The following is a 54,006-nucleotide window of genomic DNA, read 5'->3' as shown; positions in this document are numbered from 1 at the left end:
TTCGCAAGAGATGCGATGGATGTCTGATTATTTGTAGTCATAAATTTAAGTCCCCACTTGTTTTTAAGTGGGGACTAAATTAAGGCTTATAGGATGAATTCATAAGGTGTGTTCAGCGGACGCTTACGATGATTAGCTCTGAATAAGTGTTAAGAAATGACTCAAATAAAAATGCCCCAGATTTGGGGCATTTTTATTTTAAGCAAATCGCTTTAAATCAATTAAAGTACTGCTTTTAAGCGACGAATTACTTCTTCACATTGGGCAATATCAGCAACCAGAGCTAAGCGGACATGGTTTTCACCCGGATTACCTTGTGCTGTATCACGTGATAAATAACGGCCTGGAAGCACTTTAACGTGTGCTTTTTCCATCAGCATTTTGGCAAAAGTTTCATCATTATCCACTTTTAACCAGTAGTAGAACCCTGCATCAGGTTTTTGTAATGGCAGTAAGTGACCCAATTCGCGTTGGAATAATTCGAATTTTGCACGGTACTGTACGCGGTTTTCTTCGACGTGTGCTTCGTCATCCCAAGCTGCAATTGAAGCCAACTGGTGTTGAACAGGCATCGCAGCGCCATGATAAGTACGGTATTGTAAATAAGGTTTTAAAAGCGCAGCATCACCTGCCACAAAGCCAGAGCGCATACCCGGTAGGTTAGAACGTTTAGACAGTGAGTGGAATACCACGCAGTTTTTATAGTCATCACGGCCCATTTCAGCACAGACTTCAAGCAGACCAATAGGTGCTTCATCAAACCAAAGCTCTGAGTAGCATTCATCCGACGCAATCACAAAATTATATTGGTCAGACAGAGCAATCAGTTTTTTAAACTGTTCTTTAGAAAGTACCGCACCTGTAGGATTACCCGGTGTGCAGACAAACAATAAAGCGGTTTTTTCCCAAACTTCAGCTGGCACAGCGTCAAAGTCGCCAAGGTAGTTATTTTCTTCTGTACAGTTGATGAAGTAAGGTTCTGCACCCGCAAGTAAAGTTGCACCTTCATAGATTTGGTAGAACGGATTTGGCATCACCACATAAGGGGCATCTTCACGTTTAACCAAAGCTTGTACAAACGAGAAGATCGCTTCACGCGTACCTGACACAGGTAGGACGTTGGTGTCTGCATTGATGCTATTGAGTTTAAAGCGACGAGTTAACCAATTTGCAATACTTGTGCGGAGCTCAGGTAAACCCTTGCTGTTTGGGTAAGTGGATAAGTGCTGAAAATTATCAATAATAGCCTGTTTCACAAACTCCGGTGCAGGATGCTTTGGTTCACCAATCGATAGGGGAATCAAAGGCAAATCTGCGGGTTTCACATCCTGAAATAGCTTATTTAGCTTTTCAAATGGATAAGGGTGCAATAATGACAAACTGGAGTTCATGGAATGGATACCGATCAATTTAAGTTAATGATGACTACAAACCTGATTCGAAGCTTCATCGAGTGCTGACTTTAATTGTGCAGCAAACGTTTCTGCTTCTGAATCGCTCATAGGTGAGCCATCTTTTTTAGTGACATAGAAAATATCTTCAGCACGTTCACCGAGCGTCGCAATTTTCGCAGAGTGAATATCTAGGCCTTGCATCATAAATAAACCACCGACTTTAGCAAGTAAGCCCGGATGGTCAAGTGTCGCAATTTCAACCATATTTTGTTGAAGCGCTTCATTAAAAGAAATACTCACGGTATTTTCAATATCAAAATGACGCAGTTGACGTGGAATGCGACGTTGCATCAGGCCTGGGTACTTGTCTGATTGGCTCAAGGCTTTTTTAAGCGCTTCAATAACGGTTTGCTCACGTTCAGGATCTGTTAATAAGGTGCCAAAACGGTCAAGTACAACATAAGTGTCCAAACTAAATGCAGTGGATGCAGTGATAATACGGGCATCTTGAACGTCTAGATTCATTCTGTCCATAATTGCCACTGTGGTTGCAAACAAGTTAGGCTGATCTTGGGTGTAAATAAAGATCTGTACCGCATCTTGTGCAAATTTGCGATGTGCTCGCATCAGTACCAATGGTTCTGCATTATTGCCATGCTTTAATATGGCGCGCGTATGCCATGCGATTTCATCGGCAGATTCTTTTAGGAAATATTCATCACCGAGTTCTTGCCAAACAGTTTCTACATCGTAGAGTGAAAAATCGTTGACTAATAGTTCACTGGCCGCAAATTTAGTGTCTTCGATCAGCATTGGATAATCTACAGGACGACCCAAACCAGAACGAATCACATCACGCGCTTGTGTATACAGTTGGCGCATGAGGGATGCACGCCATGTATTCCAAAGTGTCGGATTGGTTGCGTTGATATCAGCAACTGTCAAGGTATAGAGATAGTCGAGATGCTCCATATCGCCCATTTTCTCAGCAAATTCTTTCACCACATCTGGATCGGAAATGTCTTTTTTCTGAGAAGTGACAGACATCAATAGATGGTTTTGAATCAACCATGCGACAAGGTTGCATTCACGTTCAGTAAACCCATGGGTACGGCAGAATTTAATTGCATCTGCTGCACCAAGTTCACTGTGGTCACCGCCGCGACCCTTGGCGATATCATGGAAAATTGCCGCTAAATAAACAATGTCACGGCGCGCCAGTCGTTGGAATACGGAGCTAACGACAGGGAAGTCCTTAGCAAATTCAGGCTCTTTAAAACGGTTTAAATTACGTAGTAGTAATAGGGTATGGGCATCGACAGTGTAAATATGGAACAAGTCATATTGCATGAGTCCCATGATTTGCCCAAAGGCAGGAATATAGTTGCCGAGCACGCCATAACGTTTCATCGCCACCATGGTGTCGTATAAACGGTAGGGTGAGCGAATGATCGCCATAAATAAGGCTTGATGTGCAGGATTGTCACGGAAGTTCTGATCAATACGTTTTGCTGCAAGTGACAATAGACGTAAAGTTCGGGCACGAATCCCTTCAATTTCTGGACGATTCGCCAAGAGGTAGAAAATTTCTAAAATAGCACTTGGATTTTCAGAAAAAATTTTATGATGCTGCACCGCCAATTTGCCATCGACTAATTTGAAATTGGTATTGATCTCTTCAATTTTACGTTCATAGTCAGGCAAGCGCGGTGTGATGACCGATTCATTGAAATAAGCCAAGAGCATTTCATTTAACGTCGTCACTTGCTGAGCGCTACGGTAGTAACGTTTCATGAACTGTTCGATTGGATAATTCGGTGATTTGCCTTCTTCACGCTGATAGCCAAATTTAGCGGCAATGTCACGTTGATAATCAAACAGTAAGCGGTTTTCGTCGCGCTTGGTTAAGCGATGTAAATGATGGCGAATTTCCCAAAGAAAGCTTTCTGTTTCTTCAAGAACACCCAGTTCAAACTCTGAAATAAAACCTAAATGTACTAGGTCATAGATGCGATTGACACGGAAATGACGCTTAGCAATCCAACCGATTTGGTTGATATCACGGATACCACCGGGCGCATTTTTAATATCGGGTTCTAAGTTGCTTTCAGTATTGTTATGTTGAGCATAGCGTTTGGCTTGCTCTTGCATTTTTGCATCATAGAAGGTTTTATCCGTCCATGTCTGTGACACGATACGGCGTGGCCATTTGGCTAGGTGTTCATTGCCCACAATCAAACGTGCTTCGATCAGCGCTGTTGCCACGGTTAAATCATTGGTGGCTTGAGCAACACAATCATTAATGGTACGTACACTGATGCCCGGTTTGAAATTACCAACATCCCAAAGTGTGGAAATAAAGCTGGAGATGAGTTTTTCTTGTTCTGGGCTGATTTCATCTTCAGACAAAATCATGATATCGACGTCGGAGTAAGGCAGCATTTCACGGCGACCATAGCCGCCGACGGCAAACAAACCGAGATCGGTTTGGTCGAGTTCAGCATGTGTCCATAAGAACTTTAAAGCTTCATCGATTAGATTCGATCGAGCCAAAATCACATCACGAATCGACTGTCCATTTTCAAAGCATTCCTGTAGCTGATTTTCAACATCTGAGCGCCATTGGTTAATCGCCTGAATGTCGTGGTTACTTTTAATGTAATTCAGCAGAGGAAGCGTATTGATCATGAACAGTGGTCCGTTAAGGTGTTACAAACTTAGTTTTGTTGAACACTGACTTGTTGTGCAGCATGTTGAGCAAGTTCACGCGCGTGATCTGTGGTTTCAGCGCGTGCTGTTGCTACGCCCATACGGCGACGTTTAAAGCCTTCTGGTTTACCAAAGAGGCGTAAATCGGTGTCCGGATTAGCCAAAGCAAGATTTAAGCCAGTAAATGATAAATTGGTATCATCCACGCCTGCATAGATGACTGCGCTTGCAGCAGTACTGTGTCGAGCAGTATTCACAGGCAGACCAAGAATGGCACGTGCATGCAGTTCGAATTCGCTTTGGAATTGCGATGCAAGAGTGACAAGGCCTGTATCGTGTGGACGAGGTGATACCTCACTAAACCATACTTTATCGCCTTTGACAAACAGTTCCACCCCAAAAATGCCACATCCACCTAATGCAATGGTTACTTTATTGGCAATACGCTTGGCTTCCTCTAATGCAAGAGCAGTCATAAGTTGTGGCTGCCAACTTTCAACATAGTCACCAGAGTCTTGGCGGTGGCCAATTGGGTCGCAAAATGATGTTTCAATTTCACCTGTTTCTGCATTTTTAGCTCGAACAGTCAGCAGGGTGATTTCAAAGTCAAAGTCAATTTGTGATTCCACGATCACGGTGCCTTGATTTACACGTCCACCTGTTTGTGCATATTCCCAAGCAGCATCGACTTCATCAAAGCTTTTTACACGTGACTGTCCTTTACCCGAAGACGACATGACAGGTTTAACAAAGTTTGGATAGCCAATGTCATCGCATGCTGCACGGAACGCTTCAAGGGTATTGGCAAATCGGTAGGCTGAAGTCGGGAGTCCAAGCTCTTCGGCAGCTAGACGGCGAATCCCTTCACGATTCATCGTCAGGTTGACAGCTTTTGCAGAAGGAATGACAGTGGCAATCTTTTGTTCTTCAATCTCGACCAAAACTTGAGTCGCAATGGCTTCAATTTCAGGGACAATCAAATGAGGCTTAACTTGAGAAATTAAGGCTTTAAGTGCCTCGGGATCTGCCATATTTAAAGTATGAGAAAAATGTGCAACTTGCATGGCCGGAGCATGGTCATAACGATCGGCAGCATGAACTTCTACACCCAAACGTTGCAATGAAATCACAACTTCTTTACCGAGTTCACCAGAACCTAACAGTAAGATTTTATACGCTGAAGACTGAAGTGGAGTACCAATAGTGACGCTCATGTAATCATCCATGCTTGATTTTATGGGAATTTAAGCATAGCAGAACTTGTTCGAGAGATAAGCGAGTGTTCACATAAATAAATGATATTGTCCAACAATTTTTTTTATATCTTTATGGGTATGCGTTCGTGTAATTATTTACCTGTGAAAATCTTTAAAAAGTGGTATTTAGTTGTTTTTATTTAAATTCACTTTAAATATACCTGCATTTTTTACAGATGCAGGGAATGGCTCAATATCCAAATTTGCACATTGAAGCGCACAAAGCTGTATAGATGTTTGGCGGAAATTGGGCTAGTACAGCAATCCGAGCAGTGGTGCGACACATATGCATAAAATCAATATTAAGCCAATTAAAATGGCAGTGAAATAGAGTGCGTCTGCAACTACCGATAGAATGTGAAATGATGAATTGAGCCATGAACTGAGGCTAAAAATGCACAATAGAAAAATCAATAAAAAACCCGCCAGCTGCAGAAAATTGCTAAACAAGCGGGGTATCGATATGTGTGAAAACATCAGGCGGCGTGGATGTAAGTGCAGAATCTGCTGTGTGTAGTTATATAAGCCCACAATCGTCTTTTGCTGATTTTTCTCTATATAAATGGCGCGGATCTGATCAGCAGGTTGGCAATGTACAGCGTAGAAATTACCACTGAACAGCTGACTTTGAATAAAGCATTAAAAATTTACGCTTCGATGGGCTTTTGCAGTCCCCAACTCAATTCATATGGTTGTCTAGAATGAATATAAATTTTGTCTTGAATAGCATGGTACTTTGCCATCTATTGGTTTTATATAGATTTTTTTATGTTATACGCTGACTATCTCATAATTATTGCTAATTAAAAAGCACAGGCTAAAGAAGCGCGTGCTTGAGGTTTTTATTTGGATTGTCGCTGACTCTGCTTTAGAGATGAAAAGGTATATAGGTATAGACTAGGCCATAAGTCAGGGCCGCAGTGAGCGTAGCTGGTACAATTTTTTTAAACTTGAAATACAAGCCAGCAAGCACAGCAAAACCAACCAACATGGCAAAGCTTTTATTTGGGGTTTCAAGCAGAGGCGGTAAGGTTGCAACCACCAACATTGAACTAATTGCAGCGATACCAATCGAGCCCAAAGCGATTTTAAGCCATAAAGAACCACGCTGTTGTGAACCTTGCTGAAATTTCTGAATTACAAAAAATGGCCCAAACCGTGATGCAAAATTCGCAATCCCGACCAAAATCCCGACCAAGATAATTTCTAGATTCATGATGCTTCACCCATATGTTCAGGATCAGGTTTTTTTAAGACATAATGTTTGAATAAACCGGCAAAAATACCAGAAGAAATACCGATAAAAATCGCGGCAGACAAGTCGATAAAGTAGCAGGCAATTGCAGAAACAATAATTGTAACCGTGACCACAAATGTATGTTTTTTCTCAAATGCTGCGAGTAAAAAGCTTAAAAACAATGCAGGCAGCAGGAAGTCGAGTGCAGCTTGTAAAAATTGTGGAAGGTTGCTGACTTGATCGGCAAATAAACCGCCTAAAAATGAGCCTGTTGCCCAAGACAGCCAACTAAATAAGCTGAGTCCTAACATCCAAGATTCTGACCATTCTTGACGACGTTGCGACAGTTTGATCATGCCTGATGCGAAAACTTCGTCGGTTAAACCCCAAGCCCACACCGCAGTTTTCTTTAAGTTAAGTCGATCTTGAATCAGGTTTTGTAAAGCAGGACCGTAGAGCAAATGGCGTATATCGAGAGCAATCACAGTGAGTGCAGTCATCCAAATAGATGTTCCACTTCCAAGTAAAGCAACGACGAGAAACTGACTGGCACCTGCATACATGGAGCATGATAAAAATAAGGCTTCCCACGCAGTGAAACCAAATTGAGTCGCAGAAACCCCAAATGCAAAAGAAACAGGAAGATAGGTAAAGATAATGGCTTGACTATCTTTAGCACCTTGCCAAAAACCCGCAGGCTGAACTGTAGGAAGTTTGTGCTCAGACACGACACACCTTTGAAAGAGTTGAACAACAGGTCAAATGATGATTGAGTATTGTACTCGAATTCACTAGCATATTGCCGAATATGTTTGCTGAAATGAGCCGGATATGCAGAGGTTAAAGATGCGTGGGATACTGATTGTTTCATTATTGAGCAGCACGGTGTTGTTGCAGGCCTGTGGTAATGATGGAGCTGAACAAGCTCAAGTCGAAATTAAAGCAGCACCTAAATTAACCAATGATGCAACGGAGTATGCTGCCAAAGCTTGGGCGTTTATCAATGAAGTCGATCCGATTGTTTATGCAAAGCAAGTCGATCAGATGGAAGAGAAAGTTCGTATTCCAGCGCGTAAATTGAGTACCGAATGGCGTATCAATGTCAAAATGACCGATTCTGTGACTGAAGGTAAATATGCACTGTGTCGTAAAGCTTTAACAAGTCTGGAAATTTGGGCACGTGAAAGTATTGATCAGAGTTCGACTGTTGCACAAAAGCAAGCAGATTATGAGCGTGATAAAAATCAATGCAAAGGTGCGATTGAAAACCCTGAACTCGGAAATACCGATCCGAAAAAAGTAGGCGTTTAAATTGATCAAAGCAGTGAAGTTTCACTGCTTTTTTTTGGGAAAATATCAAAAAACAAGAATAAATCTATAATAGATGATTGATAATTTTTCCTCAAAGTATCGCTATTTCATATAAAAAAATAAATCAGACTGCTGTCTTTGCGTTGAGCTTAGTTTCAAATTTACATGTTTATTTTTTGAATTTAAATAGATAAAGCATTGATAATGAATTGTAAAAATATCTTTTGAGAAAAATTTATTGTTAAAAACTCCCCATTATAGAACGCTAGTCGTCTGACTTTCTCTTTAATTAATATCTTTAAAATATTAATAATACAAAGTATGAATAATGTGATAAAAAATTAAAATTATCAGTATTTGATAAAATATGTAAAAATAACTGCGTATAAGATGAAGTATGTAAATTAAATTAAAGACGTTGAATAGGTGATTAAGATGAAAAAAACATTAATGATGTTATCGGTTTTGGCTGTTTTGACTACAGCGCTCAATGCACAAGCAGCGACTGAAGACAAATCAGAAGCATCAACTCAAGAAGTTGCAGCATGTACAAATGGTTTTGACAGTGTAAATGTTTGCAAATTATTGTCTTGATCAAAACTCAATAAAGCGAAGTGCTACAAATAAAAGCAAAATAACTATAAAGAATCATTCTGGTGCAATTAAATGCACTTATTTAAATCACAAATGTCAGACATCATGCACAGGAAGTGCATGAGCAATCTGATGTAACTCCGCTAGATCTAAAATTTCAATTTGTTTAAACGCAACACGAAGGACCTGCATTTTTTCCAATTGCTGAAGCTCCTGATTGACTGATTGTCTTGAGCAATTCATCAGTTGCGCAAGTTGTTCCTGCGAGATATGTATGGTGTGTTGCTCAATTTCCAAATGATTTCCATATCCATTTAAAATAAACAGCAGACGCTGTGCGAGACGTTGACTTAAACTTTGCGTTTGTAAGGCTATGAGTTCCATAAAGGCATAGCGAAGTTTTTGACTGGTGAGCTGGGCAATATGAAACCAAAACTCAGGGTGTTGTTGTAATAATTGCTGAATTGCTTGAGCCGGTAAGTGTAATAAGGTGGACTTTTTGGTACAGATGGCATCGTGAGAACGTGGTAATTGGTCAACCAAGGATATTTCGCCAAACCACATAATCGGCTCAGCAATGGCGGCAATCGCTTCTTTGCCATGAATATCAATATAGCCTAAGCGAACTGCGCCTTCTAAGACTGCATACATACCATTAAAACGCTGTCCTGATAAAAAAACGCGTGCGTCTTTTTCGAAAGCTAAGGTCAGGGCATGGCGGCAGATAAAGTCTTGGAAGGAAAGATTTAAGCCTGAATACCATACATTTTTATTGAGTTGATGCACATATTGAGCGTCCAGCACAGCATATCCTTATTTTTTGGTCCAACTTGTCTATTAGCTGACAACTTTATTGATGCATTTTTTATATAGTGAAATGAGTAAATGAACAAGGAGTAAGTTAATGAGCAAACTTGAAAGACTGCTAAGCCAGTATGCAGCATATCATTTAGATCGAAAAAATGTGCTGACGCATTTTGTGGGTATTCCGCTTATTGTGTTTTCGATTATGTGCCTAACAGCACGAGTAGGGCTAATGATTTCAGGTTTTGAACTGACCCTTGCATTGTTGTTGATTATTGCCAGTGTCATTTATTACCTGAGTTTAGATAAAATTTTCGGTTTGATTATGCTTTTGGTGTTTGCGGTTACGTATCCCTTAGCCTTGATGATCGCAAAGATGAGCCTCATGTCATGGTTGATCTGGAGTGTGGGGATCTTTGTTGTGGGTTGGATCATCCAATTTATCGGTCATTATTATGAAAAGAAAAAGCCTGCGTTTATGGATGATGTTATTGGCTTGGCAATAGGGCCTTTATTTGTCCTAGCAGAATTTGTGTTTCTACTCGGCTTTCGTAAAGAGCTTGAACAACGCATGTTGACAGAAGCAAGAAGACAGCGTGCAGAGATGGATGCAAAAGCATTACATATTGCTCAACCATAAATGAGTTGAATAAAAAAGCCGGATAATTCCGGCTTTTTTTGCGATGTGTTGATTCTCAACTGTTTAGGATTTCACAGCAACTTTATGTTGTTCCGCTGCGACCTTTTGTGCAGCGATTTTTGCTTTTGCGTCAGTATTTGCAGCTTTGGCAGCATGGGCTGAAGTTTTAGCTTCTGATTTTGCTTGTGTTGCAAGATGCTGTGCTTGAGCTGCATCATGTTTTGCTAATTTTTGATTATGTTTCACTTTGCTCTGAGCCAATTGGCTGGCTTGTTTTGCATCGTGTCGAGCGACTTTTGCATCATGCTGCGCAGCTTGTGCTGCATGTGTAGCAGTACGTTCCTGATGTTTTGCATCTTTAGCAATGGAAACACAAGTACCACCTTTATGGTTTGCACCTGTACCACCTGTAAGTGTGGTGCCTTGTGGACATGCAAACGCAGTTGCACTAAGCATTGTAAAGATACCTGCTGTTAGAATTGTGCTGATTTTTTTCATTGCTATTGTTCTATGAAAATAGGCATTAGTGCCTATGGGTAAATTTATAGCAGAACGGTAGAGATTTAAGTCGTTGCACTGTGGTGACTCAGCAACCAAATCATGTATTCGTGTCGATATAATTTTGTTTTTAAGCAGGTTTTAAGTTTTTAAATATGCTTATTTTTTGGCTTCATCATTTGCCTAAAATTAAAGAAGCCAGCAAATTGCTGGCTTCTTATGGGTGCTGTTTTATACGTTAAAACGGAAGTGTAAAACATCGCCATCTTGAACGATGTATGTTTTACCTTCTAAACGCCATTTACCTGCTTCTTTAGCGCCAGCTTCACCATTGTATTGAACGAAGTCGTTGTAGGCAACACATTCAGCACGAATAAAGCCTTTTTCGAAGTCAGTGTGAATCACACCTGCAGCTTGAGGTGCAGTTGCACCAATTTTTACTGTCCAAGCACGAACTTCTTGTACACCAGCTGTGAAGTATGTTTGAAGGCCGAGTAAGCCATAACCTGCACGAATAACTACGTTTAGACCAGGTTCTTCCATGCCTAAAGCTTCAAGGAATTCCGCACGGTCTTCGTCTTCAAGTAATGAAATTTCTGCTTCGATTTGGTTGCAAAGTGGAACCACAATCGCATTTTCTTCAGCAGCTAATTTTTGTACTGCTTCTAAGTGAGGGTTATTTTCGAAACCATCTTCTGCAACGTTGGCAATATACATGGTTGGTTTAAGGGTTAAGAAGCCATAACCACGCACCAATTTACGTTCATCTTCATCAAGGTCAGCTGCACGCGCAGGTTTACCTTCATCCAGTAAAGGTAAGATTTTGTCTAAAACAGCTTTGGTCGCAATCGCTTCTTTATCGCCACCTTTTGCAGATTTTGCTAGACGTGTAATTGCTTTAGAAACAGCTTCTAAGTCAGCAAGTGCAAGTTCAGTGTTGATTGTTGCGATATCGTCAAGTGGATCAATTTTGCCATTTACGTGAATGACATTCTCGTCTTCAAAACAACGTACAACATGTGCAATAGCATCCGTTTCACGAATGTTAGCTAAGAATTGGTTACCAAGCCCTTCACCTTTAGATGCACCAGCAACAAGACCTGCGATATCCACAAATTCCATCGTGGTTGGGACAACACGTTGTGGGTTTACAATTTCAGCAAGTTTATCCATACGTGGGTCAGGTACAGGTACGATCCCAGTATTTGGCTCAATTGTACAGAATGGGAAGTTTTCAGCAGCAATCGCAGCTTTGGTTAATGCGTTGAAAAGCGTTGATTTACCAACGTTCGGCAGGCCGACAATACCACAGTTAAAACCCATGAAATAACTCACAAAGTATTATAAAAAAATTGTGGATGATTTTACATGAAAGCCATAATAAAGTCAGGTGATATGGGTAGGAGAATGTATATCTTATTGAATCGCGCTGAGATCGAGATGAATTCACGTCTGAATAAAGCTTAAGTTGCACTACGGATGCAGAATAGGTGCAAAAATGACATTGTGTTTCAATAACACAGTGACTAAAGTATCCCTATAAAATTACTGGGTTTTATAAACCACAGTTACAACAAAAACTTGGAGCATTTATGCGAACTCTCTACCAGTTTCCACTCTCACATTTTTGTGAAAAGGCGCGCTGGTTACTCGATCACAAAGAGTTGGATTATGTGGCTCATAATTTAATGCCGGGTGTGCATCGTGCATTTGCACAGCTTAAAACAGGGCAAAACAAATTACCGATTTTACGTGATCAAGATCATTGGGTTGCAGATTCAACTCAAATCGCCTTTTACTTGGATGCGACCTACCCCGAACATAGTCTGATCCGTCCAGATGTCAAACTGCGTGAAGACGCTTTAGAAATTAATGAACTCTCCATTGAGTTAGGCCAACATGTGCGCCGTTGGGGGTTGGCACATGTATTAAATGAAAGTGAAGAATCACTTGATATTTTAATTGGTGAAAAAGGCTATTTACGTCAGTTTGAAAAATATTCAAAACCGATTATAAAGGCACTGGTTTCTAAGGGTTATCAATTAGATACAGATAAGGTTGCGGCTTCACGTGAGCGACTGGATGAAATTGTGGTTGATTTAAATCAACGTCTGATTGAACAAGGTGGGCGTTATTTTGTGGGCGACCGATTAGGTTTAGCCGATATTGCGGTGTGTTCAATGTTAGCGCCGTTATTAGAGGTTGTCGGAACGCCGTGGGAAAAAGAGCATGGCGAAACCTTGTCAGAAGAGTTCAAAGCTTATAAAGCCTATTTGAGCGATTTGCCTTTAGGTCAATATGTACAACGCATATACCAAACAGAACGGAATGCACGGGTAGATTGGCGTGGTGTATAAGCCCTTTATATAAAACTTTGCGTCATACTGCTTAAAAAAAGCGCGCCTAATGGCGCGCTTTTTTTAAGCCACTTAATACTTACTTGGTAATATAAAAAATCAAACCGTGATGAAAAAACATTCATTTAAACACGATATATATGCAAATTATTATGTTCATAATGCATATGAGCTTTATTATTTTTAATAAATCATGCTATACATGAGAAAACTTGCACATAAATGCTGATTTTAAAACTTAAAATAACATTGAAAATGACAACAGGTGTTTGATGAATCAGGATCATCAGCACTGTTTTCAAAAATGGCTGGAGTAGACTGATGGAACTAGACCGTTTTGATAAACAAATTTTAGAAATTTTGACCCATGAAGATGTCAATTTAAATGAACTGTCAGAGCGGGTGAATTTATCGGTCAGTTCAGTTCATCGTCGGATCAAACAATTGATTGATCACAATATTATCAGTGGTCTGAAACGTGAAATTAATTATCAAAAATTGGGCTTTAGTTTGCATGTGCTGCTACAGGTGTCCTTAAGCAAACATGATACAGATACTTTTGCTAAATTTTTAGAAGCATTAGAAAGTATTCCAGAAGTCATTAATGCATTTTTGGTGACAGGGCAGTCTGCCGATTTTATTGTGGAAGTCGTTGCACGGGATATGGAAAACTATAGTGAAATTTTACTCAAGCGCATTGGTAAAATTGAACACGTAGTTGCATTACATTCGAGCTTTGTAATTAAACAATATAATGTTTTTAACTGTAATGGCTTATTAAATAAGGTTTAAATGCAGCCCTCATATATAAACTCAAACAGTTGAAAGCTAGGCAATAAAAAACGCACCGAAGGGTGCGTTTTATACTTCACTCGATTGAACTATAGAGCTTCTAACTCAGCCATCACTTCATCGGTGAATTCAACGTTGGTATACACGTTTTGAACGTCGTCAAGATCTTCAAACATATCAATCATTTTGATGATTTTTTTCGCTTGTTCGATATCTGAAATTAACGCTTTAGTTGAAGGGTTCATGACCACTTCGGCGTTATCAGATTTTAAACCTGCTGCTGCAAGTGCATCCTGAACCTCACCGAAAGTTTCAGGTGTGGTGATAACTAGAATTTCTTCTTCGTCCACTTCGATGTCTTCAGCACCCGCTTCTAAAGCGACGTCCATGATTTGATCTTCTAAAGAAACATCTTCAAAAGTAATCTCACCACGTTTGGTAAACATATAAGCTACTGAACCTGCAGTACCTAAATTACCATCAGTTTTCGAGAAGCAATGACGAACGTCAGGAACAGTACGGTTCAAGTTATCCGTCATTGTTTCAATGATGACCGCAACACCACCAACGCCATATCCTTCGTAGGTTACTTCTTTTAGATCGGTATTTTCTTCACCGCCCACACCACGTTGGATCGCACGGTTAATGGTGTCACGTGTCATGTTTGCAACTAATGCTTTTTCAACAACAGCACGTAAACGTGGGTTAGACGCTACATCACCGCCGCCTAAGCGTGCAGCTGTCACGATTTCACGGATAAATTTTGTGAATACTTTAGCGCGGCTTGCATCTTGTTTTGCTTTGCGATGCTTAGTATTAGCCCACTTGGAATGACCCGCCATGCGAAATATGCTCCTTGTAGATTGGCCTTATGCCTATCAAATTGAGCAAATTCTACCATAATGGCTTTTTTGTGTGAAAGTACTGGATTTCAGGAATTGAGTAGTTGAAAAAAAAATATCCAAATTTGAGAAAATAATGCGAAATGTCTAAACGCCCGTACTGTAATTTTTCTTATGATGAGAATCGGGCTAAAAGGGTGAGCTCTATCTTGATATAACAGGAAGATATAAATGTACAATGCATGGAGCACGTGACATTTATATCTTTAAATACGTAGTTCGTTAAAACGTGAATGGCGCTTAGTCTTTATTTTTAGGTTTTGGGATCACGATATCTAAACCTACTTTATCTTTATAGAGTTGCTTAATTAAAGCTAAATCGTGATCGAGCTCAGTCGGGTAAATCTTACCGAAAATACCGCCTTGTTTGGTTTTTGAGTTGGCATACATTAATACAATCGGCACACCTGCAGCTTTAGCGATATACCAAAAGCCTGTACGAATCGGTTTTCGTGCTTCACCACGTTCTGCACGGGTCGCTTCTGGAGCAATGACTAAATTAAATTTTTCATTGGCTTCAAAATGCTCAACCATTTGAGTCACGATGTCTTTATTGGCTTTACGGTCTACAGGAATACCGCCAATCGCTTCAAGTACAGGTTTAAATGGACCTTTAAAGAGTTCTTTTTTAATCAGCGTGTGAATTTTAATGTCGTAAATTTGGCAAAGGGCCAGTGAAAGAACAGCATCCATCATTGAGGTGTGTTCAAAGCCGACGATCACTTGTTTATTTTCTAAAACATCAGGTTCTACGTGGTATTTCCAGCCTGCCAATTTAAATGCAGATTCGCCAATAAACTTTTTCAACATAGTCGGTGATACGGTGATTTTAAAAAGGTGTAATTTCTGCTTGTTTGGATCATGAGTCAAGAGGATTTAAGTGAGCTTTGATCTGAATTGTGCAGATATTTCAAATCGGAATAAGAAGGGCGGATTGAAGAATTATACTTTTTAGCAATAAATCGGTTAAATTTTATATAGCAAAGCTATCATCATAGATAAAAATACTCTTAAAAATTTGCTAAATATGGCTAGGCACCGTCAGAAATTCTTATTAGACTTTTGTCGTAGGTTAAAACTTTTAACCTGTTGGTCTTAACTCGATTTCTAACGGAGAACTCAAGCATGATTTATTTAACTGCTGTGTTATTCGCTGTTGCTATGTTTGCTTTGATTGTTATTTGGTCAATTGTTGAGTTTTATTTGGACTTAAGAAAGCCTGAACAGGTTGAGTCTTAATTTTTGTGCATTTAAAGTGTGAAATATATAGTATTTCTAAAAGTCATGAATCAAAAAACATTTGCTTATAATGAATAAAATAATATCTTTTAAGTATAACAAATCGTGGCTTTATTTAAGGGTATCTAGATCTTAAGCTTTTAAATTTTTCTTGAATGTATTTCTTTATAACCTACTTCTCGTATTAACCAATTGTAGCTTACTCAAGCTGACTTGAAGTTTTGTACGTGTCTATCTGTTATCTGCCATATCTTTTAAAAGCTTAGACAGACTTTATTTAGCTTTTAACATTAAAAAACCCCTCACGATTAATGCACGTAAGGGGTTGTTTTATATGGTGGGCCCACACAGACTTGAACTGTGGACCAACGGATTATGAGTCCGTTAATATAAAAATAAAAAATCAACGACTTAAGTGAATATAATTAATAATATCATCTATTTAATAAATTTTTAAAGTTTACTGTTCACTCTTTTTGTTGATTGATATATATTGATTTTTAGTACTATTTGCTTACCAGATGCTTACTAGAATGAAGTTTACAAAACCAGCTATAGACAAAATTGATTGTACAGATAAGACCAAACCAACTTTTTTTTGGGATGAAAGAACACCTGGATTCGGCGTTAAAGTTACACCTAAAAATAATAAGAGCTACATTTTCCAAGGCCGTATTGGACTTCAAAATCGCCGTATCAAAATTGGCGATGTTAATACGTGGAAATTAGAAGATGCTCGTAAATATGCACAAGAATTAGCGATTATGTGCAATAAAGGCATTGATCCTTTTATTGAGCGTAAGAAGGCTTTAGCTGATAATAAAGAGTTGTTAAAACAAGAAAAACGTAAGACTATTAAATTTAAAGACGTATGGTATGAATATTTAGCAGCAAGGCAACCTAATTGGCGGCCAAGAAGCTATCAGGATCATATCGAATTATCGAGAGGTGGTTATGATCCTGAAAGAAAAAGTGTGTATGCCAGTCAACCCATTTATCAACTGTTTGATTATAAACTTTCTGAATTAACTGCAGATGTATTTTGTGACTGGCTTGATCAAAATGACTACCGTCCAACAACATCAGGTAAAGCATATCGACTCACACGAGCTTTCCTCAATTGGTGTGAGGAACATGAGGATTATGAGAATCTAGTGCCTCCGAAATCATATAACTCTAAAAAGGTTAAAGATAAAGTCCCTTCTCCAAAAGCCAAAAATGATTGTTTAATGAAACAGCACCTAAAACCTTGGTTTGAAGAAGTCAATAAGTTAACTAATAGAAAAATCGCAATTTTTTTGATATGTAGTTTAATCACCGGTTGCAGAAAAAATGAGTTACTTTCATTAAAATGGAAAGATGTCGATTTTCGTTGGAAAACTGCAAAGGTAAAAGATAAAATTGAAGATACAGGTCGCCTAATCCCTCTCACAACATTTGTTGAAATTCTTTTATTAGAGCTAAAGAAAAATTCTGATTCTGAATTTGTATTTAGCAGTAAGGACTCTGAATGTGGCTATATTGTTAATCCCTACGATAGCTTAGAGAAAATATGTAAAAAATTAAATATTGTACTTACCCCCCATGGCTTAAGAAGGTCGTATAAAACGTTAGCAATTTGGGCTCAAATTAATGAAGGATCTTTAGCACAGATTTCTGGTCATAAGCCAAGTGCGTTAGTTGAAAGGCATTACATTGTACGCCCAATGGATATGCTACGCGAAACACTACAAGAATATGAGAATTGGATTTTGAATTGTGTTGGAATATCGTCAATTTAGTTGAAAAATAAGCGATTTATTTCAATTTAAAATATTTTTACCAAAAAAAAAGAGAGAAAATATAGATTTTATCTTTATATAATAGACCACTTGCGTTAGTAAAATTTAAACAGTCGCGAGCTATATTTTATAAGGTTTTTAGCTGATTTAAAAATTAAGTAAAACATACTTTCGGAAGAAGTCTAATATATTGAATAGTTCTATAGTAATAAGTTTAATGGCATCTTTGTTTATCTTTTGCAATTAGATTCTTTTATTTTTAGAAGGTATTACTATTCATTTAGAAGTTGTAGGTAAATAGTAATACTCGTAGAATACGATTTTTAATAAAGTCTCTTTATCCTAAAATCTTTTTATATAGATCTGCAAGGCTCTCATCTATGCAAGGTATTAAATGGCTTGTTTTTGGGTGGGAAATAAGCTCATCTTCAATTTTTTTAGATTTTTCTCGAATTTCAATATCCCAATTACTATTTCTGTATTGTCGCCAATTTAATTTAATTTTAAGTGGTCGATTATATCCCTTTAATTCCATAATAAATATCTGATCACATATTTCATCAAATAAAAATATATGTGATCGCTGAAGATAAGTGGTTTTTTCTAACACTAATTCTAAATTGTTTATAATTAGTGAGCAGCAATCATTTACTAGACTTGTACTTCCAATAGTATATCCCCACTGATGTAATAAATATAATGCACACAGGCTATCTAAAGAGCCATATTTAGCTATTTTTTCTAAATCAGATTTATTAAAACCTTTTATATGTCTATTTTGTATTAAATTTTCAATTATATAATCAGGAAGATTGTTTAGTTCTAGTAGTATTAAATATTCTTCTGTGGTTCGATATTTTAAATTTTTCCATATAGGATGATTGATAATATGAGATGAGCCGATACATTTTGAATCTACTGTTTTAATCCAATCATCTTTAGGTGTTGATAATCCAAATTTATATTTTTTAAATAAATTTGTTACATAGCCATTTTTTGGTTCCTTATAAAGTAACTTCTCTAAACCAAATTCATTTCTAATTTCACCGGAATTTAATAATTTATTATAAAAGAAGTCATACCAGCTTATTGTTTTTGCAAAATCTATCCTAGTTCTTAGTGGTCGGCCCATACATCATTCAGCTTTACTAATATTAATAGGTATGATTATACGAAAAATAGTAATGAAATGGTGTTTAAAATTACAATTTCTTTACTATTTTTAATGTGCTTTTATATCCTTAAATCAATTGGAATAGAAAGATATGGTACTTAAGCATAGGCAAAAGAAGATCACTGAAGATCGACTTTTGCTAACTACGAAAGAAGCAGCGAGATTGCTGGGATATGCAGAACAAACTTTGCGTAAATGGGCATTGTACGAAAACGGACCAATAAGTCCTATTAGGCATGGTCGTAGTCTTCGATGGAGTAAAGCAGAAGTCTATAAATTTGCTTGTGTCAAAGAAGAAGTCTAGAAAAATTGAGCTAGTTTTTCCTGTTTATTAGGTTAATTACATTTAATGTAAAAAAACATGCAATAACAAGAGATGCTAGCTCATCCATAAAATTTTTATCCGTAATTTTTTAAAAATATCATTAGCTTAAATTTCATCTCAATTTAGGCTCTAAGCTTTGTCATGCTCAAAAAAAGGCTTTATGAAATTTTTAGAGGGTTAAATTTGGAGTTAATAATGTCCAAAAATCAAGCTAAAACAAAGAAGAGTTTTAAGCTATCGCGTTTGAAAAAAACTAATTTAATTGAACGTTCGCTAAGAAAATATTCCAATCTAGTCGAGCAGACAGTAAAACTTACTGTTGTTGGAGTTAGTGAGCAAAAGAAGGTAAAAGATCGACTGAAAAATTCAATGATTAATCGCGTTATGAAAGACTATTTGAGCCTTACTCAATATACGTATCTTTTATCCATTGAAGGCAAAAGTCATGAAGATTGGTTTAAGAATCAAGCTAACTATATTTTTTGGTTAGAGCTATTTACTTATCTTCAAAGTCACAAAATAAAATGTGAATATAGAATTAACTTCTATAAGGAACTTTTTGATTATTTAACTAAATTAGAAGATGAAAATTTATTTTATTTAATTAATAAGGAAATCTTGAAGAGGGATAAATATCATATTCCTAAAATAATTTATAAAACAGATTTTATAAATTATTTTAAATTACCTAGAAATATTTTTGAAAACTATAAACTTGATAATATGGAATGCTGAAATGAATAATAAATTGAATTTAGAAATTTTTGAATCAAGATGTGATTGTTTAACTAAAATTTTATCTTCATATAGGGGGGATTTGGTTGTATTGGACTCATGTGGTGTAAAGGATTTTCATAATACTTATATGACTGATGAATTCATGAGAGAATTAAAAGTATTATGTGAAGATATATATTCATATTTGAAAATAAATAAATCTAAGACTCAATATAAGAATATTTTGGGGTCATCAAGTATCTGCATTTTATATAAAAATGTTGAAGATTCGGATGTTATAGATAAAGAAAAACAACTTTCGATTAACCAAAATATTTTGAAAATTTTTAATGTTGTAAATTTTTTAGTTGGGTTGATGTCCAATATAGAGAACTCTCAAGCTAAAATTGAAAGGCTAAACTATAATTTCTATCTAATTTTAAAAATGATGGAAAAAAGTTTTAAAGGTTTTCTTTCTGAAGCTTTACCTATAATTTCTCAATATTTTAATCATGTTATTGAGTTCGATCATACGGCTAAGACCATTAAAGAATTCAATACTTATGCAAAAGCCCAAAATGTACATGTCACAGAATTCTGTAAGCGCCTTGATGCTAATGTTTCAGAAAATATAATCAAATCTCTAACAAGGTATTTAGACGAGTACAGAATCGCAGTTGAGGATATCTTTTATCACAACAATGTAAGAATTAAAAAAACGGATCAGATTGATAGTATTGAAGATTTAGCCGTTGATCCGCAGACTTATAATAACCCGCCTTTAGTCACCGAGAGTCAGTCTGATTACTCAGATGACAAAGATAGTATTGATGATGAAGTTGATGAAGATAAGGTATTTAAGCAGTATGATTATAATCTAAATGAAGATACGCGCAGATTAGCACCGTTTGTCTCACATCCAAAATTGAATCGTCATATAGATAGAACTCAGCAACCAACGGTGAGTAATATTTACTATTTGGACATACCCTTATTAAAAATTGTAAACCAGGTTTTACTTGACCAACTTCATGAAAACAAAGATATCATGGAATCTGCAAAAGCAGCTTGTTGCTTGATGTCAATCTTTACCGGGCAGAGTGCCGTTATATTTCAAGATATCGACCAATTGCTAAAAACTAAGCAATTAAAACGTAGCTCCAATCGTGCCTATTATTTGTGGATCGTTGATGCAAATGTAAATAAAAATTTGAAAGGTCAAATTGCTAAAAAAGACAATAAATATAACGAGCATAGAACTTGGGCATTTCAAATTCCTGCTATGTGGATTGATAGAATTAGAGAGGCTAACCTTTCCAATCTAACGAATACAGATTTCGAAAAGTCTTTATCAGAATGGTTTTATCATCGTCGTATAGGCCCGATATCAGTTACTTCAATTGCTTTACAACTTTCCTTTCATTTGAACCGTATATGTAAAGATGATCTTACGAAAAATTTCTTAATCGGTAGACAGGTTTCACACCAACCTGATCTAGCGTATGGGGGATTTTCTTATAAACATTTAAATGAGGTATATGAGCAGTATATATATCTATGGTTTCAAAATAAAAACGAGGTAAATGTTTTAGATCGTCCGCAATTTATTCAAGTAGAAGAGCAAGCCCGCGTAGGAAGTCAGCGTGTATGGTCATTTGATAAAGCGAAAAAATTCTTAAATACATTAAACTTAAAAGTTGTCCAAGTTTTAAAAGAAGAACAAGACATTGCTGAAAAATTTAATGCTTTCAGTGTTTGGATCTGGTTTTGTTGTTTATTGTCTTCAGGTGCACGTCCTGCTATAGGTGCATCTAGTATCAGAGAAAACTTTGATTTTATTACTAATATTGTATATATCCATGATAAGAGCAGTAGATCTCGTCCACATGGTCGTTATTCACCACTGATCGAATTCGTTGTTAATGAGTTACAGCATTATGATGAATTTATCAAAAACATTAATGCCTTAGAGCTAGCTAATACAGCAGATCATAACTATTACCTTTCTTATTGGAAGAAAGGTTCAGAATTCATGAGCTTCACATTGGAGCCACTTACACAAAAGCATATAGCATCTTATTTATCAGAAAACTTTCCTGAAATTGATGAGTTATATCCCAATTGGACGCGGCATTTTGTAAGGAATTTTTTAGAATTGCCCGACGCGATTTTTAAGAGTTGGTATGCGCACGATCAACAAAATGAAATTGGATTTTCAAAATACTCATCTTTACAGCCTTATACTTACTTGACTGATATTAAATATGCAGTAAATCATCTGTTCAAAAGGCTTGAATTAAAATCGGTGGTGGGCTAATCATGACAGATGAAGAGTTACAGCAAATTCGAACTAAGCTAGAGACTTCGGTGAATATTTTATTTGAAAAAATTTCAGGATTACTTATTCATGAGATCACGGAATCTTGTGGAAAAAAGAAACTCGATGATCAGATTCAAACTGAAATGTATATTGCTAGAGCCAAAGTCGAAAAACACTTTCACAATAGAAAAATCTCAAAAAAAGATTTAGAAGAATTAAGGGAATTTTGGTCTGAATTATGTGTGAAAAAAAAGCAAGAAATTGAGTCAAAAATTCCGTGGTTAAAGGATCAATATGAAATTAAGCTTATTCAAAGAGCATATTCAGCTCCAAATATTAAAGACATTGAATCAACGCAAATTAAGTTGATTAGAGGGCAAAGGTTACATGAGTTTAAGCTTAAGTTGCATTTCTTTTGGGAAGCTGAATTACCGAAAAGGCTTAAAACTGATGTTTTTAATGCTAATTTTACGGATGCGCAAAAGGAATTACTTTTTCGACAATTTTTAATGGCACTAATTATTGATTGTGGGTGTAGTCATAAAGAAGACTTAATGGCGATTTTAAAATCACTCAGAGCATATTTTTCAAATGATCAGTTAAAACCATCAGAATTGTCGAGTGGACTTGTATCCTTATATTGTCAAGGCTCACCAAAAACGGGTTACTTATATAATTATCCAGTAGAAAATGAGAAATATGCGAATTTAGTATATCTCGATAATCCATTTCAAATTAAACAAATTTATCTCACACCAATCAGCCTATTAATGATGGTGCGACTCGTTAATATTATAGAATCTGAAACTCAGGTTGAAAAACGTCAGAATGAGAAATGGCTCATTCACATTTTGGATGCAATTGATACTCAGAATGAAGATCACTTAGATCAATATATTGATTTGGCTATATTGGATGTTGATCAAAATAGTGTGTTGCGCAATTATTTTTCTAAGGAAAAATATAAGTTATTTGAGCATATCGATTACGTGCAGTATTTTACTCAAAAGAATACGCTTGACGGTTTTACAACGGCATTATCTACGGGGACGTTAGACAGCGCTGCACTATCATTGTCAACCTTAAAAATGCTTGAGACACTTGATGCATTTAAAGACAAGAAATCTTTAAAAAAGAAATTGATTACTTCCGAAAATGCATTTGATGATCCGAACGGGAGTTTTCGAAAGCCTAAGTCTGAAAATATACAAAAGTTGAGCACAGGGTATCATTGTGCCGCAGAAATTAAAAAAGGATTGATAGGGCAATTTCAAGGTAGAAAAAAGACCGAGACAATTAAGCAATTGTCAGAAGATATTCAGTCACTTAAAGAAAGTTACAATAATCAGAAGTATGAAATAGCTAAAGATATTGCGCTTGTGAGTGTTCAGATTGCCTTGATGACATGGTATCGGGATTACCTCGTGAGTGGTCAATCTTCAAATGTTTCTAGAGCAAAAGACGGAATTGCACTGAGTTCCTTGGATACCTACAAATCATCATTCGCTGAAGATCTTTTTATGTATGTTGTTACTCATGACCTTGATCTTCTGAAGATGGATGAAGAACAATTTGAGGGAGCATATGAGTATATTTTAAGTGAAAAATTTATTGCTGATAAGCGACGACAACATAAAGCATCTAAAAATAATGTTAGGGAGGTGAAATATAATAGCTATGGTAAAGCTGTAAAAAATTTAAAAAAATTTCATAGCAGTTTAATTCACAATTTTGGTGCTCCTCGAGTAAATTATTTAGACCAGTTAAAATCTGATGATCTTCAGATGTGTAGAGCATCATATATAACTCCAGTGATGTGGGTGCATTTTAATAATTTGATTGATCGCCAAGTTGATTTGAGTAAAGAACAAAAAAGTATATTCAAAATAATTTGTATGCTTGCTTACCGCACAGGTTTAAGGATTGGTGAGATTCTTGGGTTAAGGCTGAGAGATTTGGCTATGACGGATTTGGATGTTAAAACAATTGGCTATGAGCGATATTATTATTTAACAGCAAGCAATCCTCAATTTTTTAAAATCCTCATTCATAATAACTATTATCGTCAGGTTAAAACGGAAAATGCAAAACGAGGAATCCGTCTTGATGAGTTGCTAACTGAACGTGAACTGAATGAATTTATTGGCTTAATCAAAAAGCATCTTAATGTAAAAGTTGATCAAAGAAGGTTGGGGGCAGAAGATTGTTTTATCTTCCAAGATGAATTTGGTCAAATTTTTTCATCTCGTTTTATTGGTGCTAAGACAAAGGAAATTTTTGATACTTTATTCAATAACGAACCACACGATTATTCCTTTCATAGCTTTAGGCATACTGCGACAAACAATTTAGCTTTAATTTTGAAAGGAAGTGAAGCGTTAATCAGAAGTTGGATTGGCTACTCACCTGATCAGATTGCCAAAATTAAAAATTATTTATTGGGTAATACGGAAAGTATTGCTGGACGTCAGGATGTTTGGAAGATTTTGGCACATTTTATTGGCCATTCATCTATTGAGATGACAGCCAACTATTACCTGCATTTTGGTTCAATGTTAGTCGGGGATGCATTATGTCCAGATGAAAGTAAAATATCAGCAAATATTGTAAGAGCTTTACTCTCTTGCAGAGTATTCAAGAAACAATTGAATACGTCGCAAATGAAAGAGAAGCTTGAATTAAAAGAAATCTTAGAGAAAATAGCCCCCAATTCAAAGATTATTCAAGACGCAATATTTCCTGATCCGTGGCATACTCCGATATTAAAATGTGAAGATGTAGAGCAAACTGATCATGTAGCCGAAAGGCTCAAACTGAAATCAGAATTGAATGATATTATAGATGTACTTTCAGGAAAAAATGAAAATCTGAAGTTGAAAGAAATTGGGAGAGACTTGGCCTCAAACCTGTATAAAAATAGACACTATCAACAAAAAAACGATATTTCTCAAAGTAATCCTTTAGACATGCTGTTAAAGCATATCAATAGAAATAAGTCTGGAAATGTATTTAGCGAAGCTGATTTTAAAATTTTCACAGCTTTACTGGATAGCAACTTTATGCTGGATTATTTTGAGCGCCGTATTCGTCTTATAGATGCTCGTATGGAGGTGTATATCCAAAGCGAACTAGAGCATCAGGAGTTTGACCAATTTTGTCAGGAGCTTAAAGCCATAGATAAGCAGTTTTTTCAAGGAACAATTAAAATACCCAAACGGTCATGGGAGGAAATAGAAGCTCAACTTAGAAAGGCCAAAAGTAAAAAAGGGGTAAGTCTGATAATTAGTAATGACAACTATAAAGATAATGTGTGTCAAAAAATCTTGAGCGATTTATTTTTAGCAGTCATCTATCGCCGTTGGAAGTTAGCTCAAATCAATGACTAATCACAGCGTTAAATAATTTAACAGGTTTGGAAATCCCATTACTTAAAAAAATGGAGGCGAACTCAATGAAACATACGTATATAGATGTAGATCACTGTATTCAAGAAGCTTTACAAGGGAGTATTGTCCACTTAAACGATAATTTATATTTTTTAAGTGCTGAAACAGCCTTACAGCAAGTCCTTATACCTGAACATGTTTGCTGTACAGCACCATACTGGATCATTGGATATGAGTTGCCTAAGCCGATTCAAAATAAACAGGAATTAGAGTCATTATTTGCTTGGCATAACTTTTTTGTTAAATTTGCTAGCAATGCCGATGAATTTAAAGATTTCAATCCTAGAGATGAGTAATTAACTTTTATAGTATGCCATCCGCTATAGTTTTTAAATTTATTAGTGTGAACACATGATAACTTCAGTAAAAACTGAATACGTAAGGACTATAAGTGAGTATAAATGTAAAAAGGCAATTCGGTTTCTTTTTAATCGTACTTTTTTGTGTCATTACTTATAATTATATAGCTATTCGTCAAGCGGAAAATATGGAATTGAATTCCAACGTTCAAGAGCGTGAGCGAGCATTTATTCAGAAACGAGCTGAATACATAAAAAATCATGGCGAGACTAGTATTGCTGAGCAAGAGATGACTCAAGAATTAGCATTCAGAAGTGGGCATGCTTTAATGAATAATTCGTCTTCATATCAGCGTGTTGAAGAGTAAGATCTTGAAAAACTTGTAAAGTGAGACATATTATGGGAGATCGAATTATTTCTAAAGATAATGCGAAAATATTCGCTGAATCCGCAGCAAAAAATTAGTAAGATGAAATAATAAAGTATGACGATCTCAGGTCTATACTAAATGCAACTAATCAACCTCCTATGAAAATCGTCAGAACTGGTAAAGATGTCATGGAGTTTTTAGAGGATTGATTTTTAAGACATTGTTTTATTTTTATTTGATCGCTGTGATTTTAATGAAGTATTGCGGGATCATTACTCAATTTTAATTTATGTCATAATTTATTAATCTTAATTTCAGATAAAAATCAAGGAAAAAATTAATGTCGAGAAAGGTAATAATGACTACAAATGAAAGACGTCTTCAAGCATTAAATCAAATGCCTGCTAGCTACCGTGGTGTACAGCTTTTAAGGCAAGATAGAACTAGATTTATGCAAGATGGGTCTATTGTTCAATCCAGCTTTTCTTCCACAAGCGATAGTAGGTATCCTGCATGTGATGAACTATCAATGGAAACGGATGAGAGTGATGTGTTGAAAGAAACTGCTGAAGCTATGTACGCATCTACAGGTGATACAATTTGGTTAAGCTTTTAAATATAAAATTCAAGCGCCTTATATCGTTTCAATGAGCAGAGTTCAAAATTGCTTGAGTACGTCGTCAATTGATATTTCCTCTTCCACATAGAAAATACCATTTTGATCTGCTTTCATTTTTTTAATAGTCATACCTTCAAGCTTGGCAATCTCGATTAAATCGTCAAGTATTTGATCTGCAATTTTATTTTTCCAATCATTTTCTGGGTCTAAAGGATTCGACATGAGTTTCTCCTAGTTCAGATGTGGTATAAATTTCATTATCAGTATCGCAGAAAATTTGAAAATAAATTGATGTAGGGAATAAAAATGGCTGAATGCAGTTACGCCTATTGAAGAGCATGATGAGTTTTTATCTATCTGCGAGCTTTTGTAATTCATCTCTATGTTGATGAATTACACGTTTTAAATGATGTAATACAATACGTTGTGTTGCTTGGCTGTTGTCAAATACCATAGGTATAATTTCAATAATTGGGCGTGATCTTTGTTTTACATTTTTAAAATCTATTAGTCTTCTCATTTTTTTCCATAAAATTTTAATGGTGTGATGTAATTTTATACTAATGAGAACCATGAGCTAAAGTTTAAAAGTCCTAACTGTACTATTAAGTATCAAAAAACTATGTGACGTCACTTATTTTAGGTTTTGATAGGGCTGATACTTCATCATTGATATGGCAAAAAAATTTAAAATCGAGTTATCTGACGCTTTAAAAAGGTTTTAGAAAAATATATCTACTTAAATCTCGATGATAAAATTTTCTCTAAATCCATTTTTCCCTTGCTCTTGTGGGTACCCTAAAGGATTGATCACTAATCTACATCCATCGACTACAGTATCCACTGATGTATGCGTATGTCCTGAAACCCATAACTTAAAGCCTTTGACATCTAAATCATTAATAAAATAGGGGTTAAGGGCTGATGCAACAGGATGCGTACCCCAATATGGATCAAGACAAGCTAAATGAGGCGGGAAGTGAGTAATGACAATCACATTATCTTGATCCTTAAATTTCATAATATTTTCATGATATTTTTTAAATAATTCTATGTAGTCATTAGCAGTTATCGTTCGATGATCATTGTCAATCATGATTTGATCAAAATCATAAATCGATTGTTCAGCATCTTTTTGGGACTGTAAAAGTACCTCAGGAGATGTAAGTGGTGAATTGGAGCGAAAGTTCGTAAACAGCGTGCCGCCAACAAATATTTTATCTTGAATTTTGATATGGTTGTCATCAAGTAATGCATTTTTTGGGTAGTTTTCTTTCAAGAAATTCACGACTGAACTGTAGTTAGAGCTGTAGTAATCATGATTACCTAAAACAAAGATAAATTTTTTATTCAGAGATTTACATTTTTCGGCAAACTCAATTGCACCACTTAAGCGATTAGAAAAATCGCCAGCGTGAATAATGACGTCAGCTTGTTCTGATATCGAATATTTGGAATTATGAGTATCCGATAAAATTTGCAGTTTCAATCTACTTCCCTTATTAAAATACGCCGTTCAAATATATACATCTTCATTCGAATAAGTTTACATCAACTAAATATTAGAAGTTATAAGATACTCATCTGTATCCTTAAGCCTATAAAAATATAGGTAATTATTTTTGAATCAATTGGTCAAATATTAATCATAAAATTTGACCAATTGAATTTATGTACATAAGATAAAGATGTTACAGCAAAATCTGTGACCAGGCGTGGAAACCTGTTACTCAACGAACTAAAGAGTCGCTTTTTAGTGGCTCTTTTGTGTCTACATGGCGCTTTTATGGTAAGCCAGGTAGGGCAGTCTTTGACTGGCCGTTTCGTTGAGCGGTATTTCCACACCCTATTTGGTTTGCCTCCATCTCGTGGAAAGGATGTTGGCAAACGACAATCTATCAACGAGGTTTAAAATGCGTCTTTATACTATTTCTATCTGTTTTTTCTCTAGCAAAAAGATACTTCTGAATTAATGAATATTTAATTCATTAATCACTAACTTTAATTTTAATTACTTCTAATTTCGTAATCTTACGAGATATAGAGAAGTATTGCCTAGAGAAAATAAAATGGCCCGTACTAAGCTTTTAACCAATATTATTCAAAGAAAAATGATGGTGCCTGACGAAATGTCGCACTCAAATCTGCACCATAACTTTGAAATATCACTTTATGACTTCGCCAACCATGAGATCCTAGAAAAACTATATAAAGCAGACAATCAACGCTCCACAGAGTGCTGGAGCCCTGCTGAAATTCAGGAGTTTATTCTAAACTGTTTGAATGATCGTAATGTCAATTTATGCGTTCGCTATTGGAAAGATGCTGCTGGTAATATTTATATCATCGATGGTGGGCACAGGATTTCAATTATCTATGCTTGGATCAAAAGATACTTTATTGATGAGCAAGTAATAGGAGCCCCAAAATTCACGGCACCACAAAAACGAGATATTCGTCAGATTCGTAATCGATTAGGTGGATTAGCTGATTTTCAAGAGTTATGTAGCGATTCTGAGTATCAGCAAAAATTAAAATCAACCAAAATTAATTTTATTGAAGTCATTGGGACACCTGAGGAAGCTCGAAAAGCCTTTTGTTCAATCAATTCGGATACGAAGCGATTAGATCCAGATGAAGAATATCATTTACAAAATAGGGGGAGTGATGCTTTTTATGTGATCTATGCGTGTTGTTATATCAACGATAATAAATCCAACTTGGCTGAACTGAATTACGAGCGGATAAATGAAGTGATCACTTTGGGTGAGCAAATTCATGATCATCTTTTTAAGATAATACTTTTAGAGCCAGATTTAACACACGGTAAAAAAATCGGCTTGGTCAATGAACTCCTGAATATCATGTTTGGTGATACTAGTCAGAATACTGTGAATATAGACCAAGGTCAGCGTGTAGAAAATTTAATGCTAAAACTTAGAGTTGTGCTGTGTCGTATCGCTACACCACCAATTAGTATTCGGATTCCAAGTTTGGGGTTACACCCAAAACTATATTTTTATAAAGATAATCGTTTTCAAGTGACATCCTTTTTGGCCTGGTTCTCTATCGTCTGTGAAATTGAAAAAGACTGTTTTGAAATACAGAATAAAAAGATAGATTTTATTGGATTTACTCGAGCACGCCGTGGTGTTGAAAGTTTAATTGAAAAAATTCCTGTGGCGATTAAAGAAACTGTCGGTAAGTTTGGTAGTGGGATCAGATCGCATGAGCGATTGAAGAACGTGTATCAAGCATTCATCTGTATTGGACTCAATATGGATTTAGATTTTGAAGATGAAGTTTGTTTGAACACCGTCATTCTTTCGATGAGTCAATCATTTGATTATATTAATTTTAATGATTTTTACCTTGACCGTTTTGGTGGTGATTATGATGAGAGCATTGTGGATGATGTTGTGAGCTTTGTGAAATCAGTAAGACTAACAAAGAAGAAAAAACCTCTAAATTTTTCACTCGCGACCAAAAGAAATCTTTATCAACGTGAGGAAAGGAAAACTTGGAGCTATTGTGAAGTATGTGATAGCGCTCTATACCTTGAATCAACTGAAGTAGATCATCGTGAATCGAAAGCAGAAGGTGGTTACGGTGTTTTAGAAAATGGAGCAATTATTCATCCGATATGTAATCGTTTTAAGTCAGATCGTGCTTTGGAAGAAGTAAGAGCAGATTTATTTGACTAAAAAGATAAGGGAGCAAATGCTCCCTTATCTTTTTGTTTTTTAGTAGACTGGGGTCAGTGTTTAGCCTAAGCAACCAATATGAAAACAATAGACTATTACAACCAATACGCAGATCAATTTTTACAAGCCACGTTGTATGTGGATATGGAAAGCCTATACCAACCATTTTTAGCTGAGTTGCCAGATTCTGCACGCATCCTGGATTTAGGCTGTGGCTCAGGGCGTGACACTTTGGCTTTTAAAAATAAAGGCTATCAAGTTGATGCTATCGACTATTCTGAAGTATTGGTCGAACGAGCGACCCAACTGACTGGTATCACTGTTCAGCAGCAAAGTTTTTATGAGCTTGATATACACGATGTTTATGATGGGGTATGGGCATGTGCATCATTACTCCATTGTGATAGAAATCGACTCCCTGATGTTTTGAAGCGAATCTATAATGCTTTACGCCGTGGCGGGGTATGCTATATGTCTTTTAAATATGGCAGCACAGATCGTGAAAAAGATGGTAGGGCATTTACAGATTTAGATGAAGTTCAAGCCAAGGAATTATTAGATCAGTTGCAAGTTGTTGAAGTATTACAGCAATGGATCACGGTAGATCAGCGACCTGATCGTGATGAAAAGTGGCTGAATGTACTTTGGAAAAAACAATGATACATTACTGTTCATTGCCTAATATTCTTTATTCACGATTTGATTTACAAGAAAGCCCCAAACTGATTCCTACTGAGAATGGCATCTATTTTTGGTGGATTAAAAACTTGCCTGAGATTGTTCCGCTAGAGGACTGTATTCAGATTAAGGAATACTATCTTGTGTATTCAGGTATTTCCCCAGATAAAAAAGGGAAACCAAATAGTAAATCGACTTTAAGAACTCGGCTCAGAACACATTATTTTGGCAATGCTGAAGGATCTACATTAAGACGAACACTAGGTATTTTACTCGCCCAGCAAAGTGGTTTTCCTTTACGTCGAGTTGGTTCGGGTAAACGAATGACATTTACTCACTTGGGTGAACAATGGTTAGATCATTGGATGGAGGAGAATACGCGTATTTCATGGATATTAGATCCTGAACCATGGGTGCTTGAAGAAAATATGTTTAAATCAGTTTCATTACCATTGAATTTAAAAGGGAATGAGCATGTTTTTAAAAGTAGTTTGTCTACTTTGAGAAAAGAAGCAATTACCCAAGCAAGAATATTAGAAATTGCGAATGAACTAGGTATTCAACGAAAACATAGAAGTTCATTATCTGTTAATTAACGGGGAAACATATGTCCAAGTTTTACGAGATTGAGCCATCTTTAGAAAACTATTGGCGAGCGGTAATTTTATTTGGGCGTAATGTAGCTTCGTATAAGTTTGCATTAGCTAAGTCACTTCATGAGTTAAAAGTTTCTCCTAATTCAGTAATAACACTCGATCAACTTGCCGATCCATTTAGTCGCCATATCTGTGACCATTTAAAATTAGTCGATAAGCAAGCAACTTCAAGCTCCAGTAAATTCTTAGATTTTTGTCGTGCCTTTAATGCAGGCGAAATAGATCAGCAAACTTTGATTGCAAAGACTGTGCAATATGGTTTTGTAAATGTCATTGATGCATTTCACAATGTTCATGGTCAGGAACTGCCCAAAAGATTTTTTTATGGATGCCCGGAAAACACATGGTGGTATCATTTTAACTGATGATGTATTTCAGCTATTTGAGGCCAATAATTCCAAAGATTTGGTCGATGAAACTGAAGCAAGATGGCGTTTAGTTGAAACAGCTTGGGACATGAATTTACCCAAGCATTTAGTGCAAATTCAACACGATGATCATGGGATTCTAGTTGCAGACAATAAAATACGCAGAGTAAATGTCACATCGGCTAAGTCGGCTTTAAATGGATATCAAAAGAGCAGATGCTTTTATTGTTTTGCACCTATTACTATTGAGCTGTTATCTGAATATTCTGCAGATGTAGATCACTTTTTCCCACATAAACTTCGTGAGTGTGATATCCAAAAGCCTATCAATGGAGTAGCAAATTTGGTATTGGCTTGCCCTACATGTAATCGAGGACAGCAGGGTAAGTTTGACCGATTACCGTCAATAAATTTATTAGAACGTTTGCATAAGCGTAATGAATACTTAATTACCAGTCATCATCCACTCCGAGAAACTTTAATTGCTCAAACGGGATTCACTGAACCTACACGCCGTGGTTTTTTACAGGAAGCTTATAACTGCGCTACGTTGACGATGGGTGGCGGGAAGAAATGGGAACCAATTAGGGCGGGATCCAGTGTATTTTAAGCTGATAAATTTTTTAAAACTTTTTAATTATCAAATAAATGAAAAATAATCTTTTACTTGTCTTTATTTTGACCTAAATGTGATTAGAGTTTTTTTATATTTTGGTTAATATAACCTTGTATTTTTAATGATCTTATTCAACAGTTATTTGCTATGAGGGTGGTTTTATAACTGTGATTCAATACAAAGTTGAGGGCTTTGTAATTGAGGCATTTATGGTTTGCCATAGGTGGAATAAAGATGGAAACCATAATTTAAAAAATTGAGATAAGTGATTATGACGGGGAAATTTGCGCCTGGAGCTCGTGTAGAGATTCGTGATGAAGAATGGGTAATCCGACGCGTAGACCCAACCATGAATCATGGTGATCAACTTACTTGTGAGGGAATATCAGAGCTAGTCCGAGGCAAAGAAGCCATTTTCCTGACCAAATTTGAAGATAAAATTCAAATTTTAGATCCTAAATTAACTAAGTTGGTGCCGGATACCAGTGCACAGTTTTCTCAAAGTTTATTATTTATTGAAAGTCAGCTTCGACAATCCACACCAAATGATTTAAAAATCCATATTGCCAAAGAAGCAGCAATGGATGTGGTTGAATACCAATTAGTCCCAACGTATCAGGCACTGAAACAGCCTCGTCAGCGTATATTAATTGCAGATGCGGTAGGTCTAGGTAAAACACTTGAAGCAGGTATTCTGGTTACGGAGTTAATTCAGCGAGGTCGTGGCAAACGCATTTTAGTTCTGACATTAAAAAGTATGATGACGCAATTCCAAAAAGAATTCTGGAATCGATTTTCAATTCCGCTTATGCGTTTAGATTCGAATGGTTTACAACGTGTTCGTGGGCGTATCCCAACCAATCATAATCCATTCTATTATTATGATAAGTCGATTATCTCAATTGATACCCTTAAGCAAGACAATGAGTTTAAGTCCTACTTAGACAAAGCCTATTGGGACATCATTGTGATTGACGAAGTGCATAACGTTGCTGATCGAGGAACCAGTTCACAGCGTACTGAATTAGCGCAATTATTAGCACGTAAGTCAGATACTTTAATCATGCTTTCAGCAACACCACATGATGGTAAAGCTAAAAGTTTTGCAAGCTTAATGAATATGCTTGACCCAACGGCTATTTCTGATCCAAATAATTATAAGAAAGCTGATTTTGCGGATAAGGGGCTTGTAGTACGCCGTTTCAAACATGATATCAAAGATCAGGTCAAAGCTGAATTTAAGGACCGTAAGGTTTTTCCTTTAAAGCATCAAGCTTCTGCTCAAGAAGAGTTGGCTTATGAAGCTTTGCTTAGAGTTCCGTTTACTATTAAGGCTCAATACAACAGTGATAAGCCTGGGCAATTAGTGCGTATTGGCTTACAGAAAGCACTATTTTCATCACCAGCAGCTTGTTTGAAGTCTGTTGAACAACGAATCAAAACCCTCACTACTAAAAATGAATTGCTTACACCAGATGTAGAACAAGAACTCGACCATCTTCAAGACTTGAAAGCTTGTCTAGAGCCAATCGATTCAGTAGCGTTTACAAAATACACCAAGCTTATTGAATTACTTAAAAGCTCTGAATTTAATTGGGATAAACGTAACACGGATGATCGTATCGTTATTTTCTCTGAACGTATTGAAACACTGAATTTTTTAGAAAGTGTTTTAAGCCGTGATTTAGGTCTAAATAATGATCAAATTCAGCAATTGCATGGGGGAATGGATGATCTTACCCAGCAAGATATTGTTGAGAAATTTAGCAAGCGTGAAGAAAAGGTTCGTGTATTACTGTGCTCTGATGTCGCGAGTGAAGGGATTAACCTCCATCATTTATCTCATCGCTTAGTACATTTTGATTTGCCATGGTCATTGATGGTATTCCAACAACGTAATGGTCGTGTAGATCGTTATGGTCAAACCCAAGAGCCAGAGATTTATTATCTTATTACGGAAAGCAGTAATGAAACGATCCGTGGCGATGTCCGTATTCTAGAAATCTTGCAAGAAAAGGATGACCAAGCCTATAAAAATATCGGTGATCCAGCGACATTCCTTGGTGTTTATGATGTCGTAAAAGAAGAAGAGTTGGTGACAAATGCCATGCTGACCATGCAGGCAGATGAATTTGATACTCAATATACGCCTGAAAATGAACACAATGAAGGCGATGATATTTTAGCGGACTTCTTTAGTTCATTTGATGATCCAATTAAGGAGGAACAGCAACAAGAACCAAAAGAAAATTTCAAACTATTTGAATGCGAATATGAATTTGCAAAAAGAGCCTTGTCATATCTAAATAAAGACCAAAGACGTATCGCTGTTGAATTCGAAGACGCTATTAAAAAGATAAAATTAACAGCACCTGATGACTTAAAACAAAAATTTAAAGCTTATCCACCTGAAATTTATCCAGAACATGGAGATTTTATTCTCACTGAAGATAAAGAAAATTATATGGAGGTGGTGAAAGCATCTCGTAATGAAGAGAATTCTTGGCCAAAAGAACATTATTTATGGAAACGTCATCCTGTTGCTGAATGGCTCCAAGAGCGTATGTTGGGCAACACAGGACGTAATGAAGCTTTAGTGATTGGTCTAAATACGCAACTTGAAAAAGATGAAGCGATTTTCTTAGTGTCTGCACTGATTCCTAACCGTAAAGCACATCCAGTGATTTGGGAATGGTACGCAGTACATACCAAAGCCGATCACATTGCCAAAATTGAGCCTTTACAAGACATGCTGAATGTCTATGGTCAGATCTTTAAAAATGCACCGAATACGGGTGCACCAGTCGATTTAGATGCTTTGCAAAATTTACGCTCTGCCGTTGTGGATGGGGTGACTCAAGAAGTGCTCAAGAAGAAAGTCAGTTTTGATGAAGAGATGCAGCCCAAGCTTGCTGAACAACTTGAAAAATTAAGTGCTTTAAAAGGTAAACAAGAACAACAGTTACATCTTGATTTCGATCAAGGACTCGAGTCTGTTGCTAAAACCAAAAAAGAAGCTAAGCAACGTTATATCGATCAAGTGTTTAATGAATACGAAGTCTGGATTAAAGATACTTGGCAGACAGAAAGTTCACCTTATATTCAATTAATTGCCGTTATTGCAGCAACTCAAAACTAAGGATAGATCATGGCTATTAGTGACAATGCAGCGACTTATTTGGGCATTCAAAACGAAAATGAATTCTATTCAGCACATTATTTATCTGAAGTTTTTGATGGTGATATACGCGATTTAATTCAACAGTGGCAAGCGCAAGAACAACAGGACAGAGAGAGCCAACAAACTGTTATTTTTGAACCGCCATATCAACGCTTAAAAAACTTAGCACGTTCATATTTTAAAACCCATGAGCAGATTCAGCGCGAACGTAGTCTAAAAGCATCTTTAGCAGACCGTCGACAATTACACCAACAATTACTGAGTGCTTTGGATATTCCTTTTGCGCCGTATAACCATGTTTTTTCTATGGGTAATAAGGATGTAGAGCTACCAGTTCTGTCTGCTTATCCAAATCAACAACAACCGAAGTTGATGGTCGTCGAAGTAATCGATAAAGAACAAGATGGTTTTGATCTATTTTCACTGGGGTTAGTCAAAGAACAATTCTTTGGACCAGGACCACATGCGGATGGTTTAGTGGGTAAAAACAAAGATAATGTCACCATTAAATGGTCAGATTTGATTAATGATCATATTTTTAAAATGCAGGAACCACCACGTTGGGTATTGGTTTTAGGTGATCGACAAGCGATTTTGGTTGATCGCTTTAAATGGCTACAAAATCGTGTTCTACGTTTTGACTGGGATGAAATCTTAGGTCGTAAAGATGCCAAGACCTTACAAGCTACAGCGGCACTGTTATTTAAAGACAGTCTTGTTCCAGAGGATGGTGATTCGTTACTCGATAGTCTAGATGAAAATGCACATAAACATGCTTTTGGGGTATCTGAGGACCTGAAATATGCCTTACGAGAAGCGATTGAGCTATTAGGTAATGAAGCAACAGAACAACTTTTACAACGTAAAGATATTAGTTGGTCAGGTGAAAAAACAGGTTTAAACCCAGAGCAACTCTCTAGAGAATGCTTACGTTATATGTACCGTTTGTTGTTCTTGTTCTATATTGAAGCGCGTCCCGAGCTGGGCTATGTACCGATTAAAACCAGTCAAAGCTACTTAAAGGGTTATAGCTTAGAGAGTTTGCGTGACTTGGAAATGGTCCAATTACAAAGTGAACAGTCTTTAAAAGGTCACTATTTCCATCATTCTATTCAAAAGCTGTTTAATTTGATTCATACGGGTAAACCGCATGATCAAGGTGATCTTGCACTTGATGGGAGTTATAGCGCAGCGAGTACGGGCTTAACGGGTTTCGATATTCATGCTTTAGACAGCCATTTATTTGACCCGAAAAGAACACCGTATTTAGAAAAAGTAAAATTTACCAATCAAACACTACAACGCGTCATTCGCTTGATGTCTTTGACGCGTGAAACCAGCGGTCGTGGTCGTCAGCGCCGTGGTCGTGTTAGTTATGCGCAACTTGGTATTAACCAATTAGGTGCAGTTTACGAAGCACTGTTAAGTTATCGTGGCTTCTTTGCCAAAGAAGACTTATATGAGGTGAAGCGACCGCAGGACAATTACGATGAGCTGCATGAAGGCTATTTTGTTACTGCAACAGAAATTGATAGCTATGCGGATGATGAAAAAGTCTATGAGAGAAATGACGAAGGACTAAAAGTCCTCAAGAAACATCCTAAAGGTAAGTTTATTTATCGTTTAGCTGGTCGTGACCGTCAAAAGTCAGCCAGTTATTACACACCAGAGGTTCTGACCAAGAGCTTGGTGAAATACACCTTACGTGAAAAACTCGGTGCAGATTTAGAAAAAGTCAGTGCAGATGACATTTTAAAACTCACGGTATGTGAACCAGCAATGGGTTCAGCGGCCTTCTTGAACGAAGCTGTCAATCAATTAGCAGAAGCTTATTTAGTTAAGAAGCAATCTGAGCTCAATCAACGTATTGAGATGAAAGACTATCAACATGAATTACAGACGGTCAAAATGCACATTGCCGACCATAATGTATTTGGTGTGGATTTAAACTCGATTGCGGTTGAACTTGCTGAAGTTTCTTTATGGCTAAACTCGATTAATGGTTCGAATCAGGTACCTTGGTTTGGTTATCAGCTATTTAATGGTAACTCGCTGATTGGTGCACGTCGTCAGGTGTATGACGAGAAGCAGATTAAAACCAAAGTCAAAGCGGATAAATGGTTTAACTTTGCACCGAAGCGTTTAGCACCTGAAAGTTTGGCCCGAAAAAAATCAGATCGTGCTGAGACAGAAGTGTATCACTTCCTATTACCTGATCCAGATATGGCAAACGTAACAGATCGTGATGCCAAAGCATTAAAGCCCGAAAAATTTGAAACGATTAAAAATTGGCGTAAAGGCTTTTTATCAAATTTAGAAGCTTGGGAGATTGAAACGCTACAACAATTTAGCGATGTGATTGATGAGCTTTGGGCACAGCATGTCCAGACTTTAAGAGCCGACCGTGCCCGTACGGAAGATCAATTTAAAATTTGGGGGCAAGCGTCTAAAGGTCAAACCACGACCACTGCTGCTAAAGATGAAATCCATGCCAATGGTATTTTTAACCACGATGCGCCAATTGCGACGCCGTATCACCGTTTGAAATTGGTGATGGATTATTGGTGTGCGTTATGGTTTTGGCCTATTGAAAAAGCAGATTTACTGCCAGACCGTGCGACATGGATGATGGAGCTTAAGCTGGTACTGGAAAGTGAAGTGTATGATTTCCATCAACCTGAACAAGGTGGTTTTGATTTTGATACAGCAGTCGTAGACACACAGCCTGCATTAACGGGTTTTGAAAAGCCTCAGCATGATTTGTTTGGTGATGATCAAATCAGTTTAACGGTACAAGAAGAGAAGCTCAGCCAAGTTTTAACTGCGAAGGGTGAGTTGCATTTACCTAGTCTTTACAAACAACATCCACGTTTACAACTGGTAAAAGAGCTTGCAGATAAGTTTAAGTTTTTCCATTGGGAGCTGACTTTTGCGGATGTATTTGCTGACCGTGGCGGTTTTGATGTGATGTTGGGGAATCCGCCGTGGTTAAAAGTGGAGTGGAATGAAGGAGGCGTATTAGGTGATTACAACCCTGAGTTTTTAATTAAAAACTTTTCTGCGACGAAATTACGTGAACGTCGAAAGCAAGAATTCGAACTTAAACCAGCATTGGAAAATGCGTGGTTTACTGAACTAGAAGAAGCTGAGGGTACACAAAACTTTTTAAATTCTCAACAAAACTTTGGAGAGCTTAAGGGGCAAAAAGCAAACTTATATAAATGTTTTATTCCACAGTCTTGGAGATTGCTTGAGTCTAGGGGGGTGTGTGGATATTTACACCCAGAAAGTATTTATGATGATCCAAATGGAAAAGAATTTAGATCATTAATTTATAGTAGATTAAAGGCTCATTTTCAATTTCAAAATGAGAAAAAACTATTTCCTATTGGGAATCAAAGTAAGTATAGTATTAATATTTATGGTGAAATAAATAATAAAATTTCTTTTTTAAATATTTCTAACTTATTTCATCCTAATACAATTGATCAATCTTTTAATCATAATGGTCATGAGAGTACACCAGGTATAAAAGATGATAAGGGTAATTGGAATATAAAAGGGCATAAAAACCGGATAGTTAAAATAGATATTGATACTTTAAGAATATTTGCTGATTTATATGATGAGGATGGAACTAGGTCAATTGAAGCAAGGTTGCCAGCTATTCATTCTATTGAATTAATATCGGTATTATATAAATTATCTTTATATCCTAAAAAGTTAAAAGACTTAGGAAATAATTATACGTCATCCTTCTTATATGATGAAACTGCTTCCCAAAAAAAGGGGATCATTAAAAGAGAAACAGCATTTACTGAAAACAATGTTGTTAGAATAATTTCTGGTCCACATTTTTATATAGGAAATCCATTATATAAAACACCAAGGAAAATATGTGATACGCATAAATCTTACGATATTATTGACCTTCTCTCAATTAAAGAAAATTATATACCAAGAACAAATTATAAAAAGGTTAAAAAAGAAGAAAGTATTCTCACAAAGGTGAGTTGGATTGAAAAAGGTGAAAATAATGCACGAAGAATGACTGATTTTTACAGACATGTAAATCGTGAAATGATTGCTTCTACATTAGAAAGAACATTAATTTCAAGTATTTTGCCTAAATACGTTGAACATATTAACACGTGTTTATCAACATCGTTTAGAGATACTGAAGATTTGCTACGCTATCAGGCAATGTGTTTATCAATAGTAGTGGATTATCGGGTTAAGAGTACAGGCGTTGGACATGCTAACACTTATTTAATTAATCAACTTCCATTATTAAGCACTAGTAATAAAAAAATGGAATCTGCCCTGTTCGTAAGGGTCTTATCTTTAAATTGCCTAACATCTGAATTTAAAGAGTTGTGGGATAAATCTTGGAGGAGTGATTTTAAGAATGAAAGATGGGTTCATAAGAATTTATTGAATCAAATGTTTTTTGCACACCTATCGCCAGATTGGTCGAACCTTTGTGCATTAAAAAATGATTTTGAACGTAGGCAGGCGTTAATTGAGATTGATGTCTTAGTTGCAATGGAAATGAAACTAACTTTACAGGAGTTGTTGACTATTTACCGTGTGCAATTCCCAGTCATGCAACAGTACGAACGTGAAACCTATTACGACCAAAGCGGACGTATTGTCTTTACCCCATCAAAAGGTCTTGTTGGCGTAGGTCTAGCACGTAACGCAGGACCTCGTGATCCATCGGTCATTATTGAATATTCAGATGGTAAAAAAGAAAGCAAACCGCTAGGTTGGACCGAAGCACAAAAACTACCAGATGGCACAAAAATCCATAGAACCATTTTAGATGACACACAACCGGGTGGACCTGTTGAACGTGTGATTACCTATATCAGTCCATGGTATTTACCAAATCGAGAAGAAGATTATAAACAAGCGTGGGAAGTGTTTACGGCACGATTCAAAGCGCAAGAGGGTGTGTAAAGCATGTTTCCGAGTTTAATTTCAAAAGATATAGAGCAAGCATTAAAAAGTTTTATTACAACAGGTTACGAAACGGAAACACCACACTTTAAGGGTAAATTTGAAGCACTGGTTGATCAAGATGCCAACGGGGAAGCATTTTTTAAAGGACCTTATGTCTCTTTAGGGCTTCCTTTTGCCAAAAATCCGAAAGCGACTTGTCATTTTTTCCCAAACTTTAAAACCGAGCATTCACCGTTTGCCCATCAGGAAAAAGCATGGCAACGCCTTGTAGGTGAAACGGCAAAACCCACTTTAGTGGCTACAGGCACGGGGTCGGGTAAAACAGAGTGTTTTTTATATCCATTGCTGAATCATTGTTTAGAACAAGCAGGTAAAGGCATTAAAGCCATTATCATTTATCCAATGAACGCTTTGGCAACCGACCAAGCCAAACGCTTTGCTGAGGTGATCCATAGTACGCCTGAACTGAAAAACCGTGTCAATGTCGGGCTATTTGTCGGGCAAGATGACAATGCAGCCAGTGGCACCAAACTGATGTCAGCAACGCAAGTCATTACCGACCATGAAACACTACGTAAGACCCCGCCAGACATTTTGCTAACCAACTATAAAATGTTGGATTACTTGCTCATGCGTCCAAAAGACCAAAGTCTTTGGGCTCAAAATAAATCAGACACTTTAAAGTATTTGGTTGTCGATGAATTACATACCTTTGATGGTGCACAAGGTTCTGACTTGGCGATGTTAATTCGTCGTCTAAAAGCGCACTTAAAAACACCGAAAAATCATTTGGTCACAGTAGGGACTTCCGCAACCATTGGTTCTGAAGAAAGCAAAGGGGATTTACTCGACTTTGTCTCGAAAATCTTTGATGCGGAATTTACCGCAGACAGTATTATTGGGGAAACACGGGTCAGCCCAGCCGAATTCCAAGCACCGATTGAGTATTACAGCATCTCTTATGACTTCGATCCAAAACTATTAAACCAACAACAATTCGAATCGGAAGAAGAGTATCTAAAACATCAGGCTTGGTTCTTTTTTGGTAAAGCAGCAGATGGTGGTTTTGACCTTGATCCTAGCGATATGCAATCCCGCCAAGAGTTAGGCTTAAAGTTAAAAAGCCATGCGTTTTTCCTAAAACTGTTGAATGATGCGCAAACGCTTACGCCTTTTTCAAGTCTCGTCCCTGAAGCTAGAACTTTACCACCAAGTTTAAGACCTTATGCGGAGCATATTCTGATGTCATTATTGGCATTGGTATCTCATGCACGTGGTAAAGACTACCCAGGACAACCATTTGTCTCACTAAGATTCCAAGCGTGGATTCGAGAGCTTCGCCGTATTGTCGCCACGGTAAATAAAGACCCTGAGCATGTACATTTACACTTTCATGACGATTTAAAAAAACAAAAAGATCAAGTGGTATTACCCGTTCTGCAATGTTCGGAATGTCACGCAACGTCTTGGCTAGCGGCAGAGAAGATGGGTGATACCCAAATTGAAACGGACCTACGTAAATTGTATAACCGTTTCTTTAAAAACGATGTACAGGCCAAATATCTGATGCCGATTGTTCCTGAACAGTGTCATGATGTTACGGGCGAGGTGAGTTATTTATGTGGTGAATGTTGTCACCAAAGTGGTGTTAAAACAGAGCAATGTAATAAATGTGGCTCTAAAAACGTTGTTTGTGTTGTAGAAAGTGCTGAGATTAAAGAAGTTCAAGAAAAGGGGGTGAATACCACCAAAAAAGAACGGACATGCCCATCTTGTCAATCTCGTAACTCGCTGATTATCTTTGGTTCTCAGGCCGCAAGCCTAACTTCGGTTGCGATTAACCAACTGTTTTCAAATCAACTCAATCAAGATAAAAAAGTCATCGCTTTTTCCGACTCTGTTCAAGATGCCACTCATCGTGCTGGTTTTTATAGTGCACGTACTTGGGAAATGAACCTCAGAACAGGGATGGCACAATACATTGCTAAACATGGCTCAGTGCCTTATTTGGACTTTGTGAATCATTGGTTTGAAGATTATGAACTGAATGAGAAAAACCCAAATGGTTGGACGCATGAAAAATTCATTACTGAATTTATTGCGCCTAATTTAGAGTCTCGTGAAACGTATATTGATATGAAAGAGGGTAAAAACCCTCAACTTGCTCAATTATTGGCAGATATTAAACGTCGTCTTGCATGGGAAGCACTGCACGAGTTAGGTATTAAAAGCCAAACTGGGCGTTCTTTACGCCGTACGGGGGTGGCAACTCTGTATTGGGAAGCAACTTTAGTTCATCAAGCAGCGAATCAATTAAAAGATGATGCACTTAATCACTTGGGATATGAGCTGTCTGAAAAACAAGCGCAACAAGTACTGTGGGGCATCTGCCTAAGGTTACGTAACCAAGGCGCGATCTATCATCAACTCTTAGAGGGGTATGTCGAGCGTGGCGGTGATTATTATATTTTAACCAATGACAAGACCTTACCAACTTTTGGTTCACACTCGCAACTACCTGTATTTCCTGCAAGTGATAAATGTAAGAATTTTGAAAGTATTACACTTAAAAAAGGTCAGAGCTGGTATGAAAAGTGGCTGACTTTGGTTGTACATACAGAACAATTGGTGGCTAAAGACTTTTATAGCAATTTGTTTGAATATTGCTTAAAAGCATTGCAATGCGTGGACTTAGTGGTTGAACGGGTGATTAAAACCAAAGATGCACGAGTTTGGGGCTTAAATCCGCAAAAACTATTTGTTGCTCATCAGCTCAGCACGTTCACCTTACGTGCTTCAGATAGTTTAGATCTATCTCAAGGCCATGGGGAGCTGAATGTTCCACAGCAATGGGATGATGAGATTGAAGATCTTCCATCATTGCAGTTAAACGTGAAGAACAACTCGCGGATGTATGTTTGGAAAAAAGATCACCGATCATTGAATAATTTTTATCGACATTTCTACTTGCATGGGCAAATTAATCGTGTAATTGGACATGAACATACTGGTTTATTGTCACGTTCTTTACGTGAAAAAGTTGAAAATCAGTTCAAAGCCAAAGAAAAATCAGGTGAACGTAAACCTTGGTTTGAAAACCTATTGTCTGCGACACCAACTTTGGAAATGGGTATTGATATTGGTGATCTGTCATCGGTGATTTTGGCTTCAGTACCACCATCACAGGCAAGCTATTTACAGCGTATTGGTCGAGCTGGACGTTCGACGGGGAACTCTGTGGCGTTAACGGTTGCCAATGGACAACCACATGATTTGTATTTTTATGCAAATCCATTGCAAATGATGGCGGGCAATGTTGAGCCACCTGCAATTTTCTTAGAAGCTTCCATGGTGTTGAAACGACAATTATTTGCGTACTGTTTTGATGACTGGGGACGAGCAGAACAAGGTAAACAAAGTATTCCAGAAACCATGCAATTGGTGATTGGTGCAGTTAAAACCAATAATACAGACCGTTTTCCATACACTTTAATTGAATACATACGGACCAATCGTGATCGTTTATGGGATGAGTTTAGTGAATTACTGCCTCCTACAATGAGTGCAGATAATCGTGAGCGACTCAAAAAAGTAATCATTAATAATGAAGCTGAAGAAGAGCAAATTGAATGGGTTTTGATTAATCGAATTAAAGAGTTAGCAGAGGAAATCAATCGTTTAAATGAGCAGAAGAATGCATTAGAAAAAACGCTGAAGAAAACTGAAGCATTACCTGATGATGAAGAAAAGAAAAAGAAATTAGAGGAGCTTCATCAGGAAATTACAGGTGTGGCAAGGCTTAAACGTAATATTTATAGCAAAGCGACATTTAATTTTCTAACAGATGAAGGCTTACTCCCTAACTATGCTTTCCCTGAGGAAGGTACGACATTAAAGTCTGTCATTTTTAGAAAGTCTTCAGATCCCTCGAGTGCTTCACCGTATCATTCCGAAGAGTATGAATATACACGACCAGCTCATGCAGCAATTAGCGAATTGGCACCGAATAGTATTTTCTATGCGTCGCATCACAAGGTTGAGATTACCCGCGTCGAAACGGCAAAGGGTAAAGCCATTGAAATGATGCGAATGTGCCCAAGCTGTAGTTATCATGAGACGGTGGGTTCAATGGTCACGGCATCAAGTTGTCCCCGTTGTGGTGATATTCAATGGGCAGATGTAAGGCAGCAGTTTCCAGTATTGAAATTGGTGCAGGTGTATGCCAATACATTGAAATCTAAGGCGATGCTATCTGATGATAGTGAAACACGTGAACCATTATTCTTTAATAAGCAGATGCTCGTGGATGTTGATCCGCAGGATGTGGAACTTGCATATGCTTTTGAAAACGAAGATCGACCTTTTGGTTTTGAATTCGTTAAAAAAGCAAAATTTATTGAAATGAATTTTGGTGAAAGTACGGGCTCTACTGACTTAACCTTTTACATCGCTGGTAAGGAGTTAGAGCGCCCAGGTTTTAGAATCTGCAAGGAATGCGGCACTGTACAAGATAAAAAAGGCCCTGCAAAACATCAGCACTACTGTAGCTTTGCTAAAAATCAAGATGAAAGTGGCATTGAACAATGTCTGTATTTGTACCGACAATATGTTTCAGAAGCCATCCGTATTCTTATGCCGAGTATGGCTGTAGCAACGCCAGATGAACAGATCAACTCTTTTGTTGCAGCAATGCAGTTAGGCCTTAAAAAGAAATTTGGCGGCAAAGTCGATCACTTACAAATTATGATTTCTGAACAGCCTGTTGCTGGTAGTGACTTTAGAGAACGCTACTTAGTAATTTATGACAGCGTTCCTGGTGGTACGGGTTATTTACATGAATTGCTCGCGGACCCAAAGCATTTGTTAGATACATTTAAAGCAGCCCAAAAAGTAATGGCTGAATGCTCATGTCAACATGTCATTCCTGAGGTGGATGGTTGCTATCAATGCTTGTATGCCTATCGTAATTCCTACGGTATGGAAAGCACTTCACGTAAAGTCGCTTTGAATATGTTGCATGAGTTATTACGTGATGATCCGACATTTAAAAAAGTTGAACACTTAGGGAAAGTGAAAAAAGTGGTTTGGGAGGATAGCCAGCTAGAAGTACGCTTCCCAGAAGCAATGAAAACATTTAATGAACCAGAATTACAACCCTTTGTTGGTGGTAAGAAAGTCAGTGTAAAAGTTGATTTGATCAAAGGAAATAAGGCATATCATTTAAGTATTGATAAAGAACAATACCGTATGGAAATGCATGTCCAATTGGGTCCATCACAGGGCGTTGCTTATGCTTGTGAGCCAGACTTTATTATTTACCCAGAAAATAAAGAAGCAAAGAAAGCAGGCTTTAAACCGATTGCAATTTTCTTGGACGGTTATGAGTATCATGCACAAAGTGTGCATGATGATTTACTTAAACGTCAGGCACTGCTACGTTCAGGACAGTATTGGGTCTGGTCTCTCACATGGCACGATGTGGAATCTAGCTTTGCAAAAAATGAAGTTAAAGTTGCCAATGTATTTCCAAGTGTTGTGGAAGAAACATCAGCATATACTAGATTGAAAGGAGCACATGAACAAAAATTGAAGCCATATACGCTCAATGATTTACAACTTAATAGTTTTAATTTATTGATGAAATTTTTAAGTCACCCAAATACAGAAGATCTGCAAAAATTAAGTGCTTTACAAGCTCTACGCTTAATCGACCCGAGGCATAAATCAGATCAAAATTTAGCTCAATGGAAAAATTTTACTCAGTATTTTCCTTTGGAGTTTAATGAGCTTTCTCAATCTAAGTCACTTCTTTTGGCAAATATATTCGAACTTGGTCATACCGAAAATCAGCTTAAATTAGCGTATGCTGCAGGTACTGGCATTATTAATAGTCTGGATTTAAACGAACTCATGATTGGTATTCAAGTCCAATTAGGTGAAAAAAATCTCGAAGAAACTAAATTGCTGTGGATGAAGTTGTGGCAACTCATGAATTGGTTTCAGTTTTGTCCAAATCTATATGCTGGAGAAATTAAACATACGAATGAGGGTGTGCATTCAAAATTGAACTGGGATACACCATCCGTATCGAATCATGATGATTGGTCATTTGTATTCGAAGAAGCCTCAGAAGTCATGCATCCACTGTTATATGCATTAAAAGATCAGGGTGTTTCTATGCCTTTAGTTGGCTTTGAATTAGAAGGATCTAAAGGTGAAATTCTGGCAGAAGCTGAATTGTTATGGAAAGATCAAAAAATCATTGTGCTTTTGCCATATCAATTCGATGACAAAGAAGTATTCGAACAACAAGGGTATTACGTATACCTATTTGAAAATAATTTGGAAATATTAGTAACTGAATTGGGGGATAAGCTATGAAAACAAATTTAAAGCTGGCTTTTTCTGATGGATATTTTGCATCACTGAATAAATTGCCATCCAATATTCAGGCAAAAGTAAACCAACAGATTATGAAGTTTATGGTCAATCCCTCTTTGCCTGGTTTTAATCTAGAAAAATTACAAGTTGTCAAAGATGATAGCTTTAGATCATTACGAGTAGATCAGACCTATCGCATCATTGTCTCCGAACAAGGCAATATTCTGTTATTGCTTTGGGTTGATCACCATGATGATGCCTACACATGGGCGAAAACGCATAAATGTAATATTAATGCCGAAACAGGTGCTATTCAGCTTTATCAAAGTGAAGTCCAAGCAGTGGTAATAGAGTCTCAGGAGACTTCGGAAAGTTTATTCAATTCTTTACGTGATAAGCAATTGATGAAACTAGGGGTGCCAGAAGATTTAATCCCTCAAGTTCGATTAGTGCAAACGGAAGAAGATTTGGATCAGTTACAAACCAATTTGCCACAAGATGCCTATGAAGGCTTATTCTTGTATCTAGCAGGGCAAAGCTACGAGTCCATTCTTGCTGAGCGTGAAATTGCTGAAGATAGTCAATTTAGTACGACCGATTTTGAGGCTGCACTGGCTAGGGATCAGTCATTAGCCAAATTCTCTGTGGTTTCTGGTGAGACGGAATTGGAGGAGATGCTAAGTGCATCGCTAGAAAAATGGCGTGTTTTCCTACACTCATCACAACGTAAACTAGCAACAGGACATAAAAAAGGACCTATTCGTGTTTTAGGCGGTGCTGGCACGGGTAAGACGGTAGTGGCTATGCACCGAGCAAAATGGTTAGCGGAGAATTTAACTGATCCCAATCATAAAATTCTATTTACAACTTTTACCAAGAACTTAGCACAAGATATTGAAGATCAGCTTAGAAGTTTATGTGGAGAGGCTTTACTGCAAAAAATTGAAGTCGTGAATTTAGATCGATGGGTTCAGTATTTCTTACGTAAACAAAAATATGATTTTGAGATTGTCTACAGTCGAGAAAAGTTAGATGAGCATTGGAAAATGGCCTATGCAGAAATGTCACCAGAATTGACATTAAGCTTAGAGTTTTTCAAAGAAGAATGGTTGCATGTAATACAACCACAGGGCATTACCTCACTTGAGGAATATAAGCAGGCACGCCGTGTAGGACGAGGTACACGTTTAAGTCGAGCAGATAAAATTAAAGTTTGGGATGTTTTATCTGAATATAGACGTTTGCTGAATCAACATGGAATCAAAGAAATATCAGATGCCTATCGAGATGCAGCAGACTTTATCAAAGTAAATGGTATAGATTTTCCTTATCAAAGTATTGTTGTGGATGAAGCCCAAGATATGGGACCACAAGCATTCAAGTTGTTAAGAGCGATTGTGCCAGAGCAAGAAAATGATCTCTTTATTGTTGGTGATGCACATCAACGTATTTATGATCAAAATAAAGTAGTTTTGAGTCAAGTTGGGATTAATGTACGTGGGCGATCAGCTAAACTCAAAATTAATTATCGAACCACGGATGAAATTAGAAAGTTTGCAAGCGCAATTCTAAATGATATGCCAATAGATGATTTGGATGGTGGTGAGGATGATAATACTTTGTATAAGTCTCTGACGCATGGACCAGCACCTTTTATCTTTGATAATAGTCAAAATTTTGAAGAACAAATGCAAAAGGTATTTGCTTTTATTGATCAGTCATCTTATCCATTAGAGAGTATTTGTATTGTTGCAAGAACGAATGCGGAAATAGATAAAATTGCTCAACAATTTAATGCTGAGAAGCGAAAATTCCATAGAATTGAAACCTCTGAAACACATGCTCCAAAGGATGTTGTAAAAATTGCCACGATCCATCGTGTTAAAGGCTTGGAATTTGATTTAATTGTTTTAGCATCTTGTAATGAGGGGCTTATACCATTAAAGAATGCCGTCGAGCATAAAGCAGATGAAGTGTCTCAGATTGAAGCAGATGCTCATGAGAGATCACTTGTATTTGTTGCTTTAACGCGTGCTAAGAAGGAAGTCGTTATTTCTTCTTATGGGGTGAAGAGTAGCTACTTAGTTTAGTTCGTTTTCTCTCATGAGCAATAGGTAACACGATACCAGAGATCTACATGGTATTAAACTGTGAGCAATGATTGGTGTTTAGATTCTATGTCACTAATTTTACAGAATTTTTAATAATTAGTCGAGAAAAGAGCCGTGGAAGTTGTTGATAAAAATGCATGGGTAAATTTTTATAAAAATACCCTGTTTTCACATATATTGAAATTTGAAGGGAGACAGAATGAGTTAGCTCAAATTTTAAAGGATCTAAAAAAACAAGTTGATCAAAGTTTTAAGTCAGATAAAACACTCGATGAAAATGGCAATATCATTGAGGAACCAAAGCATCATACAGAAATAGATCCCTTTACTGTAATTAGTTTGATCAATGTGGGTACATTGAAGAAAAGATCAACATTGCATAGTGGTTTGCTAAATAGAGATGATTTTCGTGTTGATTTAACTGGCTGTGCCGAATCTGATGCACAAAGTGCATGGTATTACCCTTATAGAGTTAAACAAAATGGTAGTGATATTTACGAAAGACCAAAAGAAATCATATCTAGATTATGGGGATTGTTTAGAAAACTTGCGGAACTTAAAGATATCAAAGAAATAGAAAAAATTATTATTGAAATATTGCCACAAGATGTCATTGGGATTAATAAACTTTCAACCGGCTTATATCGTTGTCGACCAGATTTATTTTTTCCGTTAAATGCGACAGGAAAGGCTTTTCTAGATAAAAGTAAAATTAGTTACACAGATACTGTTGTTGAAACTGAAGATAAAGCTTTACAAGTATGGAATGATTATCTGGATACTTTAAAGCGAATAAAAGAGACATTCAAAGATCAAGAGTTTTATGACCTATATTATCAAGCTGTCGTTGATGTCAATCGTTCAAGATTAAATAAAGGGCATAAACAAGAAGACAATAATTTGAGCACGAAAAATAAAATAGAAACCAATATGCCACTGAATCAGATTTTATATGGCCCACCAGGTACAGGTAAAACGTATGCAACTACAGAACTTGCTGTTCAAATTGCTGCCCCAGATTGGTATGCCTCACTAACCGAAACGGACACAATTGAACATCATAAGGCCATTAAAGAAAAATATGATGAACTAATCAAGACAAAGCAAATTGCTTTTACTACTTTCCATCAAAGTTTTAGTTATGAAGACTTTATTGAAGGTTTAAAAGCATATGTACCTGAAGGTCAAACTAATATTGCCTATAAAGTTGAAGATGGGATTTTAAAAAAAATAGCCATAAAAGCACAAAAGGCAGCGGGGATTAATAAGAATGATGTTTTAGGACTCAATAGTTCACCTAAAATCTGGAAAATTTCATTAGGTGAAACTTGGGATGTAGAACGCAGAAAAAAATATTTTGAGAATAGTGAAATACGTATAGGGTGGAATGCGACTGGCAATTTATTAACTGAGCGTAATGAAGATCAAATCAAGTATTTCGAATCATTAGGTCCTAATGATCAAACATCTTTAAATGATTTTAGTGAAGGAATGAAGATTGGTGACGTCATACTGTGTTTACGTGATAGGAAGAGTATCCAAGCTATAGGTGTTATCAGTTCAGACTATTATTTTGATGAACAAGCCTATGAATTAGATTCCGACTTTGCGCATGTCAGAAAAGTGAAATGGCTAGCAACGGGTATTAATTTCAATATATTAGCTTTAAACAATAATTTTCAATTGGGAATCAAATCGGTACATGAGTTAGCACGTATCAGTTGGGTACAGCTTGTTGAAGAGTTGAAAGCCCAAGATATCATTATTGAAGAAATTCATAACCCAAAGACACTCATAACTAATAGTGTCAATCACGTACTGATTATGGATGAAATAAACCGAGGCAACATCTCAAAAATCTTTGGTGAACTGATTACCCTGATTGAGGATGATAAGCGTGCGGGTAAGTCAGATGCACGTGAATTAACTTTGCCATACTCAAAGGAACCTTTTACTGTACCTTCTAACTTATATTTGATCGGTACGATGAATACGGCAGATAAGTCACTGACACAATTAGATTTAGCCTTGCGTCGTCGATTTGAGTTTAAGGAAGTTGGTCCAGATAGCCAAATTCTAGAGGATATGGAAGCATCGCAGCATGATGTGGATATTCCTCTAATGCTCAAAAAAATGAATCAACGCATTCAATATTTAAAAGGTAAAGATTATCAAATTGGTCATAGCTATTTCATGCCTTTGTGTTCGGTAATGGACGAAACTAAGTATCTGGAAACATTACGACGAATTTTTGAAAATAAGATCATTCCGCTATTGCAAGAATATTTCTTCAGTAATTTAAAACATATAGGTTTGGTATTGAATGATAATCCAGATGATATGGATGAGCGAAAGATAATTCAGGACTTGAATTTTGATGAAAATATCTTTGGCTATGGGCAGCAACCAAAAGGAAATCCATTGTTTGCAGTCGAACTAAATCTAGGCTGCTTTAGTGATTTAAAACGTTTCCAACAGATCTACCACTAAGATGATTACGGTAACAGAATACGCAGAGCTACAGTCTTATCAAAAGACTGTAGTGACTGAGAATACTTTAGCAACAGCAAGTCGTCGTGCTTATATTAGTCAAAAGACTTTGGATTGGATGATTGATAAGTATCAAGCTACTCGTATTGAAGAAACTGATCAGGTTCTTGTATTAGAAGAAGTACGGCGCAACAGTTTTAAGTTAGGTGCTTATGTTGGCTATATACAAAGCCCTTTCAATGAGGAGCAGATTCAGATTTTACCTAAAATTGAATTAGGTGATAGCCAAATTGAAAAATCTAAAAATATATTAAAAAACATGCTCTCTGAGGTTTATGACATACGACCTAAAGAGATGAGTGAAGCTGATTTAACGCAAACTGATTTGCCAATACATGAGTGGATTATTCGACGCTTTTTGGAAGAGCTCGAACAACTTATCCATCATGGGCTAAAACGTGATTACGAGTTAGTACAAGATGTGCAGCCTTATCTGAAAGGAAGGCTATTAGTTCAACAACAGATTAACCATGGAGTAGGTAAGGATTATCTATTTGAAATTGAATATGATGAGTTCCTGTTTAATGGTATTGAAAATCGCTTAATTAAAACAGCGTTAATTTATGCATTAGAAATGACTAGGAATGATCATTCTATCGCAATCGGGCATGATTTTACTGAATTAATGCATGAGATACCAACAAGTCATGATCCCGTTGAAAGCTTAGGGCAATGGCGTGAAGGTAAGTTATTTAGTCAATACGAAGATATAAAACCATGGTGTGAGCTATTATTGCTGAATATCAATCCATCATTTCAAAATGGCGAACGCCGTGGCATGTCTTTACTATTTTCTATGCCACAGCTCTTCGAAAAATATGTGGCGAAAAAGCTACAAACTCAGTTAAAACCTTGCCATAGATTACAGATTCAACCGAGTCGACAAACATTGGTGAGTCACACACCTAAAAATAGAACATTACAAAACTGGTTTGCATTAGAACCTGATTTAGCTGTCTATAAAGGGGGGAACTGTCAGGTTATTCTTGATACCAAATGGAAATTTATTCATCAAGAGAAGGCTAATTCCACTGAAAAATATGGAATCAGCCAGGCTGATTTGTATCAAATGCACGCCTATGGCAATAAGTATTTAGGCCAAAAAGGTCAGTTGATTTTGATCTATCCAAAACATCAAAAATTTACAGTTCATTTGCCACATTTTAACTATTCAGATGAGCTTTGTTTATATGTACTTCCTTTTGATTTGGAAAAAGGTGTCTTGATTGGACAAGAACTTGTAGCAGCTATGATTTAAAGGAATTCTCTAAAACAATGTTATCCATAAATAAGCTAGAAATTGGGCAAAAACTTACAAATAAGGAACTGAACCGTACCGGGATTGTCGGAGACTTTTTATTTAAGTTAGGCCACCTGACCTAATATTTTAATCTTATCATAGTACATTGCTTCAAACTCAGAAGAGGCTAGTAAGTTCTCTTCTTTATGGGATTGTAGACTGGCATAAAAAGCAACTTGAATTGAGTTGGTTTTCTCAATCAATATATGAACTAAAGATTACAGTAGTAATCTTTAGTTGAACGTAAATGAGTGAGGGAAATTTTAGGCTGTTGATTTGCATAGTATTTATTCAACTGCTAGGGCGTGTCATCGATTAACTTTAGAAAAACACCTTTAGTCCCAATTATACTTTTAATAAGTTTAAGACCTTTCAAGGTAAGCCAAGCCATTTCCTTCATCTCATAAATATAAAAAGAAGTAATAACTTGAGCTTTTTTCATACAACAGCATCTAAATTAAATTGATTTATGCATTTTTGGGATAAAAGAGGCACTAGATGGAGCGCGCTTGAGGATGAAATTTTTCCACTATATGGGGAGTGAAAAGCAAACTAAATAGGAACCACGCTCATGGATGAATGTGTTCATAACCCTAATATTCTTGAAGATAGCCAGAGTCATGACAACATGGCTGCTACATCCGATACTGGAAGTGAAGCAAATCATTCTGACTGCAATACCATCACGCATAAAGTTACCTTGAACTTTTC

General features: G+C 36.8%; 37 protein-coding genes. 24 read left to right on the top strand and 13 right to left on the bottom strand.

From position 1 onward, the window contains the following. Positions 1-221: 221 nt before the first annotated feature. The 5 genes from dapC to FTT94_RS10505 all read right to left on the bottom strand — a co-directional run bounded on the left by dapC (position 222) and on the right by FTT94_RS10505 (position 7,324). The gene (dapC, locus tag FTT94_RS10525; RefSeq protein ID WP_180134679.1) at positions 222-1,391 is read right to left on the bottom strand and encodes a succinyldiaminopimelate transaminase; all 1,170 of its coding nucleotides are present in this window, start codon (positions 1,389-1,391) and stop codon (positions 222-224) included. Between the two features lie 24 nt (positions 1,392-1,415). Then, entirely contained in the window at positions 1,416-4,082 is a 2,667-nt protein-coding gene (gene glnD / locus FTT94_RS10520; protein WP_180170764.1) for a [protein-PII] uridylyltransferase, read from the bottom strand. 29 nt (positions 4,083-4,111) lie between these two features. Continuing rightward, the gene (gene purT, locus FTT94_RS10515; RefSeq protein WP_180050078.1) at positions 4,112-5,317 is read right to left on the bottom strand and encodes a formate-dependent phosphoribosylglycinamide formyltransferase; all 1,206 of its coding nucleotides are present in this window, start codon (positions 5,315-5,317) and stop codon (positions 4,112-4,114) included. 910 nt (positions 5,318-6,227) lie between these two features. After that, a complete protein-coding gene (gene ygaH, locus FTT94_RS10510) occupies positions 6,228-6,575 on the bottom strand; it encodes an L-valine transporter subunit YgaH (protein ID WP_078189050.1) in 348 nt (115 codons plus the stop codon). Beyond that, a complete protein-coding gene (locus tag FTT94_RS10505; protein WP_078194362.1) occupies positions 6,572-7,324 on the bottom strand; it encodes an AzlC family ABC transporter permease in 753 nt (250 codons plus the stop codon). The genes ygaH and FTT94_RS10505 overlap by 4 nt, the downstream gene beginning before the upstream one ends. A 103-nt stretch (positions 7,325-7,427) precedes the next feature. On the opposite strand from FTT94_RS10505, the gene FTT94_RS10500 reads away from it, so the two are divergent. Together FTT94_RS10500 and FTT94_RS10495 are read left to right on the top strand one after the other, a co-directional pair. Next, positions 7,428-7,907, top strand: coding sequence for a hypothetical protein (locus FTT94_RS10500; RefSeq protein WP_180004110.1), 480 nt, complete (start codon positions 7,428-7,430; stop codon positions 7,905-7,907). Between the two features lie 435 nt (positions 7,908-8,342). After that, positions 8,343-8,501 (top strand): hypothetical protein, encoded by a 159-nt coding sequence (locus FTT94_RS10495; RefSeq protein ID WP_180009458.1) that lies wholly within the window; start codon positions 8,343-8,345, stop codon positions 8,499-8,501. A 96-nt stretch (positions 8,502-8,597) separates the two neighbouring features. On the opposite strand, the gene FTT94_RS10490 is transcribed toward FTT94_RS10495, so the two are convergent. Continuing rightward, entirely contained in the window at positions 8,598-9,305 is a 708-nt protein-coding gene (locus tag FTT94_RS10490; RefSeq protein ID WP_180056007.1) for a Crp/Fnr family transcriptional regulator, read from the bottom strand. A gap of 100 nt (positions 9,306-9,405) precedes the next feature. On the opposite strand from FTT94_RS10490, the gene FTT94_RS10485 reads away from it, so the two are divergent. Beyond that, the gene (locus tag FTT94_RS10485; protein WP_180170763.1) at positions 9,406-9,945 is read left to right on the top strand and encodes a DUF962 domain-containing protein; all 540 of its coding nucleotides are present in this window, start codon (positions 9,406-9,408) and stop codon (positions 9,943-9,945) included. A 63-nt stretch (positions 9,946-10,008) separates the two neighbouring features. On the opposite strand, the gene FTT94_RS10480 is transcribed toward FTT94_RS10485, so the two are convergent. Together FTT94_RS10480 and ychF are read right to left on the bottom strand one after the other, a co-directional pair. Continuing rightward, positions 10,009-10,401, bottom strand: coding sequence for a hypothetical protein (locus FTT94_RS10480; RefSeq protein ID WP_373686030.1), 393 nt, complete (start codon positions 10,399-10,401; stop codon positions 10,009-10,011). Positions 10,402-10,674: 273 nt separating this feature from the next. After that, positions 10,675-11,766 carry a redox-regulated ATPase YchF gene (gene ychF / locus FTT94_RS10475; protein ID WP_078189045.1) on the bottom strand — a complete coding sequence of 364 codons (1,092 nt, stop codon included), beginning with the start codon at positions 11,764-11,766 and terminating at the stop codon, positions 10,675-10,677. Positions 11,767-12,035: 269 nt separating this feature from the next. Here ychF and FTT94_RS10470 point away from each other — a divergent pair, with 269 nt between their 5' ends. Together FTT94_RS10470 and FTT94_RS10465 are read left to right on the top strand one after the other, a co-directional pair. After that, the gene (locus FTT94_RS10470) at positions 12,036-12,800 is read left to right on the top strand and encodes a glutathione S-transferase family protein (RefSeq protein ID WP_168379640.1); all 765 of its coding nucleotides are present in this window, start codon (positions 12,036-12,038) and stop codon (positions 12,798-12,800) included. A gap of 321 nt (positions 12,801-13,121) precedes the next feature. Continuing rightward, a complete protein-coding gene (locus FTT94_RS10465; RefSeq protein WP_111885999.1) occupies positions 13,122-13,592 on the top strand; it encodes an Lrp/AsnC family transcriptional regulator in 471 nt (156 codons plus the stop codon). 89 nt (positions 13,593-13,681) lie between these two features. Here the strand turns inward: FTT94_RS10465 and FTT94_RS10460 are convergent, their stop codons facing one another. Both FTT94_RS10460 and FTT94_RS10455 read right to left on the bottom strand, forming a co-directional pair. Further along, on the bottom strand, positions 13,682-14,434 hold the full coding sequence (locus FTT94_RS10460; protein ID WP_111886000.1) for a YebC/PmpR family DNA-binding transcriptional regulator: 753 nt from the start codon (positions 14,432-14,434) through the stop codon (positions 13,682-13,684). 300 nt (positions 14,435-14,734) lie between these two features. Further along, positions 14,735-15,304 carry a 1-acyl-sn-glycerol-3-phosphate acyltransferase gene (locus FTT94_RS10455; RefSeq protein ID WP_180170762.1) on the bottom strand — a complete coding sequence of 190 codons (570 nt, stop codon included), beginning with the start codon at positions 15,302-15,304 and terminating at the stop codon, positions 14,735-14,737. Between the two features lie 962 nt (positions 15,305-16,266). On the opposite strand from FTT94_RS10455, the gene FTT94_RS10450 reads away from it, so the two are divergent. Then, a complete protein-coding gene (locus tag FTT94_RS10450; RefSeq protein ID WP_180092602.1) occupies positions 16,267-17,514 on the top strand; it encodes an integrase family protein in 1,248 nt (415 codons plus the stop codon). Positions 17,515-17,851: 337 nt separating this feature from the next. Here the strand turns inward: FTT94_RS10450 and FTT94_RS10445 are convergent, their stop codons facing one another. Next, positions 17,852-18,646 carry a hypothetical protein gene (locus FTT94_RS10445; RefSeq protein ID WP_180092605.1) on the bottom strand — a complete coding sequence of 265 codons (795 nt, stop codon included), beginning with the start codon at positions 18,644-18,646 and terminating at the stop codon, positions 17,852-17,854. 133 nt (positions 18,647-18,779) lie between these two features. Here FTT94_RS10445 and FTT94_RS10440 point away from each other — a divergent pair, with 133 nt between their 5' ends. From FTT94_RS10440 to FTT94_RS10410, 7 genes are all read left to right on the top strand, one after another. After that, entirely contained in the window at positions 18,780-18,992 is a 213-nt protein-coding gene (locus FTT94_RS10440) for a helix-turn-helix domain-containing protein (RefSeq protein WP_180005595.1), read from the top strand. A gap of 216 nt (positions 18,993-19,208) precedes the next feature. Then, positions 19,209-19,748, top strand: coding sequence for a hypothetical protein (locus tag FTT94_RS10435; RefSeq protein WP_180005596.1), 540 nt, complete (start codon positions 19,209-19,211; stop codon positions 19,746-19,748). Position 19,749: 1 nt separating this feature from the next. Further along, positions 19,750-22,047 (top strand): hypothetical protein, encoded by a 2,298-nt coding sequence (locus FTT94_RS10430; protein ID WP_180136598.1) that lies wholly within the window; start codon positions 19,750-19,752, stop codon positions 22,045-22,047. Positions 22,048-22,049: 2 nt separating this feature from the next. After that, positions 22,050-25,436 carry an integrase gene (locus FTT94_RS10425; protein ID WP_180170761.1) on the top strand — a complete coding sequence of 1,129 codons (3,387 nt, stop codon included), beginning with the start codon at positions 22,050-22,052 and terminating at the stop codon, positions 25,434-25,436. A gap of 65 nt (positions 25,437-25,501) precedes the next feature. Next, complete coding sequence (locus FTT94_RS10420) at positions 25,502-25,792, top strand: hypothetical protein (RefSeq protein WP_136144212.1); 291 nt, start codon at positions 25,502-25,504, stop codon at positions 25,790-25,792. A 95-nt stretch (positions 25,793-25,887) separates the two neighbouring features. Beyond that, entirely contained in the window at positions 25,888-26,163 is a 276-nt protein-coding gene (locus FTT94_RS10415) for a hypothetical protein (protein WP_136144211.1), read from the top strand. Between the two features lie 361 nt (positions 26,164-26,524). Continuing rightward, a complete protein-coding gene (locus FTT94_RS10410) occupies positions 26,525-26,782 on the top strand; it encodes a hypothetical protein (protein ID WP_257231390.1) in 258 nt (85 codons plus the stop codon). Positions 26,783-26,824: 42 nt separating this feature from the next. On the opposite strand, the gene FTT94_RS10405 is transcribed toward FTT94_RS10410, so the two are convergent. Beyond that, positions 26,825-27,007: a hypothetical protein gene (locus tag FTT94_RS10405; RefSeq protein WP_005236300.1), complete on the bottom strand. Its 183-nt coding sequence runs from the start codon at positions 27,005-27,007 to the stop codon at positions 26,825-26,827. A 517-nt stretch (positions 27,008-27,524) separates the two neighbouring features. Beyond that, entirely contained in the window at positions 27,525-28,274 is a 750-nt protein-coding gene (locus FTT94_RS10400; RefSeq protein WP_180170759.1) for a metallophosphoesterase, read from the bottom strand. Between the two features lie 580 nt (positions 28,275-28,854). Here FTT94_RS10400 and FTT94_RS10395 point away from each other — a divergent pair. The 11 genes from FTT94_RS10395 (at position 28,855) to FTT94_RS10350 (ending at position 53,253) form a co-directional block, all read left to right on the top strand. Next, on the top strand, positions 28,855-30,489 hold the full coding sequence (locus FTT94_RS10395; protein ID WP_180170758.1) for an HNH endonuclease: 1,635 nt from the start codon (positions 28,855-28,857) through the stop codon (positions 30,487-30,489). Between the two features lie 78 nt (positions 30,490-30,567). Further along, the gene (locus FTT94_RS10390) at positions 30,568-31,149 is read left to right on the top strand and encodes a class I SAM-dependent methyltransferase (protein ID WP_180170757.1); all 582 of its coding nucleotides are present in this window, start codon (positions 30,568-30,570) and stop codon (positions 31,147-31,149) included. Next, positions 31,119-31,763, top strand: a complete 645-nt coding sequence (locus FTT94_RS16710; protein ID WP_373686029.1) for a GIY-YIG nuclease family protein — start codon at positions 31,119-31,121, stop codon at positions 31,761-31,763. Before FTT94_RS10390 ends, FTT94_RS16710 begins: the two co-directional genes overlap by 31 nt. An 11-nt stretch (positions 31,764-31,774) precedes the next feature. Then, complete coding sequence (locus FTT94_RS16705) at positions 31,775-32,188, top strand: hypothetical protein (protein ID WP_257231388.1); 414 nt, start codon at positions 31,775-31,777, stop codon at positions 32,186-32,188. Beyond that, a complete protein-coding gene (locus tag FTT94_RS16700; RefSeq protein WP_257231387.1) occupies positions 32,148-32,801 on the top strand; it encodes an HNH endonuclease domain-containing protein in 654 nt (217 codons plus the stop codon). Before FTT94_RS16705 ends, FTT94_RS16700 begins: the two co-directional genes overlap by 41 nt. A gap of 277 nt (positions 32,802-33,078) precedes the next feature. Beyond that, a complete protein-coding gene (locus FTT94_RS10375) occupies positions 33,079-35,946 on the top strand; it encodes a DEAD/DEAH box helicase (RefSeq protein WP_180170756.1) in 2,868 nt (955 codons plus the stop codon). Between the two features lie 9 nt (positions 35,947-35,955). Further along, positions 35,956-40,950: a class I SAM-dependent DNA methyltransferase gene (locus tag FTT94_RS10370; RefSeq protein WP_180170755.1), complete on the top strand. Its 4,995-nt coding sequence runs from the start codon at positions 35,956-35,958 to the stop codon at positions 40,948-40,950. A gap of 3 nt (positions 40,951-40,953) precedes the next feature. Continuing rightward, positions 40,954-47,334: a DEAD/DEAH box helicase gene (locus FTT94_RS10365; protein ID WP_180170754.1), complete on the top strand. Its 6,381-nt coding sequence runs from the start codon at positions 40,954-40,956 to the stop codon at positions 47,332-47,334. Further along, entirely contained in the window at positions 47,331-49,424 is a 2,094-nt protein-coding gene (locus FTT94_RS10360) for a UvrD-helicase domain-containing protein (RefSeq protein ID WP_010111339.1), read from the top strand. Before FTT94_RS10365 ends, FTT94_RS10360 begins: the two co-directional genes overlap by 4 nt. Before the next feature lie 135 nt (positions 49,425-49,559). Then, positions 49,560-51,935, top strand: a complete 2,376-nt coding sequence (locus FTT94_RS16840; protein WP_180170753.1) for an AAA family ATPase — start codon at positions 49,560-49,562, stop codon at positions 51,933-51,935. 1 nt (position 51,936) lies between these two features. Further along, positions 51,937-53,253 carry an McrC family protein gene (locus FTT94_RS10350; RefSeq protein ID WP_180170752.1) on the top strand — a complete coding sequence of 439 codons (1,317 nt, stop codon included), beginning with the start codon at positions 51,937-51,939 and terminating at the stop codon, positions 53,251-53,253. Positions 53,254-54,006 lie beyond the last annotated feature (753 nt).

The organism is Acinetobacter sp. YH12027 (genome assembly GCF_013420085.1).
Classification (GTDB): domain Bacteria; phylum Pseudomonadota; class Gammaproteobacteria; order Pseudomonadales; family Moraxellaceae; genus Acinetobacter; species Acinetobacter amyesii.
The sequence above is the reverse complement of the archived record's forward strand: the minus strand, read 5'-3'. Positions and strand labels throughout refer to the sequence as shown.

What these genes read in the sequence shown, in the direction of transcription:
- dapC (WP_180134679.1), bottom strand. Translation starts at nt 1,391, where the DNA reads ATGAACTCCAGTTTGTCATTATTGCACCCTTATCCATTTGAAAAGCTA.
- glnD (WP_180170764.1), bottom strand. Translation starts at nt 4,082, where the DNA reads ATGATCAATACGCTTCCTCTGCTGAATTACATTAAAAGTAACCACGAC.
- purT (WP_180050078.1), bottom strand. Translation starts at nt 5,317, where the DNA reads ATGAGCGTCACTATTGGTACTCCACTTCAGTCTTCAGCGTATAAAATC.
- ygaH (WP_078189050.1), bottom strand. Translation starts at nt 6,575, where the DNA reads ATGAATCTAGAAATTATCTTGGTCGGGATTTTGGTCGGGATTGCGAAT.
- FTT94_RS10500 (WP_180004110.1), top strand. Translation starts at nt 7,428, where the DNA reads ATGCAGAGGTTAAAGATGCGTGGGATACTGATTGTTTCATTATTGAGC.
- FTT94_RS10495 (WP_180009458.1), top strand. Translation starts at nt 8,343, where the DNA reads ATGAAAAAAACATTAATGATGTTATCGGTTTTGGCTGTTTTGACTACA.
- FTT94_RS10485 (WP_180170763.1), top strand. Translation starts at nt 9,406, where the DNA reads ATGAGCAAACTTGAAAGACTGCTAAGCCAGTATGCAGCATATCATTTA.
- FTT94_RS10480 (WP_373686030.1), bottom strand. Translation starts at nt 10,401, where the DNA reads ATGCTTAGTGCAACTGCGTTTGCATGTCCACAAGGCACCACACTTACA.
- ychF (WP_078189045.1), bottom strand. Translation starts at nt 11,766, where the DNA reads ATGGGTTTTAACTGTGGTATTGTCGGCCTGCCGAACGTTGGTAAATCA.
- FTT94_RS10470 (WP_168379640.1), top strand. Translation starts at nt 12,036, where the DNA reads ATGCGAACTCTCTACCAGTTTCCACTCTCACATTTTTGTGAAAAGGCG.
- FTT94_RS10465 (WP_111885999.1), top strand. Translation starts at nt 13,122, where the DNA reads ATGGAACTAGACCGTTTTGATAAACAAATTTTAGAAATTTTGACCCAT.
- FTT94_RS10460 (WP_111886000.1), bottom strand. Translation starts at nt 14,434, where the DNA reads ATGGCGGGTCATTCCAAGTGGGCTAATACTAAGCATCGCAAAGCAAAA.
- FTT94_RS10455 (WP_180170762.1), bottom strand. Translation starts at nt 15,304, where the DNA reads ATGTTGAAAAAGTTTATTGGCGAATCTGCATTTAAATTGGCAGGCTGG.
- FTT94_RS10450 (WP_180092602.1), top strand. Translation starts at nt 16,267, where the DNA reads ATGAAGTTTACAAAACCAGCTATAGACAAAATTGATTGTACAGATAAG.
- FTT94_RS10445 (WP_180092605.1), bottom strand. Translation starts at nt 18,646, where the DNA reads ATGGGCCGACCACTAAGAACTAGGATAGATTTTGCAAAAACAATAAGC.
- FTT94_RS10440 (WP_180005595.1), top strand. Translation starts at nt 18,780, where the DNA reads ATGGTACTTAAGCATAGGCAAAAGAAGATCACTGAAGATCGACTTTTG.
- FTT94_RS10435 (WP_180005596.1), top strand. Translation starts at nt 19,209, where the DNA reads ATGTCCAAAAATCAAGCTAAAACAAAGAAGAGTTTTAAGCTATCGCGT.
- FTT94_RS10430 (WP_180136598.1), top strand. Translation starts at nt 19,750, where the DNA reads ATGAATAATAAATTGAATTTAGAAATTTTTGAATCAAGATGTGATTGT.
- FTT94_RS10425 (WP_180170761.1), top strand. Translation starts at nt 22,050, where the DNA reads ATGACAGATGAAGAGTTACAGCAAATTCGAACTAAGCTAGAGACTTCG.
- FTT94_RS10420 (WP_136144212.1), top strand. Translation starts at nt 25,502, where the DNA reads ATGAAACATACGTATATAGATGTAGATCACTGTATTCAAGAAGCTTTA.
- FTT94_RS10410 (WP_257231390.1), top strand. Translation starts at nt 26,525, where the DNA reads ATGACTACAAATGAAAGACGTCTTCAAGCATTAAATCAAATGCCTGCT.
- FTT94_RS10405 (WP_005236300.1), bottom strand. Translation starts at nt 27,007, where the DNA reads ATGTCGAATCCTTTAGACCCAGAAAATGATTGGAAAAATAAAATTGCA.
- FTT94_RS10395 (WP_180170758.1), top strand. Translation starts at nt 28,855, where the DNA reads ATGGCCCGTACTAAGCTTTTAACCAATATTATTCAAAGAAAAATGATG.
- FTT94_RS10390 (WP_180170757.1), top strand. Translation starts at nt 30,568, where the DNA reads ATGAAAACAATAGACTATTACAACCAATACGCAGATCAATTTTTACAA.
- FTT94_RS16705 (WP_257231388.1), top strand. Translation starts at nt 31,775, where the DNA reads ATGTCCAAGTTTTACGAGATTGAGCCATCTTTAGAAAACTATTGGCGA.
- FTT94_RS16700 (WP_257231387.1), top strand. Translation starts at nt 32,148, where the DNA reads ATGGATGCCCGGAAAACACATGGTGGTATCATTTTAACTGATGATGTA.
- FTT94_RS10375 (WP_180170756.1), top strand. Translation starts at nt 33,079, where the DNA reads ATGACGGGGAAATTTGCGCCTGGAGCTCGTGTAGAGATTCGTGATGAA.
- FTT94_RS10370 (WP_180170755.1), top strand. Translation starts at nt 35,956, where the DNA reads ATGGCTATTAGTGACAATGCAGCGACTTATTTGGGCATTCAAAACGAA.
- FTT94_RS10365 (WP_180170754.1), top strand. Translation starts at nt 40,954, where the DNA reads ATGTTTCCGAGTTTAATTTCAAAAGATATAGAGCAAGCATTAAAAAGT.
- FTT94_RS10360 (WP_010111339.1), top strand. Translation starts at nt 47,331, where the DNA reads ATGAAAACAAATTTAAAGCTGGCTTTTTCTGATGGATATTTTGCATCA.
- FTT94_RS10350 (WP_180170752.1), top strand. Translation starts at nt 51,937, where the DNA reads ATGATTACGGTAACAGAATACGCAGAGCTACAGTCTTATCAAAAGACT.